Below are 55,465 nucleotides of genomic sequence, written 5' to 3'. Positions count from 1 at the left end.
GGCCCGGGCGAGCACAACGGCACCTTCCGCGGCAACAACCCGGCCTTCGTCACCGCGACCGCCGCGCTGGAGACCTACTGGGCGGACGGCCAGATGGAGAAGCAGACCATCGCGCGCGGCGAGCAGGTCGAGCAGGCGCTGCTGGCGATCTGCGACGAGAACTCCGCGTACGGGGCCCACTACCGGGGCCGCGGTCTCGTGTGGGGCATGGAGTTCGCCGACAAGGCACGGGCCAACGAGGTCTGCCGCCGCGCCTTCGAGCTCGGGCTGCTGCTGGAGACCTCCGGGCCGCGCAGCGAGGTGGTCAAGCTGCTGCCGCCGCTGACCATCACGCCCGACGAACTGGACGAGGGACTGCGCACGCTGGCCCGCGCCGTCCGCGAAACCGCCTGAACCCCGCCCGTACGAAAGGAAGTCGCACCACCGTGATCGTCCGATCGCTGAAGGACATCGAGAACACCGAGCGCCATGTGAAGGCCGCCTCCGGCACCTGGGAGAGCAAGCGCATCGTGCTCGCCAAGGAGAAGGTCGGCTTCTCGCTGCACGAGACCGTCCTGTACGCCGGGACGGAGACGTCGATGTGGTACGCGAACCACATCGAGGCCGTGCTGTGCGTCGAGGGCGAGGCCGAGCTGACCGACCACGAGACGGGCGAGACGCACTGGATCGAGCCGGGCACGATGTACCTGCTCGACGGCCACGAGCGCCACACCCTGCGCCCCAAGACCGACTTCCGGTGCGTGTGCGTCTTCAACCCTCCCGTCACCGGACGGGAGGACCACGACGAGAACGGCGTCTACCCGCTGCTGACCGAGGAGGGCTGAACCTTGACCCTGACCACCACCACCGTGCAGGACCTGTACCCGACCCGTGGCACGTCCGAGGTGATGACGCCCCGCCGCGACCCGGTCGTCTGGGGGCCGGCATCGTCGCCCGAGCTGCAGGCGTACGAGCGGGACGGCTTCCTCGCGGTCGACCGGCTGATCACCGAGGACGAGGTCGCCGTCTACCACGCCGAACTGGAGCGGCTGATCTCCGACCCCGCCGTACGCGCGGACGAGCGCTCGATCATCGAGCCGAAGTCGCAGGCCGTGCGGTCGGTCTTCGAGGTGCACCGGATCAGCGAGGTGTTCGCGAACCTGGTGCGCGACGAGCGCGTCGTCGGCCGGGCCCGCGAGATCCTCGGCTCGGACGTGTACGTCCACCAGTCGCGCATCAACGTGAAGCCGGGCTTCGGCGCGTCGGGGTTCTACTGGCACTCGGACTTCGAGACCTGGCACGCGGAGGACGGGCTGCCGCGGATGCGGACGGTGTCGGTGTCCATCGCGCTGACCGAGAACCACGACACCAACGGCGGCCTGATGATCATGCCGGGGTCGCACCGGACGTTCCTGGGGTGCGCGGGCGCGACGCCGAAGGACAACTACAAGAAGTCGCTCCAGATGCAGGACGCGGGCACGCCGTCGGACGAGGCGCTGACGCAGCTCGCCGACGCGCACGGCATCCGGCTGTTCACCGGCAAGGCTGGGTCGGCGACCTGGTTCGACTGCAACGCCATGCACGGCTCGGGCGACAACATCACGCCGTACCCGCGCAGCAACGTCTTCATCGTCTTCAACAGCGTGGAGAACACGGCGGTGGAGCCGTTCGCCGCACCGGTGCGGCGGCCGGCATTCATCGGGGCGCGCGACTTCACGCCGGTGCGCTGACGCCGCCGCGGGGGTCCGGGGGTCGCCCCCCGGAAGACACCGCATCGGGGCGCGCGACGTCACGCTGTGCGCTGACGCGGGAGGCGCCGGGGCGGGCGGGTGCGGAAGGGGCGGGGCCGGGCATGGCCCCGCCCCCTCGCGTGCGCGTCCGTCGGGCCGGCGCCCCCGGAAGGCGCTGGTCAGGGGGAGAGCGCGTCCAGCGCCCGGTCGACGTCGGCGGCCGTGTTGTAGAGGTGGAAGCCCACGCGCAGGTTGCCGGCCCGGGCTCCCACGACGACGCCCGCGCGGGCCAGCTCGGCCTGCCGTCCGCCGAGACCCGGCACCGCGACGATGACCGAGGCGGCGGCGCCGGGGGCGGCCGGCTCGTGCCCGAGGTCCGCGAGTCCGGCGCGGAAGCGCGCGGCGAGCGCCGTGCCGTGGGCGTGGATCGCCTCGATGCCGATCTCCTCCAGCAGCGCCAGGGAGCGCTCGGCGCCGTAGTAGGCGAGGAAGCTCTGCGGCTCGTCGTAGCGCCGCGCCGACGCCGCGAGCCGCTCGACGGGCCCGTACGTGCTCGTCCACGGGTCCTCGCCCGCGACCCAGCCCGCGTGAACGGGCGCCAGGGACTCCTGGGCCTCCTCGCTCACCGTGAGGAACGACGCGCCGCGGGGGCAGAGCAGGTACTTGTAGCCGCCGGCGACGGTGTAGTGGTACGCACCGGCGTCCAGCGGCAGCCAGCCCGCCGACTGGGAGGCGTCCAGCAGCGTCCGGGCGCCGTGCGCGGCCGCCGCCGCACGCACGGCGGCCAGGTCGGCGACGCGCCCGTCGGCGGACTGGGCGGCGGAGAAGGCGACGAGGGCCGTCCCGGGGCGCACGGCTCCGGCCAGATCCTCCAGCGGCACGAACCGGGTCTTGAGGTCGCCGCGCACGGTGAAGGGCGTGATCACCGAGCTGAAGTCGCCCTCCACGAACAGCACTTCGGCGCCCGGCGGCAGCGAGGCGGCGATCAGCGCCACGTGCACGGTGACCGACCCGCCGAGCGCCACGCGGTCCGGGTGCACCCCGGCGAGCCGGGCGAAGCGCTCACGGGCGGCGGCCACCACCTCGAAGCTGCCCGCCCCGTCGGGCCGCCCGGCCGCGTTCTCCTCGGCGAGGGCCGTGACGGCGTCGACGGTCCGGCGGGGCAGCAGCCCGCAGGCGGAGGTGTTCAGGTACGTCTGCGCGGGCGCGAACTCGGCGCCTCCGAGAGGGGTTTCCATGACCCCACCCTGCGGGCCGCCCGACTCATCGTCAATGGCGTTAATGTGCGGGCGAAACCCTAGCCGGACTTATAGCCGCAGGTCGGCAGCGTGCCCGAGGCTACGCCTCGCAGGTGCCGTCCACGCCGCAGGCGGCGGCCGAGGCCGTTCCCGTGGCGAGGGGCTGCACGGGACGGTCCTGCCAGGCGCGCTCCAGGACCTGGGTGAAGACCTCGGCGGGCTGGCCGCCCGAGACGCCGTAGCGGCGGTCGAGCACGAAGAACGGCACGCCGGTCGCACCGAGCCGGGCCGCTTCCTCCTCGTCGGCGCGTACGTCGTCGGCGTACGCCGTCGCGTCCGCGAGGACACGGCGGACCTCGTCCTCGGCCAGGCCGGCCTCGACGCCGAGCGCGACGAGGGTCGCGGTGTCGTGCACGGACCGCTCCTCCGCGAAGTTGGCGCGGTAGGCCAGGCCGAGTAGTTCGTCCTGGCGGCCGCGGGCCTTCGCGAGGTGCAGGAGGCGGTGCACGTCGAAGGTGTTGCCGGTGGTCCGCCCCACCGGTTCGTACGGCAGTCCCTCGCCGTGCGCGGCGGCGGCGACGTGCTCCTCCATGGCCGTGGCCTCCTCGCGGCTGCGCCCGTACTTCCGCATCAGCGCGTCGATGACGGGCTCGACGTCGCCCTGCGGACGGCGCGGGTCGAGCTCGAAGGAGCGGTGCACGACCTCGACCTCGTCGCGGTGCGCGAAGGCCGCGAGGCCCTGCTCGAAGCGCGCCTTGCCGATGTAGCACCACGGGCAGGCTTGGACCAACGAAGCCATAACCGCTCTGACCTGGGGTTTTGCTGTTCACCTCGGTTCCCCGCTTAACCCACACCTTTGGTGAAGGGGGAGAACCGCCCCATGTTGGCAGCGGTCCGACTTCGGAGATTGGACCAAGACACATGCACCGCGACGACTACCCCACGTTGCGTTCCCTCGGTTTCGAGGACGAAGAACTCAAAGAGCTTGGCCTTTGGGAACCGGCCGTCGGTTCCCCCCCTGATCTCGCGGAAATGTACGTCCGCCGCTCCAAGAAAAAGGACTCTCTTAGCGCACTCCGCGAACAGGTCCGCCGCATGTGTGCACACGCTGTCAGGGAGAGCAAGCGAATTCGGCATGTCTGGTTCGAGCAAAAGAGCGCGAGCAAGAGCTACGTCCGGCGCGAGGAATTCGAGAAAGCGACAGCGGCCGTCACAGAAGTTGGACTTTCGAAAGCGCTCTACGTCTACAAGACTTCCCGACTCTCCCGCCGAGGCATGGGTCAGGTTGGTCTATTGCTCGACACGTTCGAGGAACAAGGCGCGTACATCTTCGTGGTGTCCGAGGGGTTGGACTCTCGAACCTCTCGAACAGTGCTCGCGTTCCTCAGTGAACAGGCCCGCGACCAAGTGAAGGATCTTGGCGATTTCGTGAAGCTGGGAATGGATTCCCACAAAGCAGACGGTAAGTGGACGGGTGGCGTAACGCCCTACGGCCTGCGCGCTGTAAAGGGTGAGGGACGGCTAGAGCGACACCCCGAGGAATACCCGACAGCCCGCCGAATCGCCGAATTCCTGTTGGACCGAAAGACCCCGGCATGGATCGCTGACACTCTCAACGAGGAGGGATTGAAGACACGTCACGGCCGCAACTGGCAGGCAACCGGAATCATCGCGCTTGCTCACGCTGTGACTTGGGCCGGACTCGTCGCACAACGGGAAAGGATGCTCGACAAGAACGGCCAATGGACCGGGAAATACCACCGTGGCGGAACTCCGCTGCTGGACAAGAACGGCATCCCGATTTCCTGCGGTGAGGGCGTGATCACGTTCGCGGAACACGTCAAGATCAAGAGCATTCTTGCAAGCCGAGCCCAAAAGAACGGGCCCGTTGGGAACCGCTCTCGCGGTAAGCGGGAAGTTTCCAATCTTCTTTCGGGAATCATGCATTGCGGTCGATGCAGCGTGAAGGAAGTCAGCAGCGGACCCGCTTACCGCTGTTACGCCCGAACCAACGAGGGGGCGCACGTCTGCGAGGGAGTTTCCATCGGGCGCGAGCGGGCCGACGACGCCGTTACGCAAGCATGGTTCGGGCACATTCTGAGCCTGTCCCCCGAGTCCGCCACGCTGCAAGAAATCGCCCGTGAGTGGCTGGCCTACAAGGACCCGGAAAAGGAAGCTCGTAAGGCGCAGGTGACGGCCGCGCTTGAGTCGGCAGTGGGCCGAGAGATGAAACTCAACAAGGAATTTTTCGTCCTCGGCCGCATGACGGAAGACATGTTCGACAGCATGCGCGTACAGGTAGGCGAACAGATCACAGCACTAAAGGCCGAGTTGGCCGAACTCACACGAGAAGCGGACCTCTCCCCGCTGATGGACCCCGAAGCACTGGCCGCGCTTTGGAACGGGGCCGGTATTGCCGGACAGCGGGCATTGCTCCGGGCCGCGCTGACAGACAAGGGAATCGTCCTCAAACCCTCCCAGGGTCGGGGCTACCGAGTGCCCGCGCATGACCGGCTGGAGTTCCATTGGCGAGAGGCCAGCGACCCGGCATGGGAAGCGGCGTTTGAAGCTGGAGCGAAGCACGCCGAGAGGGCACGCCAGCAGAACGGCTAGTCGGCTACGTAAGCCACTCCGAGAGCCCCAATGGGAACCAACCCCATTGGGGCTCTTTCACGTCCGCAGACGGCCACACAGCGGCTCTCATGGTCACGGCAGCGCCACGCTTGCCGACAACGGCCCCAGCAATGCCGCAGATGGCCGTCTGAGCGCTTCGCGGTTCCTCGCTGGCGGGTCCCTCGGTCGGCCCGCCGATAGAGCGTCAGAGAGCCACAGAGAGAATCCGTAGCCAGGTAATTACACACAGTTACAACATGTCCTCGCCGGCTCGAATCTGACGCTATTTCAGCACCGCTTAACCGGCTCACCTCGGGGCCCTTAACCGGCGCACTCTCTGAACTGTGAAGCCACCGAGGAGAGAACGGAGGGATGCGCGGTGCCACTGACCAACACTCTGACCCTGGAAGCACTCAGCTCCCGAATGGACGCATGGGCCAACGAAACCAGCAAGCGCGGCCGTCTGGTCCGAGCGTTCCGTAAAAACCTCGGTGATTCCCCGGATCTACAGGCCGCCCGGCTCGCACTGCTGATCGAGTACGCGGCGCAGCCTGCCTAGACGTCCTGTCACCTCTCCGAGGAAAACCCCCGCCACGGCGAATGGCGGGGGTTTTCCTTGGTCTACTTTCGCGGACCTTAGCGGACCAACGAGGGACTTCCGCGAACCAACCTCAGATTAGGGAGAAAGAATCAAGATGGCTGATCAGACTTTCGATGGATTGGCGCGGACTAACGAGGGAGATTCGCGGACTAGCGAGGGACTTTCGCGGAACCACTCGGCTGGAATTTCGGCTTTCGAGGACATCAGGTACGCCCTTGAAATCGCGCGTGCTCTTGCGTGGGACGCCCTAGGGTCCGGCCATCCAACAGCGGAAGAGGTCCACAAGTACGTGTCGGATGCCCTGGAAACGGTGAACGCAAAGCTGTTCCGGGTTGCTCGCTGCGCCGGTCCTGACTGCCTAGAGACCGTGCCTGACAAGGGATTTGGTCGTCCGGCCCGTTACTGCTCGCCTCGTTGCAAGGACCGGGCCGCCTATGCACGGAAGCGACAGCGGAAGGGCTGAGCCGTTCTCTCTTCTTCTAGTTTTTTCACCTTGTTATGTAACCAAGTGTCGAGTGTCGATTTTGAGGGTCACATCAGGTCCCTCTATAGAACTCTATAGGCCGACCCAAAACCGCTCTCGGAATCAGCACTCGACACACCAGAGAGGAAAGCGCCGAAATGATGTACGACCAAGTCATACCCGGCCGCTGTCTAGTCTGCGATGCCCCGCTATCCGGCCGACGGGACGTACTTTGCTCTGCCCGCTGTCGAGCCCGTAAGCGCGCGGCCACAGTCACCCGAGAGGCATTCTGGGAAAAGCTGTCCGGCCGAGACTGTGCACACTGCGGGGAGGCTTTCAGCCCTAGGAACACCCGTCAGCGGTTCTGTTCGCCCGACTGCGCCGAGGCAGATAAGCGGGCCGAGGAAGACGCGCGCTGGGATGCCGTCTGCGAACTGGACGGCTGCGAGAACAACGCCGGTTGGGATGGTGCGGGTCGTCCTCGCCGGTACTGCTCGACCGCGCACAAGCAAAAGGCGTATCGGCTCCGTAAGCATGAGGCCGACAACTGACCTAGGAACGTTCCTAGGTCATGACACCCCCGGTCGCCCAAGCCGGGAGTTATCTATTGGAGGTTTTCTTGTCTTTCCATAGCGTCGATGATTGGACCGGTGCCGCTGCGCTGCTAGGCGTCGAATATGACCCATCGTCCATGTCGGCCCGTTCCGCTATCGAGTCGGCCGGATTCATAACACGAGATCTTTCGGCCGAAGCTGAGGCGGAATCACACCGGCTACTCGGCCGCCGCGCCGACTTTCCGCAGCCATACCCCGAAGTCGCTGTGAGGGCGTCTGAGGCCCGTTCGCTGCGTGACGCGCTGGATGACCCTTGGCGTCCCCTGTGGGAGCTGGACAGCGCCGCTGAACGGCTTACGCGGCTCGCTGTGAGGAAGCGTGCCCGCTCGCTGTCAGTGCGTAAGTCGTGGGCCGTCTCGGCTGGTTGGGTCCAGCTTGCCGACGGCGTGAAGCGGTTCAGGGGAACGTGCCGTGAGTGCGGCCACGGCTTTAGTTTGACCCGTCCGGTCGTCTCGTCCCGTCGCTGGCCGCAGATATGCGACGGATGCAAGAAAGAGGCCGAGCGACGCCGTAAGCGTGAATGGGCACGGCGCAACCGAGCGGCTGAAACAAGCGCCGCGTAGACGGTTACATACGTCTATGGGCCGGAGGGGTTAACCGGCCCGCTCCCGAAAGAAACGCGCAGTTAGCTGATAACGCCCCCTGGTGGTCATTGCGACTGCCGGGGGGCGTTCCTTTTGATTGGACAAGTTATGAACGAATTTCTACAGGATGACGCTTGGCACGTCCTTGATCAGTATCGCAATGGCGTGGTGACCGATCCATACACAGCGCTGGACATTCACCGGCTATTCGCGCATGAGCTGATGCTGAACGGCCTAGCGACGCTCGAAGAGTGCCGCGAAACAGAGCGTGCCCTTGTGGTCGCGCTGAACCTAGTAACCAACGGTCGCGCCGCACAGCCGGTTAACACCACACTTTCCAAGGAGGTCTGAAAATGGCCAACGCATTTGCCGTAAGCGATGTAGTCGCTAAGGCGGCTGCTGGGCTGCTAAAGGCTGAGCTAGTTCTAGGTCGTCTCGTTTTCCGTGACGCCGAGGCGGATTTCGTCGGTGGCGTGGGCGACACGGTACGTGTTCGCGTTCCGAAGGTAATCGACGCGCAGCCTTTCACCGGCTCGACTTCCGCTGTAACCACCGCACTGAATGAGCAGACGGTGCAGGTGGAGCTGTCCACTCACGCCATGAACGGTGTGGAGCTGTCCGCTAAGGACGTGACCCTTAACGTCGAGAACTTCACGGCGCAGGTTCTTAACCCACAGGTGGCCGGTGTTGCCAAGCTCGTTGAAAAGACGATCGCTGGCACCATTCAGCCGGTTATCAACGCGGGCACGCTAACGTTTGATCCGGCTAACCCCCGTGACTCGATCACCGAGGCGGGCGAGATTCTCGACACGCGCGAGGTTGACGCTAAGTCCCGTGTCCTAGTTGTGAGCCCGGCTATTAAGCGCGCACTACTAATGGACCCGAACCTTTCGAACGTCGATTCCGCCGGTTCGCCTTCCGCGCTGCGTGACGCAATCGTGGGCCGTCTGCACGGCTTTGATGTCTACATGACGCCGTACCTCACGGGCGCTATTGCAATGAGTAAGGAAGCGTTCGCCGCAGCCATCAAGGCACCGGCTAAGCCGGAATCGGTTACCGGCGCATCCGCGACCGATGAGAACGGCCAGGGCTACGCGATGACGTGGTTTATGGGCTTTGACGTAGAGACCCGACAGGAGCGCTCCATTTGTGAGGCGTTCGTGGGCGCAACGGTTCTAGACGCGCAACGTGCCGTAGGCATCAAGCCTGCCGCTACGGGCGCGTAAGGGGTTGGCTGTGGCTAAGTCTGAGAACACGCCAGAGACGCCACAGGGAACCGCTGTGAGCACTGAGGGCGTCCCCGAGGTGGAATCGGTCCCCGAGGCTGATTCCACCCCGCAGACGGGCACTGAGAGCTTTACTGCGGATGCCGCCCTAGTGGACGAACTAACGGCCAAGCTGGATACCGCTACCGGCGAACTGGAAGCGCTGCGCGCGAGCGTGACGGAACTAGAGGCACGGGCCGTGACCGCTGAAACCGCCCTAGAGCGGGAGCGTGCGGCGCGAAAGCATGGCCTACCTGATGAGCTAGTTGGATTCCTCCGGGGCACTACCGCCGAGGAACTAGACGCCGAGGCCGCCACGCTGGCCAAGTATTCGGCTCGCTCCACCACTGGCCTAGGAACGGGCGGCCTTGATCCAACGGACGGCGGTCTATCCAATGTGGGCGCGCTTGTGCAGCGAACCATTCAGCGAACGCGTACCCGTTAAAGCTGGACTGGGGGTTTGGCCATAGAGCCGCCCTCGGTCCCGCGCCCTCGGCCGTTCGGCTCGCGCTTTACTCGCTGTGAAATAACGCTAGGTAACGGCCGGCTCGGGGTGGGAATTGTCGCGGAAAGTGATGGAACCCCTGGGGGGTACCCCTCGTTAGGTCCGCTTTTTCACCGAGGACGTATAGCAGCTCCGATGATGCCTGCGCAGACCCCAGACCAGTTAACGGGCTGTGATCAGCGCAAACACCCGCACCCTCGGAAAGGGGGCACTATGAGTAACCTAAAGATCAGCGCGGAATTCCGCCGAGCGGTCCTAGCCGAGTTCGAGCTTGAGAACTACGAGATGACCACCCTTGACCGGGCGTGCGCTGTGCTGGATCAAATTCAAGCGCTAGAGGCCGACGTGAATTCGCGCGGTGTGATCGTGCGCGGAATCCGAGGCGGCATCTTCCCGAACCCCTCGTTGAAGGAACTGCGCGCGGCTGAAACCTCGTACCTCGCGCTTATCCGCGCACTCGGCCTACAGGATGCCGACACGCCGGTTAGCCGATCCACTTCGGCCGCTGGCCGCGCAATGGCCCGAGCGCGTCACGGAGTGCGGTAACCATGGCGCGGCGTAAGAGTCAGGCACCGGCAGATTCCGGGCCGTCCGCCGAGGATATGCAGTACGGCCGTCTCGGCGTGCTGTACGGCCTATGTGATGGTGACCCCGAGGCATTCGAGCGAGTGCGGGACCACGACCACACCAAGCCATATCCCGACCCTGACCTAGAGGCTGCGGCACGCGAATTCGCGGAGCGTCACCGGTACATGTGGGCGAACTGGTAATGACCTAGGAACGTTCCTAGGTTCACCCCCGATAGCTCGACCGGCTGTCGGGGGCTTTTTCGTATTCGCGATTCCTAAGTGGTCCGAGGCTCCGCACGCTCCCACAGTTCCTCGCTGTGTTCCGTGAACCGGTCGAACATCCCCCCGTCGCCATGCTTACGCAGATGCAACAGCGGGGAGTCGTGGCCGACGAGACGCGCGAGATGCGGCGTGACAAGTGCCTCGCTGTCGAACCGGAAAACAGACAGGCTTACGTGGTTGATTGCGTCCAGCGGGGCAGAGAATCGCGTTTCCACGTTGGCCAGTGACCCGAGGCGGTCAAGGTGTTCCAGCGTGATGCGGATACGCGTGGAAACGGAAAGTGCTACGTCCTCGATTTCCTCGCGCTGTCGGGTCACCTCTCCGTTCGGGTCACCGAGCAGGAACCGCACTCGGCAGCCTGATTCAGCCTTGCGCCGGATCGTGTCGGCAAAGTGTGGGATCTGAGTCCAGAAGAAATAGTTCGTATAGCCAGCGAGGAACATTTCCCCGCTCGCTGATTCGACCAATTCAGCCCAGACCGTTGACGGGCACGCGGAGCGGTAGGGGTAGCTATGTACTAGCTCCCGGTCGTTTCCTGTCTTAACCCGTTCCTGCACAACCTTTGGCCAAAGCATTTCCTCATCTACTCCCAGTGCTCGGCAGGCGTCCGCTCGATTCCTCGCGTGCGGGGTGAGATCCGCATTGCTTAGCCATCGTTCCACTTGCTTCGGAGATACCCCTACCCGGTATGCAAGCTGACGGGGCGTCAGTTTGGCGTCGTCCATCGCGGACCTAAGCGCTGCGTTCAAGTCAACCCCCTAGCACCGTCCTTTTGGGCTGTCTTCAACCCTAGTGAGCGGAGGGCCCAAGTGTCCCTAGTTCGGCGGGGGAAACGTCCGTGCAGGTGAGTCACGATCAGCGCATGACCGAGCCGAGGAGATACCCGAGCGCACCCGTGGAACTCCCGTTGAGGGAACCCGAGTTGGAACCGACTCCCGTGGACGGGTGCGCCGGTTGCCGAGAGCTGGCCAACGTTCGCGACCGTGCGCGGGCAGGCGGTGACATGACCACCGTGACTGACTGCAATGTCCTCATGGCGCGGCATCCGGACGGCCACGAGTGACCATGGCCCCGGAACGGCCAAAGCCTAGGGCGGGCCGTCGGCCATTCGATCCGCCGAGACCGCCGACGTTGCTCGATTGGCTGCACTCGATTTCTGTTCTCTGCGGGACGTGCGCCGGACACCGCCGCATTTGGTGCCCAGACTGCGCGGGGTTCACCGGTTGCGCGACGTGCCGACAGACGTTCAAGGTGCCTTGCCCACAGTGCGCGGGAGGAAAGTTGGAACCTCTCCGGTGGTGACGCGCTGGCGGCTCGCTGCGTTCGTGCTGGCCGGGTTCCTCGGGTGCTTCCTAGCGGCCGTCCGCTGATCTCCCGTCCCTCCCGTGACCAGCGCGGTAGGGGCTGTTCCTCGGCCCCGTTCGTGCGTCCCACCCCGAGGCGTACGGGCGGGGCCATTTCGGGCATCTATGCAGGTCAGACCCGGTGCGCTAACCTATGGCTCTGTTGGTCCAAGGGCAGGCGATGTCGCTCCAGATCTCGACGCGCATGATCTCTCTTTCTCCGGGCCGCACGGCGGCGGGGTATCGTGCGGAGGCCACCTCCGCCCGGCTCGTCAACGCGGCCGAGGAGCGGCTCATTCCGGCGCGGTGTGCGGTGTGAGCCGGAGCACGCCCCGCCCTCGCATGGACCTCCGTGATGCCCGCTGAGTCGGTGCATGCACGGTATGCGCGCTTCGGCCCGTATGTGAGCCCGCTGGCTTTCCGCTTCGGACACACGGTATAGACGTGCCGCTTCCATCACGTGTTTTCATTGCGGATTTCCATGCGAAGGGCTTCGAGCGGTCTTATGAGATCTCGTCGGGTTTGGGGCACCGCCGCCGCTGTAGCGGCCGGCCTGTCCGGGGTGCTGGTGTTCCAGGGGGTGACCGGCACGGGCGACGCCGGCACCGACGGCGACGCGAAGGGCGGGCCGGTCCCGGCCGACGTGCGCAGCGCCGGGCTGGAGACCAGCGCCGACGGGCGCAGCGCGACGCTGGGACAGCGGGATGCAGAATCGTTCAGCCTTCTCGGTGTGACGTGGACCGACCCCGAGGCCCGTATCAAGGGCAAGGTCCAGGCCCGTACGCGCAGCTCGGAATCCGGCACGTGGGGGCGCTGGGTCACGCTGGACGGCGACAGCGGGCAGGGTGAGTCCGGTGCCGAGCGGGGCGGCACGGAGCCCGCCTGGGTCGGCCCGTCGAACGGTGTCGAGGTGCGGGTCACCGCGGGCGGCGAGCCCGGCGGGAAGCTGCCCGCCGGGCTCCGGCTGCACATGATCGACCCGGGCAAGGGCACCGTGCAGGAGCAGGGCGCGTCGCAGGCGCTGGGCGGCCCCGGGCCGCGGGGCGGAGCGGCCGCCATGGCACCGGCGGCGTTCGCGCTGGAGACCGCGGAGCCGTCTCTCTCCGGTGAGCCCTCGCCCTCCGAACCGGCGCCGTCCGACCCGGCGGCGAGCGAGCCGGCGCCGTCCGAGCCGGCTCCCTCCGAGCCCGCGACCGGCGAGCCGACGCCGTCGCAGCCCGCGCCGTCGCCGAGCAGCGCGTCGCCGTCCCCCTCCGCGTCCGCCTCCACGAGCCCGAGCCCGAGCACCAGCCCGAGCGCGACGACCAGCCTGCCGCCCGCGCCGCCGTCGACGATGCCGCGGCCGGCCGTCACCTCCCGCGCGCAGTGGGGGGCCGACGAGTCGATCAGCCCGGAGGAGCCCGGCTATCTGCCCGGCGGCAAGGTCAAGGCGGTCGTGGTGCACCACACCGCCGAGTCCAACGCGTACACCTGCGCCGACGGCCCGGCCATGGTGCGCGGCATCTACGCGTACCACGTCAAGACGCTGGGCTGGAAGGACATCGGGTACAACTTCCTCGTCGACCGGTGCGGCGTGGTCTACGAGGGCCGCAAGGGCGGCATCGACCGTCCGGTGATGGGCGCCCACGCCTACGGCTTCAACAGCGAGACCACCGGCATCTCCGTCCTCGGCACCTACACCGACGCCGCGCCGCCGCAGGCCGCGATGGCTTCCGTGGCACGGGTCGCCGCCTGGAAGCTCGGCCAGTACGGGGTGGACCCGACCGGCACCACCACCCTCACCGCGGGCGCGGCCGGCACCAACTACTTCGGCAAGTCCTGGGCGAAGGACGCCCGGCTGAGCTTCCCGACGATCCACGGCCACCGCGACGGCTACAACACCCAGTGCCCGGGCAACGCCTTCTACGCACAGCTGCCGACCCTGCGCACCTGGGCGGGCGGCCCGGTCTCCGGCCTGGCGATCACCACGGTCAGCGCCCCGAAGTCCGGCACGACCCACTACACCAGGTCGGCGCTGACGGTGGGCTGGTCGGCGACCACGCCGTCGTCCCTCGTCAAGGGCTATGAGCTGCTGGTCGACGGCAAGCCCGCCGCCGCCGTCGCGGGCAGCGCCACCTCGGCGACGGCGAACCTGGCCGTCGGCACCCACAGCGTCGCCGTCCGCGCCACGCACCAGTCGGGCAGGACCTCGACCAGCGCCGCCGTCACCGTGGTCGCCGAGACCACCGCGCCCACCTTCACCACCAGGCCCACGCTCGCGCTGCGCGCCGGCACCGTGAACACGACGGCCGTCCCGGTCACCCTGTCCTGGAGGGCCGCGGACAACACCGTCCTGAAGAACGTCCGGCTGACCGCTCCGGTCGCCGCCACCTACGCGGCCGGCACCACCAGCGCGGCGACGACCGCCAAGTCCGGTGTGGCCACGGGATGGACCATGACGGCGTACGACCTCGCCGGCAACGCGGGCTCCTCCTCCGCCACCTACACGCCGGTGATCCTCCAGGAGACCTCGGCGGTCAAGTCCGGCACGTGGACGGCCAAGTCGTCCACGAGCTACCTCGGCGGCAAGTCGTACTCCAGCGGCACCAAGGGCGCGTCCCTGACGTGGACCTTCACCGGCCGCTCGGCCTCCTGGGTCGTGTCGCGGGCGTCCACGTCGGGCCAGGCGTACGTCTACGTCGACGGCGTGAAGGTGGCGACGGTCGACCTGAAGTCGAGCACCACGAAGTACCGTGACGCGCTCTGGACCAAGAGCTGGGCCTCCAGCGCCAAGCACACCGTGAAGATCGTCGTGGTGGGCACGTCCGGCCGCCCGACGGTCACCACCGACGGGCTGGTCTACCTCAAGTAATCGCGGTCAGCGCCGGACGACGACGCCGGAGGGCCCTGTGGCCCTCCGGCGTCACTGCGTTCGCCGGCCCTGCGGGGGTCGGCGCCGGCCGCCCTCGGGGCGAGCCGCCCCGGGGCCCGCCACGGCTTCCGCCGCGAGACGGCCGGGTCAGCGCAGCCGCAGGGCGAGGACGAGGTGGTTGCCGTTCCTCGGCCGGCCGGGGTCCGGGACCCAGCCGTGGCGGGCGTAGAAGGACCGGGCGCGCGTGTTGTGCTCGAAGACCTCCAGGCGGGCCGTGGTCACTCCCTCCTCCCGCCATGCCGCCACGCACGCCGCGAGCAGCTCCGTGCCGATGCCGTGGCGCCAGTGGGCGGGCGCGACATGGAGCTGCGTCAGCGTCATGACGCCGTCGGCCGGCCGGAACGCCGCGACGCCCGCCACCTCGCCGTCGCGCTCGGCGCACAGCACGCCGCCGCGCCCGATGGCGGCCGTCCAGGCGGCGCGCGTACGGGCGAGCTCCGCCGGGCCCTCGTAGGCGTCCGGTGGGAGGTGGCCGCGGTAGTAGGTGGCGCGGGCCTCGCGGTGGAGTGCGGCGATGGCGTCGAGGTCGTCGGCGGTGGCGTGGCGGATCATGCAGCGGAGGACGCCGGTGGGCCGCCGGCGGTTGCCGGCCGGCCGAAGGCGGAGCGGTAGGCGCTCGGGGTGAGGCCGGTGCGACGCACCAGGTGCTTCCGCAGCGAGTCGGCGGTGCCGAGACCACAGGCGCGGGCGACCTGATCCATGGGCAGCCGGGTGGTCTCCAGCAGCTCCCTGGCGCGCTCGACGCGCTGATGGAGCAGCCACTGGAGGGGGCTGACACCGCTCTCGGCGTGGAACCGCCGGGTGAGGGTGCGGACGCTGACGCCCGCGTGCCGGGCCAGGTCGGTGAGGGTGAGCGGGCGGTCGAGGTGGCGCATGGCCCAGCCGCGGATGTCGGCGCACGCGACCCCGCGTTCGGGCGGCAGCGGGGTCCGGATGAATTGGGTCTGACCGCCCGGGCGTACGGGTGCCACGAGGGCGAGCCGCCCGACCTCGTTGGCGACGGCCGCGCCGTAGTCGCTGCGGATCAGATGCAGGCACAGATCGATGCCGGCGGCGTAGCCGGAGGACGTCGCGACGTCGCCCTCGTCGACGAACAGGACGTCCTGGCGGAGGTCGATCGCGGGGTACCGCTCGGCGAGCTCACGCGTGTACTGCCAGTACGTGGTGGCCGCGCGGCCGTCCAGCAGTCCGGCCGCGGCGAGGGCGAACGCCCCGGTGCAGATGGCCGCGACACGCCGGCCGGCCGTGGCGGCCCGGCGCAGGGCGTCGAGGATCCGGGGGTCGGGTTCGTACCGGTCGCCGGTGCCGGCGACGACGACGGTGTCCGCCCCGTCCACGGCGTCGAGGCCGTACGGGACGTCGAGGTCCAGGCCGCCCGTGGTGGCGACCGGTCCGGGGTCGGGGGCGCAGATCACCGTCTCGTACCCGGGCCGCCCGTTGATCTCCACCTTGGAGAAGAGCATTTCGGGGATCGCGAGGTTGAACATCGACGCGGGCGGGGCGGCGATCACGGCGACTCGGCGCGGGCGGTGCGTCGCGGGCTGCATGGCCAGATCCTCCGGGTGTATGGCATTCGGGCCACTACTGTACGGCCGCGTTGATCACCAAGGTGGAGGGCATGGACCAGCAGAACGAGCTCCTTCGTGCTCCCCGTGCCGTGCCCGCCCCGCCGATCCCCCCGGCCGCCGGCCCCCCTTGTGCCGGGACCTCGCCCGCCGGGTCCGGGACGCGGACACCGGTGCCCCGGCCCGGGCTCACGCTGGTGACGGCGCTGCTGGGGTTCGGGCTGATCACGCTCGACACCTCGGTGGTGAACGTCGCCCTGCCGGCCGTCGGCGGCGATCTGGGCGCCGGTATGTCGGGGTTGCAGTGGACAGTGGACGCGTACACGCTCGCGCTGGCCGCGCTGCTGCTGTCCACCGGGGCGCTGGCCGACCGGGTCGGCGCGAGCCGTGCATACGCGGTCGGCGTCGCAGTCTTCACACTGGCCTCGGCGGCCTGTGGCTTGGCGCCGGGGCTGCCGGCGCTGGTCGGTGCGCGGGTGGTGCAGGGCATGGCGGCCGCGGTGATGCTGCCGGCGTCGCTGGCGCTGGTCCGGGAGGCGTACCCGGACCCGGCACGGCGGGCCCGCGCCGTGTCGCTGTGGGCGGCGGGCGGCACGGTCGCGATGGCGTTCGGCCCCGTCGTCGGTGGTGCGTTGACCAGCGGGTGGAGCTGGCGCTGGATCTTCTTCGTCAATCTTCCGGCGGGGCTCCTCGCGCTGGCGCTGACGACGCGCGTGACACGCTCCGCCCGGCGCCCGGCGCCGCTGGACGTGCCGGGGCAGCTGACCGCGGCGCTCGCGCTCGGCGCGCTGACGTTCGCAGCGATCGAAGGCGGCCCGGAGGCGTGGTGGGCGCTGGGCGCGGCGGCGGTGTCGTCGGCGGCCTTCCTGCTGATCGAAGCACGGCACCGGCATCCGGTGGTGCCGCTCGGGCTGTTCCGGTCGCCGAACGTGGCGGTGTCCGTCGCGGCCGCTTCGGCCAACAGCGTCGCCTTCTACGGCATGGTCTTCGTCTTCGGCCTGTACTTCCAGCAGGTGCTGGGGCTTTCGGCGCTGGCCGCGGGGGTGATGTTCCTGCCCATGACGGGGCTGCTGCCCGCGGTGAACGTCCTGTCGGCCAGGGCGGCCGCCCGCCACGGCGCCCGGCTGCCGGTGGTCACCGGCCAACTGGTCACCGTCGCCGGTCTGCTGCTCCTGCTGTACGTGGATGAGTCCGCGCCACCCGCCCTGGTCGCGGCGCTGCTGGTGCCGATGGCCCTGGGGTGCGGTCTCGCGCTGCCCCCGCTGATCGCCACGGCGATGGACGCGGTACCGGCGGAGCGCGCGGGCACGGCGGCGGGGGTGCTGAACGCCGCGCGCCAGACCGCGGGCGGGCTGAGCATCGCGGTGTTCGGGTCCTTCGTCGCGGACGGGTTCGTGGCGGGCATGAGGGCGGCCCTCGCGGTGAGCGCCGCCCTCATGGCGGTGGTCACGTTCGCGGCGTTCCGGCTCGGGCCGTCCGCTTCCGGTACGGAGCCGGCGCCGGCCGGTACGCACGCCCCCTGACCGTGCCGCCGGCCCCGCGGTCAGCGTTCCGGACGGCCGTCCACGCGGCGCGGCAGGCCCAGCGGGTTGTCGTCGCGGAGCTCCGGCGGGAGCAGCGCCTCGGGGGTCGACTGGTAGGTGACGGGACGCAGCCAGCGTTCGATGGCCGTGGCGCCGACGGAGGTCGAGGTGGAGGTGGTGGCCGGGTAGGGGCCGCCGTGGTGCTGCGCGGGGGCGACGGCGACGCCGGTGGGCCAGCCGTTGACGAGGACGCGTCCGGCGAGCGGGGTGAGTTCGGCGAGGACGGCGGCGGCGTCGCCGCCGCCCGCGGCCTCGTCGGCCGACAGGTGCACGGTGGCCGTGAGGTTGCCGGGGAGCCGGGACAGCACGGCGGATACCTCGTCGCCGTCCTCGTACCGGGCGACGACCGTGACCGGGCCGAAGCACTCCTCCAGCAGCACGTCGTGCGGCCCGTCGGCGGCGAGCCGGGCGGCCGGTACGGTCAGGAAGCCCGCCCGGACGGTGTGCTCCTCGCCGGGGCCCGGGCTGACCGGGGCCTCCACCTCCGGCAGGGCGGCCCGTTCGGTGACGCCCTCGACGAAGTTGTCGCGCATCCGGTGGTCCAGCAGGACTCCTTCGGCGGTGGTGGCGACGGCGTCGGCGAGGGACTTCACGAGCCGGTCGCCGGCCTCACCGGCCGGGGCGAGGACCAGGCCGGGCTTGACGCAGAACTGGCCGTTGCCGAGCGTCATCGACCCGGCCAGTCCGGTGCCGATCTGCTCGGCGCGCTCGGCGGCGGCCGCCTCGGTGATCACCACCGGGTTGAGGGAGCCGAGCTCGCCGTGGAACGGGATGGGGACGGGGCGGGCGGCGGCCGCGTCGAACAGCGCCCGCCCGCCGCGTACCGAACCGGTGAAGCCGGCCGCCGCGATCAGCGGGTGCCCGACGAGCTCGACACCCGCCTCGAAGCCGTGCACCAGCCCCACCACGTCGGCGCTCAGGCCCAGCTCGGTGGCGGCCAGGCGCAGCACCTCGGCGGCGGCCTCGGAGGTGGCCGGGTGGTCGGGGTGGGCCTTGACGACGACGGGGCAGCCGGCGGCCAGGGCGCTGGCGGTGTCGCCGCCGGGCACGGAGAAGGCGAAGGGGAAGTTGGAGGCGGCGTAGACGGCGACGACGCCGAGCGGCACCTTCCAGCGGCGCAGGTCGGGGACGGGCGGCGTGGCGCTGTCGTCCGGGTGGTCGATGATCACGTCGAGGAACGCGCCCTCGTCGACGAGGTCGGCGAAGGCGTGCAACTGGTAGCAGGTGCGGGCGAGTTCGCCGGTGAGGCGGGGCGTGCCGAGGGCGGTCTCCGCGTCCGCCGTACCGATGAGCCGGTCCTTCCCCGCGTCGAGGAGGTCGGCGGCCCGGCGCAGGAAGGCCGCGCGGACCGTGCGGTCGGCGAGCGCCCCGCGGGCGGCGTGGGCGGCGCGTACGGCGCTGTCGACGTCGGCGGCTGTGGCTTCCACCGCAACCTGTCCCCGCCGCTTTCCGGTTCGGGGGTCGACACTCCAGACTTGTGCTGCTGACACGCGGCGTCCCTTCCGTCTCGGCTCTTGCCCGTCCACACTTGTTCGGTATTCTGAACAGCGTTCCTGATGATGAATACACAGGACTCTATTAACGGGCGTGCCGTCAGAACAAGAGGGGCGAGGGCGAATGGCAGCTACCGAACCGGGCGGAGCCCAGGTCAAGTCCGCGGTACGCACGGTGGAACTGCTCGAGTTCTTCGCCGGCAGCCCCGGCATGCACTCCCTCGCCGCCGTCCAGGAGGCCGTCGGCTACCCCAAGTCCAGCCTGTACATGCTGCTGCGCACGCTGGTGGAGCTGGGGTGGGTGGAGACGGACGCGACGGGCACGCGGTACGGCATCGGCGTGCGCGCGCTGCTGGTCGGCACGTCGTACATCGACGGTGACGAGGTGGTGGCCGCCGCCCGCCCCACCCTGGACCGGCTCTCCGACGACACCACGGAGACCATCCACCTGGCCCGGCTGGACGGCACCAACGTCGTCTACCTCGCCACCCGCCAGTCGCAGCACTACCTGCGCCCCTTCACCCGCGTCGGCCGCCGGCTGCCCGCCCACTCCACCTCCCTCGGCAAGGCGCTGCTCGCCACCTACAGCGACGAGCAGGTGCGCACGATGCTCCCGGAGACCCTGCCCGCGCTCACCGAGAACACCCTCACCGACCGCGAGAAGCTCATCGAGGAGCTGCACGCGGTGCGCGAGCAGGGGTACGCCGTGGACCGCGAGGAGAACACGCTCGGGCTGCGCTGCTTCGGGATCGCGATCCCCTACCGCACCCCGGCGCGGGACGCGATCAGCTGCTCGGTGCCCGTGGCCCGGCTCACCCCGGCGCACGAGCAGATGATCAAGGACGCCCTGTTCGACGCCCGGGACCGGCTGACCCTGGCCACGCGGCGGCTCTGACGGCCGCCCGCCTCCCGCCCGGGACTCGTCCCCGGCGCCCGGCCGCCTCCGCCGCACGGCGGAGGCGGTTCACCACCGGGCAGGAGGTGGTGGAGGGCCCGGCGGCGGGAGCGTAGGGGCATGTCACCGACACCCGTACCGCCGCGGACACGGCGGATACCGCGGCCGCCGCTCGCCCCCGCCCCACTGGGCCCCGCCCCGCTCGGCCTCGGGCGCCGGACGCTGCGCGCGCTCGCCATCGTCTCCTGCGTCCCGTACCTCACCCTCAAGACCGCCTGGATCGCCGGCAGCCGCGTCGGTGTCCCCGACGGCAGCGTGCTGCTGGAGCACAGCACCGTGCTGGTCGTCGCCAACGGCGTGACCCTGCTCATGGACACCGCAGTGATCGTGCTGGCGCTGCTGCTCACCCAGCGCTGGGGCCTGCGCGTACCGGCCTGGCTGCTCGCCTTCCCCATGTGGGTGGCGACCGGACTGCTGGTGCCGATCATGGTCGGCTTCCCCGTCCAGTTGCTGAGCCCGGGAGGCGCCGAACAGGACGAACCGTTCCTTCACGACTGGGTCTTCGGGGTCGTGTACGGCGGCTTCATCGTGCAGGGCATCACGCTGGGCTCGCTGTTCACCCTGTACGCGCGGGACCGGTGGGGTCACGTGTGGCGGGGCGGCCGGGTGGCCGGCGGCCCGGCGGGCGCGGGCCTACGGGCGGTCACGGCCGGCGCGTCCCTGCTGCTGCTCGCGCCGGCCGCGGCGCACGCGCTGTGGGCGCTCGGCGGGACGGCCGGGCTGCCCGCGCGGCGGATCGCGGAGCGGTCGGCCGACTTCCACACCGCCGAGGGCCTGCGGGTGCTCTTCGCGGCCGCCGCCGTGGCCGGCGTGCTGTGGCTGGTGCACGGCGCGGACCGGCCGGGCGCGGGGAGGGCGCCGCTGGCCCTGGCCTGGGCCGGCTCGGGCGCGGTGGGCTGCTGGGGCGGCTGGATGCTGCTGTCGGTGCTGCTGCCGCAGGACGATCCCGGGAACGAGCCCACGGCGGCCATGACCCTGACCTACGCTGGCGAGATGATCACGGGGGTGCTGCTGGCCTGCTGCATGGCCGTCGTCCTGCGACGGCGCGCGGGAAACGCGGGGCGTCCGGCGTGAGGAGGCTGCGGGGAGCGCTGCTGGGGCGCCGGGCACGGCTGCGCTGGGTCCATCTGATCCTGGGCGGCGCGTTGCTGATGCCGTTCTGGCTCCTCGGCACGGTCCTCGTGTCGCCGTTCACGGACATGCCCGGCGGCGTGTGGGGCGGTTCCGCCGGCGCGCAGTTCGCGGCGTACGGCGTGGCCCTGCCGTTCGCCGCGGTCACGGCGCTGTTCCCGCTGACCCGGCCACTGTCGGTGGCGGCGGCGCGCAGCCTGTGCGGGGTGGCACCGGAGCGTTTCGCGGACGGCCCGGCGAGGTCGTGGGCGGCGCGGGTGCGCACCGCCGGCTGGTTCACGCTCCACGTGGCGGTCGGCGGACTGGTCGCCGGGGCGTCGCTGGCGCTGCCGCCGTTCGCGCTGTCGCTGATGGTGCTGCCGTTCTCCGCGTCGCTGCGCGCGTCGGCGGCCGCCTCGTTCTGGTCGCTGGACCAGGCGTGGCTGGTGTGGGGCGGCGTGCCCGCGGGAGTGCTGTCCCTCGTCGCCCTCGCGGCGGCCGCCGCCGGGGCCGGGGCGCTGCTGGCCCGGCAGGCGCCGCGGCTGCTGGGGCCGACGCCCGCGGACCGGCTCGCCGCGGCGGAGCGGCGCGCCGCCGAGCTGGCGGTCCGCAACCGGATCGCCCGCGAACTGCACGACTCGGTGGGCCACGCGCTGAGCGCGGTCACGCTCCAGGCCGGGGCGGCGCGCAAGGTCCTGGACTCCGACGTCGCGTTCGTCCGCGAGGCCCTGGCCGCGATCGAGGAGACCGCGCGGCGCACGGTCGGCGAACTCGACTCGGTGCTGGGCCTGTTGCGGCAGGGTGAGGACGACGGGGAGCTGCCCGGGCCGGGCCTGGAGGCCCTGGACCGGCTGCTGTCCGCGCCGGGACTCCGGCCGGCGCCGGCCGTGACGTGCGGCGGCGACCTCGCGCGCGTACCGGGACCGGTGTCCCGGGAGGCGTACCGGATCGTGCAGGAGGGGCTGACCAACGCGGTCCGGCACGCGGCGGGCGCCGCGGTGTCGCTGCGCATCGCCCTCGACGAGGAGGAGTTGGAGATCACCATGGAGAATCCACTGCCCGCCGCGCCCGGCGCACCCGCCGCGCGGCGCCCGGACCGCCCCGGCGGCGGCCGCGGCCTGACCGGTGTCGGCGAGCGGGCCCGTCTGCTGGGCGGCACGGCCGCGGCCGGACCGGTGGACGGCATGTGGCGGCTGACCGCCCGCCTGCCGCTGACGGGCGGCTCCCGGTGAGCGGGAGCGGCACCCCGGCCATCAGGGTGGTGCTGGCCGACGACGAACGGATGGTGCGTACCGCGCTGCGCGTGATCCTCGCCGCCGAACCGGACCTGGAGGTCGTCGGCGAGGCATCGACCGGGGCGGAGGCGGTGTCGGTGGTGCGCGCGCTGCGGCCGGACGTCGTCCTGATGGACGTGCGCATGCCGGAGACCGACGGGATCCGCGCCACCGGGCAGTTGCTCGCGTCGATGCCCGACCCGCCGAAGATCGTGGTGGTGACCACGTTCGAGAACGACGCGTACGTGTACGAGGCGCTGCGCGCCGGGGCGGCCGGGTTCCTGCTGAAGCGGGCGGCGGCGGAGGACCTGGTGGGCGCGGTGCGGCTGGTGGCCCGCAGCGATTCGCTGCTGTTCCCGGCGGCGGTGCGGGAGCTGGCCGCGGCGTACGGCCGCCGCACTCCCGCGGCGGCCCCGCCGTGGGCGGCCCGGCTGACGGAGCGGGAGGCGGAGGTGCTGCGGCTGATGGCGCGGGGCCTGACGAACGCCGAGATCGCCGGCCGGCTGGGCGTGGGCCCGGCGACGGCCAAGACGCACGTGGCGGCGGTGCTGGCGAAGACGGGTGTGCGGGACCGTACGCAGGCGGTGATCGCGGCGTACGAGTCGGGCTTCATCGTCCCCGGGTGAGCCGCCCGGGGCCGGCGTCGCCCTCCTGCGCCGCCCCTCCGCGGCTCCGGCCACCGGGGCGCCCCCGGTCGAGCACGGATGCACGGTCGCGCGGGGCCGCCGGGGGCACCGGCACCGCCGCCGCGCCGGAACCGGTGCCGGGCCCGAACCGCTGCCGCGCCTGAACCGGTGCCGGGCCGGCGGTACCGCTGGTGCCGCGGTACCGCGGGTGCCGCGGTGCCGCGGAGGATGACGAGGGTGGCGCCGAAGTGACCCCCGCGCACGGGAGGTTGCGGGCCGGGCGGTATGCAGGGGGCAGCACCCCTGCCACTGGAGGCCCACCGTGCAACGCCCGCAGCCCCGCCCCGGGACCCGCCCCGGGGGGCGACTCGCGCTCCGCCCGCTCCCCCGCTCCCTGTCCGGCTGGACCATCGCGGTCTTCGGCCTGTGTGCCGCGGCCCTCGGCGCGGTCGGCCTGCTGACCCCCGGCGTCCTGCTCACCGTCATGGGCTTCGACTCCCTGCCCGCCGCCCGGCGCGCGAACGGCGACCACACGCCGGTCTTCCTGACCGCCTCCTCGATGGCGGCGGTCAACATGGGCGCGTATTACCTGCTGGCGGCCGCGACGGACTGGAAGCCCTTCTTCCGTTGGACCGTCCCCTTCCGCCTCCTCACCTGCACCGTCTTCACCCTCGCGGTCCTGACCGGCCGCGCCCCCGCCGGTTTCCTGGGCGTGGGCCTGTGGGAGGGCCTGGGCGCCCTGGTGACGTGGGCGGCGCTGCGGTCCGAGCGCCGGGCGGCCGCCTGACGCCGCCCGAGCGGGCGGGCGAACGGCAGCAGTTCGGCCCGGCGGGCGGCAGCCGGTCCGGCCCGGCGGGCGGCGCGGCCGCTCCGCGCCGTTCCGGTGTCTTGCCAGAGCCTCCGGAGGCTTCTACAGTCCAGCGGCAGCACCCTTGGGAGCGCTCCCACGCGCTCAGCGTCTCCGCCACCGCGAAGGAACCCCCATGAGACCTCTCCTCCGCCGCCTCCGCTCCTTGCGCGCCACCGCCGCCGCGGCCGTCCTGGCGCTCGGCCCGCTGACCGCCCTCGCCGCGGCGGCGCCCGCGGCGCAGGCCGACACCCTCCTCTGCGAGCCGTACGGCACCACGGTCGTCCAGGGCCGCTACCTGGTGCAGAACAACCGCTGGGGCAGCAGCGGGACGCAGTGCGTCAACGCGACCGCCACCGGGTTCGAGCTCACCCGGGCGGACGGCTCCGTACCAACCGACGGCCCGCCCAAGTCGTACCCCTCCGTCGTCCACGGGTGCCACTACACGCGCTGCTCCCCCGGCACCGCCCTGCCGGAGCGCGTCGGCGCCATCACCGGCGCGCCGACGAGCGTCTCGTACGGGTACGTCACCGGCGCCGTCTACAACGCCTCGTACGACATCTGGCTGGACCCCACGCCCCGCACGGACGGCGTGAACCGCACCGAGATCATGATCTGGTTCCACCGCGCCGGGCCCGTCAACCCGGTGGGCTCCAGGACCGGTTCGGCGACGGTCGCCGGACGGGACTGGGAGGTGTGGACCGGCAACAACGGCGCCAACGACGTCCTCTCGTTCGTCGCCCCCTCGGCGATCACGAGCTGGAGCTTCGACGTGATGGACTTCGTCGACCAGGCCGTCGCCCGCGGGCTGGCGCAGCCGTCGTGGTACGTCACCAGCATCCAGGCCGGCTTCGAGCCGTGGCAACACGGTGCCGGGCTGCGCGTGGGCTCCTTCTCCTCCACCGTCGTCACGGACGGCACCGGCCCGGGCCCCGGTCCGGATCCGGCCCCGCCGACGGCCTGCGAGGTCACGTACACCCCGAACGTCTGGCCCGGCGGCTTCACCGCGAACGTGACGCTCACCAACACCGGTAGGGCGCCCGTCGACGGCTGGAAGGCCGCCTTCACCCTCCCGGCCGGCCAGACCGTCACCCACGCCTGGAACGCGGCCCTCACCCCGGCCTCCGGCGCCGTGACCGCGACCGGCACCCCGTCCAACCCCCGGATCGCCCCGGGCGGCAGCCAGTCCTTCGGGTTCCAGGGAACGTACGCGGGCACCTTCGCCGAGCCCACGCGGTTCAGCCTCAACGGCACACCCTGCGCGGTGGCGTGACACCACGCACGACACGGCCGGCCGTCCCCCCGTGGGTACGGCCGGCCGCTTCATGGCCTCAGTGGTGGACCATGCAGCTCAGCTGCGGGGTCGCGGGCGGGGCGCCGCCCGTGGCGGTGAAGCCGTAGGTGGTCGTGGCCCCCGGCGCCAGGGAGCCGTTCCAGGCGGCGCCGGACACGGTGACCGCCGTCCCGCTGCCGCCGAGGGTGCCGTTCCAGAGGGAGTCGATGCGGTGGCCGTCCGGCAGGGTGGCGTGGACCATCCACGACGGGATGGGGGCCGTGCCCGTGTTCCTGACGGTCACCTCGGCCTGGTAGCCGCCGTTCCAGGTGCCGACCGTGCGCTGGGCGGCGGAGCAGCTACCGGTGGGTGTGGGGGTGGGCCCGGGCGTGCCGCCCGTGTCGCCGACGCCCGTCACCTCTCCGTTGCCCCCGTCGAAGACCACGTCGGAGCAGCCGTAGAAGGTCTCCTGGCTGTCCGAGCGCTGCCACACCGAGTAGATGACGTGGCGGCCCGTCTTGCCGGCGGGCAGCGTGGCCGTCCACGTGTACCGGCCCTCCACCGAGCCCACGGGGCCCGTGACCCGGGGGTGGTCGACCGTCAGGAACGGCTGGGCCTCCAGGTCGTCCCAGCGCAGCGGCCGCGCCGGGTCGTAGCCGTCCTTGGTGACGTAGAGGTGGAACCAGCCCGGGTGCGCGGCCCAGGCGTTGTACGAGAAGTCCAGCCGGCCGCCCGAGGTCAGATGGGTCAGCGGCCACTCCGCACGGGGCAGGTCGAAGCCGCTGTAGGCCGGGTTGCCGCCGCTGCAGAGCTTGCCGTCCGGGATGAAGCCCGCCGTCCGGCCGGCGCCGTCGGAGCGGAGCACCGAGAACCAGTTGTAGAGCGCGTTGTCACCGCTCTGCGTGACGGCCGCGTCGCAAGCGGGGTTCCTGGGGTCGATGTTGCCCTGCGGGGTCAGCCCGTCCTTCCAGCACAGGAACGTTCGGCTGCCGGGCTGCATCATCGCGCCGTGCGCGGCGGCCGGGCTGCTCGACACCATGACCAGCAGCAGCGCGGGGAGCGCGGCGAGCAGGGCGAGCAGCACCGGTGACCGGGGGATCGTGCGTGGCTTCACGGTGTGTCTCCTTCAGTGGGGGGCTGTCCGCCCGGCGCGTCCCACCGGGCCGGGCGGACGGAGGTGGAGGGTGATCAGGCCGGGGGCGCGCCCCAGGCGAGGGTGGTGCCGGTGTACGCGGGGATCGCGGGCGCGTCGGTGTACGCGGTCGCCGTCGTCCGGCTGTGGTCGTCGGCCTCGTCGAAGGCCGACCAGTCCGCCTTGGCCATGCGCAGCTGGATGTCGCCCGAGTCGCGGCCCGCGGCCAGTGCGCCGTTCGTGAAGGTGACCTCCAGGTAGGCGTCGGCGCCCGCGACGGGTGCCGGCAGGGGCACCACCCGCAGTTTCACCTGCGCGCACCCGACCGCCGCGTAGTCGCACCAGGCGTTGACCGGCGCCGAGCCGTCGCGCGTGAAGTAGTAGCGCAGCGACACCGCGCCGAGGTCCAGTGCGGAGGTGCCGGTGTTGACGACCTGGAGCGAGGGCCGGATCGCGTTGTCCGTCGCCGAGGAGTCGTTGCTCTTGGCGCGGGTCTTCACCCCGCCGGCGGGCGCGGGGCCGCCGCCCGCCGCGGTGGTGACGGACAGGGCCGCGGACGCCGCCGACACGTTGCCCGCCGCGTCGCGCGCCCGCACGGTGTAGCTGTACGCGGTCGAGGCCGCGAGCCCCGTGTCGGTGTAGGCCGTCCCGGTGACGGGCGCGGCGTTGACCCTGGTGCCGCCCCGGTACACGTCGTACCCGGTCACGCCCACGTCGTCGGTCGACGCCGCCCAGGACAGGCTGACGGTGGACGACGTCCTCGCCGTGCTGGTCAGGCCGGCCGGCGCGGTGGGAGCGGTGGTGTCCGTGGGGGGAGGTGTGTCTCCGCCGCCGATCACCGGGTGGGCGTTGCGGACCAGCATCGTGAACTGGTCGTGGAACCAGTGCCCGGCCAGCGGCGCGTCGGGCATGGCACCGGTGGGGTTGTTGCCCGCGTTGGGCGCGGTGTAGTCCGGGTTGCACATCGGGTCCGGGCGCTTGCCCTCCTCGTTCGGGATGTCCTTGCTCGCGCCGTCCGACTCGCCCGGCGGCTTGACCCAGAGGAACGCGTCGAGGTGCGAGTCCGGGTGGCCGGGGGGCGAGGCCTGCGGTGGCTGCCCGATGCCGGCGCCGTTGACGTTGCACCACAGGCCGCGGTGCGTCCGGCGGTCCACCTTGGACTGGGAGACGTAGGTGTCGAGGACCGTGCTCGTGGACTCGGCGGCCGGGCGGGCGGCGCCGCCCCAGCCGTTGCGGGAGGTGTCGACGACCATGCCGGTGGACGCGGGCCAGCCCTGGGAGACCAGCGCGTTGTGGACCGCCTTGGTGAAGTCGGACTCGTCGAAGTGGGGGTTCCACTGGTAGTACGTGCCCGACTTGACCGGGTTCCCGCCGACCGTCCTGTTCGGGTCGGCGAGGAACGGCTCGCTGAGCGGTGTGTAGTTGGAGACGTTGGTGACCAGACCGTCCACGGCGGACAGCCCGGCCGTGGTGCCCTTGACGACGTCCGTGTACAGCCGGGTCGTCTCGGACAGGTTGTTGTCCCAGCCGAGCCAGCCGGAGTGGGCGAAGTCCAGGTAGGTGTAGACGTTCGGGACGGCGTGCAGCTTGTTGAGGGCGTACCGGATGGCGTCGACCTGGATGCCGCTGCTCCTGGCCCGGGCGCACTCGGGGTCGGCGAGGTTGGTGACGAGGTTCGGCAGGCCGTCCGGCTCGATGACCGTGGTGATGCGGATGTCCTGGTACTTCGGGTCGGCGAAGACCGCGGCGATGGCGTCGATGTACTCGCTCTTGTAGCGGGCCAGGCCCTCGGCGGTGAGCGGCAGTTCGCCGTTGGAGGCGAGGGCGGCGCAGTCGCGGCCCGGGAGGTCGTACACGACGAAGGTGGCGACGATCGGCCGGCCGGGCGTCTTCTGGGCCAGTGCCAGGTCGAGGTGGTCGGCGAGGCTCTTGCGGCCCGCGTTGGCATCGCCGCCGTGGATGGCGGCGATGCGGTCCAGCCAGACGGCCGTCGGGTGGCTCTTGACCTTCTCCATCCTGGCCCTGAGCGTCGCGTCGCCGGTCCGGGCGATGGATCCGTCGACGAGCCGGGCGTAGTCCGGGTTGACGTAGAAGGAGGCGCCGGCGAACGGGTTGTCGACGTGGGCGTCGGCGGCGGCCACCGCCGGCGCGGAGCCGAGGAGGCCGGCCGCGCCGAACAGGAGGGTGCCGGCGGTGGCACCGGCGAGGGCCGCCCGCCTCCTGGATTTCTTCCTCTGGTGCGTCATGTGCGACACGTGCGGATCTCCCTACCGGAAGGGTGCGGGGAAGGGGAGGGAACCTGTGGGAGCGCTCCCATACACAGGCAATGAACCAGCGGCCGGCCTACGTGTCAATGCACATGACAATGCTTGGAGAAGCAGGGGTGGACGGGCTCCGTCGTCCCTATGCTGATGCCATGATGCGGCTGGAACGGCTCGGCGCCGGTCACGCGCCCGCCCTGCTCGCCTTCGAGCGGGAGAACCGGCGGTACTTCGCCCGGTCGGTGCCGGACCGCGGCGACGCGTACTTCACCGACTTCGCCGCACGCCACCGCGGTCTGCTGGCCGAGCAGGACAGCGGCCTGTGCCACTTCCACGTCGTCGTGGACGAGCGGGACGGCCTCGTGGGCCGGGTCAACCTGGTGGACGTCGAGGACGGGGCGGCCGAGCTCGGCTACCGGATCGGCGAACGCGCCGCCGGCCGGGGCCTCGCGACCGCCGCCGTCGGGGAGGTGTGCCGCCTGGCCGCCAAGGCGTACGGGCTCCGCGCGCTCACCGCGGTGACCACCCTCGACAACGCGGCCTCCCTGGCGGTGCTCCGGCGCACCGGCTTCACCGCGCTGGAGGACCTCACCGTCGACGGGCGCCCCGGCGTGCGGTACCGGCGGCGCCTGGACGTAGGGACGTAGTGCCCGGGGAGTGGCGTCCTCCGCCGTGCATCGCACGGCGGAGGAGGGAGCCGCTGCGGATGGGCGACCGACGACAACGCCGCGGGGTGCGGTGTCCGGACGCCACGAGCCCCACCCGAGATCCGGACGAGAGGCCCTAACGAAGCCTGCCCGCTCCGGCGCGGGCGGCGACGAGGCCGGGGACGGCGCGCGGATCGTCGACCCGCGTCCGCAGCACCGGCGTCCACCCGGCGCCCGGCCGCAGGGTCTCCTCCGGCACCTCCGCGTTGTGGACGGCGATCAGGTCCACCGGCCTGCCGTTGACGCGGTTGCCCACGGCCGTCACCGGCGCGTCCTTCCACTTCTTCAGGATCCTGCCCGCGCCGACGCCGGCCGGCAGCGTGAACGCGTTCTTCTCGGCGTACAGCCGCGATTCATGGCCGATGCCGAAGGAGTACGCGTACGGCCGGTCCTTCTTCACCACGTAGTGGTTGTTGTACGCGTCGACCTGGCCGAAGCGCACGCGCGGGGCGCGCTCCACCACCCCGGTGAAGAGGTTGTGGTGCAGCGTCACCCGGAGCCGGCCGGCGTCCGTGGCGGCCGCGCTGTCGCTGTTGCCGATCATCAGTGTCTTGTCGTGGTCGGCGAACACGTTCCACGAGACGGTGACGTGGTCCGCGCCGCGCACGACGTCCAGCTCGCCGTCGTGCTGCTGATAGATCTCACCGAAGTGGCGGGGCAGCGAACTGTCGGGGTGGCGGCCGTCGGTGAAGGTGTTGTGGTCGATCCACACATGGGTGGATCCGTGCACCACCATGGCGTCGTACTCGGAGTTCCACGCGCCCGTCGCGCCGTCCGTCGGATCCCACTGCGGGAAGCAGTCGAGCGGGCTCTCCAGGGTCAGGTTGCGGACGATGACGTTGCCGGCGTTCTGGATCTGCAGGCTGCCGCCGGTGATCCCGGCGTGCGGTCCGGCCCCCACGACGGTGGTGTGCGCGGGGACGTACGCCTTGACGGAGGCGGCCTGGTTCCGGGCGGAGGCCGCGCGCAGGTCCTCCTGCGGTCCGCTGACGGGGGTGTCGCGGCCCCACACGGCCGGGTCGTAGTCGGCGAGGTACCGGGCGAAGTCGTACCCGGCGGCCTCGAACGCCGCGCAGCCGCCCCCGGTGGCGTCCAGCGTGCCGACGACCCGGACGATCCGCGGCGCGCCGCCGGTGTCGGCGGCGAGCGCGGCCTTGAACCCGGCCCAGGTGGTGACGGTGTACACGTGCTCGGGCGCGGCGGCGGCACCGCCGGTCGTGCCGGTGCCCGCCGATCCCCAGCCGTCACCGGCCGGGAGGGTCCCGCGGGCGAAGTCGCGGGGGGCCGGCCCGCCGGACCCGGCGGCGGCCCGGGCCGGGCTCGTCAGCGACAGCACCAGGGCGGTGCATCCGGCGAGCGCGAGCAGGGGTGCGTGGGTGCGCATGGCGGCTCCTGTCATGTCCGGGGGGAGGGTGGGGGCCAGCTGATCCATGCGGCGGGGACCGGGTCGTCCAGCCGCCGTACGTCGCGGGGGTCCAGCACCCCGGCGGCCAGCAGCCCCGCCGTCACCAGCCGCGCCACCTCGATGGCGCCGCGCGGCCGGAAGTGGGTGTTGTCCCGGACGCCGTCCGGGTGGTTCGGCGATGCGCCGGGCTCGAGCCACAGGAAGTACTCCTCGGACGGCCCCGGCCCGAGTCTGTGCCACTCCGCGAGGGAGGCCGCCTGGACGTCCACGAGGGCGACGCCCTCCTCCCGCGCCAGCTCCCGCACGGCCGCCGGGTACTCGCCGTGCGTCGGCACCGCCCGGCCCGCGGCGTCGAACCGCCGCCGCTCGACGGACGTCAGCAGCACGGGCCGCGCCCCGCGCTCCCGCGCCCCGGTGACGTACCGGCGCAGGTGCTCCCGGTACGTGGTCCAGGGCTCGGTGAAGCGGGCGGGGTCGGCGGTCTTCTGGTCGTTGTGGCCGAACTGGACGAGGAGGTCGTCGCCGGGGCGTACCCCCTCCAGGAGGGCGGTGAGGCGGCCCTCGTCGATGAAGCTCTTGGAACTGCGGCCGTTGACGGCGTGGTTGGCGACGCGGGTGCCCGGGGTGAGGAAGAACGGCAGGGCCATCCCCCAGCCCGTCTCGGGCGCGGCGTCGGCGTACTTCTGCGCGGCGGTGGAGTCGCCCGCGATGTGGAGCGTGCGCGGGCGGCGGGGACGGGCCGCGGTCCGGCCCGCGGTGGCCGGCACCAGCGGGAGGGCGGCGAGCGCCGCCGCCACGGTCTGTCTGCGGCTCAGGGACACGGCAGGGTGCCTCGCTCTCGTACGGAGGGGGTGGTGCGGCCGGCGGCGGGACGTGGCACCGCCACCGGCCGCGGGCTCAGCGTGCGTTCTGCTCGTTCCACTCGGCGCGGGCGGCGTCGAGCTGCTCGGCGAGCGTGTCGAGGAACTGCTTGGGGGTCATCCGGCCGAGCAGCACCTTCTGGAAGTTCGGCTCGTTGTCGGCCTTGCTGATCTTGTTCCAGTCGGGAAGGTAGTACGGCAGCTCCACGATGGTGGTGGAGCCGTCGGTGAGCGCCTGCGCGCCCAGCCTGGTCGCCTCGGCCTCCCGCACCCACGGGTCGGACTGCGCCTCCTTGTTGGCGGGGATGGCGCCCGCCGACTCGTTCCACTTGCTGTTGGACTCGCGGGAGGCGGCGAACTCGATGAACTTCCAGGCCGCGGCCTTGTTCTTGCTGGTGCGGAACAGGCCGAGGCCGTCCACCGGGTTGGAGACCTGGACGCGCTTGCCGTCCGGCCCGACCGGGTTCGGCAGGCCGGCGAACTTCTCCTTGCCCAGCGCCTTCACATGGTCGGTGTAGGAGCCGAGGTTGTGGCTGAGCATCCCGATGGTGCCGGTGTCGAACTGGGCGACCATCTTCTTGAAGTCGTTGTTGACGTCCGCGGCGGGCGTCGTCCGCTTGTAGAGCCCGACGTACTTCTCCAGGGCCGCCACGTTCCGCGGGTCGTTGACGGTGGTCTTCTCGCCCTCCCAGAAGGACGTGATGCCGGACTGCCCGTACATGGCGTCCAGGGCCGGCGCGATCGAGCCGGCGCCGCCGCGGATGGTGTAGCCGAACTTGTTGTCGCCCGCGTCCGTGAGCTTCTCGGCCGCCGCGTAGAACCGGTCCCAGGTGGTGGGGGGTTCCAGCCCGGCCGCCTTGAACAGGTCGGTGCGGTAGTAGAGGGTGCCGTTGCTGGCGGAGGTGGGGACGGAGTACATCTCGTCGGCGCGGCCGCCGGCCGAGGTGACGGAGTCGACCATGGCGGGGACGAGCTTGCCGTCGAGGGCGGATCCCTTGATGCGGTCGCCGACGGGTTCCAGGGCGTCCTGGGCAACCATGTTGGCGAGGTACGCGGCGCCGACGCCGCCGACGTCCGGCAGGCCGCCGCCCGCGATGGCGGTGTCGTACTTGGACTGCACGTCCTCGCTGGGGACGGGCACGTACGTCACCTCGATGCCGGGGTTCGCGGCCTCGAAGTCCTTGATGATCTCCTGCCAGACGGCGGTGCGGACGCCGCCGTTGTTGTCCCAGAAGGTGATGGTGCCCTTGCCGGAGCCCTCGGCGCCGCTGCCTCCGGTGCCGTCGGCACCGCAGGCGGTGGCGGTGAGGGCGAGGACCGTCGCCAAGGACAGGGCGGCCGCCGTGCGGCGCCGTCCGTGGATGTGCGGGCTGTTGCTCATGGTCGGCTCTTCTCTCTCTCGGCTCGTGCGTGCGGTGTTCCAGGAGCGGTGCGGGCCGGTCGTCCGGGCCGGCGAGGTGGTCGGAGACCTCGTGGCGGGCGGCTTCGGTGCCGGACCTCCAGGGGCGGTCGGTGGCCACGGCGGCGGTGCCGTGGTTGCGGGACGCGCCGAAGCGGGCGTCCTGCCACGCGATGCCGCCCGTGCCGGAAGCGGTCAGGTGATGCGGAAGTCGGTGAAGGTGGCCGTCCCGGCGCTCCCCGGTCCTTCGGGAGCCGCCGCGAAGAGGCCCAGCAGTGCCCCGACCCAGCGCCAGGGCGTGGCGGCGAAGACCGGCCCCGACGGCCGCCACCCCTCCCCCGCGTCGTACGAGAAGCGGCAGCGGGCGCCCGGCGCGACCCCGACGCGCAGCCGTACCCGCCCACCGGGCAGGGCGTGGACCACGCGCGCGTGGGCCGCGTCCCGCTCCCGGTCGGCGACCGGCTCGGCGAAGCGGTGCACGAGCCGCACCGCGCCGTCCGCCGGGTCCCGTTCCAGCCCGATCCAGCCGTACGCGTCGCCCAGCACGGCGAGCCCCGCCCGCGCGCCGGGCCCGGTGGGGTCCAGGACCAGCGACACCTCGGCGGTGAAGGTCTCGGCGGGCAGCCGCTGCGTGAGCACGTGCGGAAGGAGGCGCAGGTCATGGGTGTGCGCGGTGCGGACGCAGGCCAGGCGCAGGCCGTCGCCGCCGTGTGCGACGGTCCACCCGGCGCGCGGGTTCGCCGTCCACTGCCACTGGCGGCCGTACCGGCCGCCGGGGAAGGCGTCGTCGGCCGCGGGCGCCTCGACGGGCTGCGGCGGCCCGGCGGGCTTGCGGTGGACGCGTACGGGCTCGCCCGCGTCGCCGATCACCGGCCAGCCGTCCGCGTCCCACGCCATCGGCTGGAGGTGCACGACCCGTCCGTACGCGCCGCGGGCCTGGAAGTGCAGGAACCAGTCCTCGCCCGCCGGGGTGCGCACCCAGCCGCCCTGGTGGGGGCCGTTGACGTCGGTGGAGCCCTGCGCCAGGACGATCCGCTCCTCGTAGGGGCCGGCGAAGTCGCGCGACCGGAAGGCGCCCTGCCAGCCGGTCTCCACTCCCCCGGCCGGGGCGAGGATCCAGAACCAGCCGTCGTGCCGGTACAGCTTGGGCCCCTCCAGGGTGAACCAGCCGGGGATGCGGTCCCCGTCGACGATCACCTCGCCGTCGTCCAGGAGGGTGCGCCCGTCGCGGCTCATGCGGTGACCGGTGAGCCGGTTCTTCACGCCGGAGCGGGACTTGGCCCAGGCGTGCACCAGATACGCCTCGCCGGTTTCCTCGTCCCACAGGGGGCAGGGGTCGATGAGGCCCTTGCCCGCCTTCAGCAGGTGCGGCTCGCTCCAGGGGCCGCGTATCCGCTCGGCGCTGACCTGGAGGATCCCGTGGTCCGGGTCGCCCCAGAAGATCCAGAAGCGGCCGTCGGCGTGGCGCAGGGACGGCGCCCACACGCCCCGGTCGTGGCGGGGCGCGGCGAAGTCCGCGGCCGGGACGAGCCGGTGCAGGGCGTGGCCGACGAGCGACCAGTTGACCAGGTCGCGGGAGTGCAGCAGGGGCAGTCCCGGGGCGCGTCCGAAGCTGGAGGCGGTCAGGTAGTAGTCGGGGCCCACGGCGATGACGTCGGGGTCGGACCAGTCGGCGGCGAGCACGGGGTTGCGGTAGGTGCCGTCGCCGAGGTCGGCCGTCCACACCGGTGTCATGACAGGGCCTTCCGTACGAGGGCGGCGGCTTCGGGCCGCTGGAGCGCGCCGTCCGCGACGACGGTCACCACGCGGCGTACGACCGTGCCGCCGGGCGGCAGGGGCAGCCGGGTGTCCCAGGCGAGCGCCGAGCCGACGCCGGGGTACTCCGCGGTGCGCACGAACCAGGGGTCCCGGCGGGTGGCCTCGGTGGCTCCGGCGAAGACGAGCGTCCAGCCCGGGCCGGCCAGGGCCAGCCAGCCGGCGGTGCGTCCGTGCACCGCCCCCTCCCCGTCCGCGCCGGCGGTGAAGACGTCCGGAGCGGCGGGGCCCTTCGGGGCGCGCCAGAAGAAGCCGCCGTATCCGGCGCCCGGTCGGCCGTTGGTGGCCGGGGACCCGATCGAGAGCTCCTCGGGGCCGGGGTTGGTGAGCGCGGAGGTGAAGTCCAGCGCCCAGGCGGTGGGGGTGAGGGCGGTGACGGCGACGGTGCGCCGCTCGCGCAGCAGTGCGGTGCCGCCGGTCCGCCAGGACAGGTCCTCGACGAAGCCGTCGGGGTCGCGCAGCTTCCACTCGTCGTGGCGCTGTTCGCCGTGGTTGTCGAGGAGGGTGGGTCCCCGGCCGCGTACGAAGGTGCGCCCGCCCCAGAAGTTGCGGCCCGCCACGTCGGGCACGGCGACCGAGACGCCCAGGTGGTGGCGGTGGTCCTCGGGCCGCTCCTCGGTGACGGGGGTGCCCCCGAGGGTGGTGACGGGGTGGAGGTACGGGCGGGGCGAGAGCTCCGGTGCCAGGGCGGGCCGGTGGCGGTAGCGGCCCACCGGGCGCCCGGCGCAGCGCAGGACGAGGTCCGTCGTCATGGGTGGTCTGCCTCCAGCTCGGAGAAGAGGGAGAGGGTGCCGGCGGCGGCGTGGACGAGCGCGTCGACGCCCTTCACCACGCGGCGCGGACCGCTGTCGCCGGGGGCGGCGTACCAGGTCCCCGGGGGCAGCGGGCGGGGCTCCGGGGCGGTGCGCACGGCTTCGACGAGCCGCATGAAGGCGCCCGTGCGGTGCGGCGGGACCAGCAGGTCGTCGCCGCGGGTGAGGTGGCCGACGAGGTTCTCCAGCAGGTCGGTGCGGCCGTGGACGGTCTCGGTGGGTCCGTGTCCGGCGCGCTGCACGAGGACGCGGTCCTGCTTGTACCAGAGGGTGATGCGGCCGCGGGTGCCGTGGACCACGACGTACGGCTCGCCGGGTTCCTCGGCGCAGAGCGTGACGGCGACGGTGACGGGGGTGCCGCGGGCCGTGGTGATGCGGACGCAGGAGGTGTCGTCGGCCTCGATGTCGTTGGCGCGGGCCAGCTCCAGGTCGAGCGCGGTGACGTCCTCCGCGTGCGGGCTGCCGTCCAGGGCGAGCGCGGTGGCGACGGCGTGGGCGAGCGGGTTGGTGAGCACCCCGTCGACGACCTCCGTGCCGTCCTCCAGGCGCCGCAGCCCGGCCCACGGGGAGCGGCGGAAGTACGCCTCGTCGCGGGCCCAAGCCCCGGCGGCTCCGATGCCGGTGACCTCGCCGACCGCACCGTCGGCCAGGAGCCGGGCGACGGCGGGCAGGGCGTGCGAGCCGAGCGACTGGAAGCCGATCTGGCAGGCGGCTCCCGCCCGGTGCACCCCGTCGGCCATGCGCCGGAACGCGGCGAGGGAGGGGGCGGGGGGCTTCTCCAGCAGGATGTGGGTGCCCCGCAGGGCGGCGGTGAGCGCGAGGTCGGTGTGGGTGTGGATGGGGGTGCAGATGACGGCGACGCCGCCGCCGGTGGCGCCGGTGGCGTCCAGGAGGGCACCGAAGTCGGCGGACTGCAGCGGGTCGCCGGCGCCGTCGAGCTCGTGCTCGTCGAGCGGGCGCAGTTCGCAGATGCCCGCGAGCCGCACCAGGCCGGCGCGCTGGAGGCGGTGGATGTTGCGCAGGTGCCAGCGGCCGTGGCCGCGGGCGCCCGCGAGCACGACGGGCAGGGGGGTGTCCATGTGCGGTCAGCCCTTCACGGCGCCGGCGCTGAAGCCGGTGATCAGCCACTTCTGGATGAAGGCGAAGACGATCACCACGGGCACGGCCGCGACGACACCGCCCGCCGCCAGGGCGCCCAGGTCCACGCTGTCGGCGCCGATGAGGGTGTTGAGACCGACGGGGATCGTCTGCTTGTCCTGTTCGCTGAGGAACATCAGGGCGAAGAGGAAGTGGTTCCAGCTGTGGACGAAGGCGAACGAGCCGACCGCGATGAGTCCGGGGCGCAGCAGCGGCAGCACCACGGCGCGGAAGGCGCGGAAGCGGGAGCAGCCGTCCACCCAGGCGGCCTCCTCCAGGGAGACCGGCACGTTCTTGATGAACCCGCTGATCAGGATGATCGACAGGGGCAGCTGGAAGACGGTCTCGGCAAGGATGACGCTGCCCAGCGAGTTGATCATCCGGAGGTTGCGGAAGATCTCGAACAGCGGCACCAGCATCAGCGCGCCCGGGATGAACTGCGAGCACAGCAGGGCCAGCATGAACCCGTTCTTGATGCGGAAGTCGAAGCGGGCGAGCGCGTAGCCGCCGGAGAGGGCGACGACCGTCGTCGTCACCAGCGTGATCAGGCCCACGGTCATGCTGTTCTGGAAGAAGACCCCGAAGCTGCGTTCGTTCCAGACCTTCTCGAAGTGCTCGGACGTCAGCGGCCACGGCACCAGTGAGGTCGACCCCGCGGGGCGCAGCGCGAACAGCAGCATCCAGTAGAAGGGGACGAGCGTGAAGAGCAGGTAGAGCCCGAGCGGGACCCAGATCTGCCAGCGCGGCACGTCGTCGAAGGCGCGCTCGCGGCGGGAGCGGCCCCGGGGGGCGGGCGGCGCCGGGGGCCGGTCCGCGGGTGCGGGCACGCGCGCGGGGGTGCCCTTCTCGGCGAGTGCGGCGGTCATGAGCGGTCGCCTCCGAATTTGCTCAGGCGCAGGTAGAGGATCGAGCAGAAGAGGAGGATCACGAACGCGACGGTGGTCAGCGCCGAGGCGTAGCCGAAGTCGTGGCCCTCGATGCCGGTGTTGGCGATCATCAGGGGCAGCGTCGTGGTGACGCCGGCCGGGCCGCCGCCGGTGAGTGTGTAGAGCAGGTCGACGTTGTTGAACTCCCACACGCCGCGCAGCAGCGTGGACAGGATGATGGCGTCCTTCAGGTGCGGCAGGGTGATGTGGAAGAACTGCCGCAGCCGCCCGGCGCCGTCCACCGCCGCCGCCTCGTACAGGTCCTTCGGGATGGACTGGAGGTCGGCGAGGATGAGGATCGCGAAGAAGGGGACGCCGCGCCAGAGTTCGGCAAGGACCGCCGCCCAGAACACGGTGCCCGTGTCGGAGAGCACGGAGGTGCCGTACGAGCCGACGCCGACGTCCGCGAGGTAGCGGCTCACGCCGGTGGAGGGGTTGTAGAGCAGCATCCAGATGGTGGTGGTGAGGACCCCGGAGACGGCCCACGGCGAGAAGACCAGCGACCGGGCGAGCGCCCGTCCCACGAAGGTCTGGTTCACGAGCAGGGCGAGCACCAGCCCGAGGGCGAGTTGCAGCCCGACCTGGACGACGACCCACTTGGCGCTGAAACCGAGCGTGGACAGGAAGAGCGGGTCCTCGGTGAAGATGCGGGTGAAGTTGTCCAGGCCCGCGAAGCCGTTCTTCCAGGGCTTGGTGACGTTGTAGTGCCGGAGGCTGTAGTAGAAGACGCTGAGGACCGGGTAGGCGATGAAGCCCAGCATCAGCAGACCGGCGGGCGCGATCAGCAGATACGGCAGCCGCCGTGGTGCGGCCGTGGCGTGGGCCATGGCGTGTCTCCGTTCATCGGACAGGGGGAAGCGCTTTCCGGATGCCGTTCGGTATTCCGGACATAGGGATGCCGCGGTGGCCGGGTCGCAGGGGTCGCGGGGTGGGTCGCGGGCGTCCGGAGGACCGCCGGATCCGGAAGGGCGGGTCAGCCCGCGTAGGGGTCCGGCACCTCGCCGCTCCTGGCCAGGAAGGCGAAGTCGCAGCCGGTGTCGGCCTGGGTGATGTGTGCCTCGTAGAGCGCGCCGTAGCCGCGTTCGTACCGGGGCGGCGGCGGTGTCCAGCGTGCCCTGCGCCGCTCCAGCTCGGCGTCGTCCACCTCCAGGCGGAGCGTGCGCGCCTCGACGTCCAGGGTGATGAGGTCACCGGTGCGCACCAGGGCCAGCGGCCCGCCGGCGTACGCCTCGGGCGCGACGTGCAGCACGCAGGTTCCGTAACTGGTGCCGCTCATCCGCGCGTCGGAGATCCGCACCATGTCCCGCACGCCCTGCTCCAGCAGGTACGCGGGGAGGGGCAGCATGCCGTACTCCGGCATGCCGGGGCCGCCCCGGGGCCCGGCGTTCCGCAGCACCAGCACATGGTCGGGCGTGATGCCGAGGGCGGGGTCGTCGATGGTGCGCTGCATGGTCCGGTAGTCGTCGAAGACGACGGCGGGGCCGGTGTGCTTGAGCAGGTGCGGCTCGGCGGCGATGTGCTTGATGACGGCGCCGTCGGGACAGAGGTTGCCGCGCAGCACGGCCACCCCGCCCTCGTCCGCGAGCGGGTTGCCGCGGGGGCGGATCACGTCGTCGTCGTGGACGAGCGCGCCGTCGAGCTGTGCGCGCAAGGTGGCGTGGGCGACGGTCGGCCGGTCCAGGTGCAGCAGGTCCGTCAGCCGGGAGAGGAAGCCGGGCAGTCCGCCCGCGAAGTGGAAGTCCTCCATCAGGTGACGGCCGCCGGGGCGGACGTTCGCCAGGACGGGCACGGTCCGCGCGATCCGGTCGAAGTCGTCCAGCGTGAGCGTGACGCCGGAGCGGCCCGCCATGGCGATCAGATGGATCACGGCGTTGGTGGAGCCGCCGAGCGCCAGGACGGTCGTCACGGCGTCCTCGTACGCCTCCCGGGTCAGGATCGCCGACAGCTTCAGGTCCCGGCGGACCAGTTCGACGATCCGCATCCCGCTGGCCGCGGCCATCCGCTCGTGCCCGGAGTCGACGGCCGGGACGGAGGAGGCGCCCGGCAGGGTGACGCCCAGCGCCTCGGCCGCCGCCGTCAGCGTGGAGGCGGTGCCCATGGTCATGCAGTGGCCGGGCGAGCGGGCCAGGCCGTTCTCCAGTTCGGCCATCTCGCAGTCGCCGATGAGCCCGGCGCGCTTGTCGTCCCAGTACTTCCACATGTCCGTGCCGGACCCCAGGACCTCACCCCGCCAGTGCCCCGGCAGCATCGGCCCGGCCGGCACGAAGACGGCCGGCAGGTCGGCGGAGGCCGCGCCCATCAGCAGCGCGGGGGTCGACTTGTCGCAGCCGCCCATCAGCACGGCCCCGTCGACGGGGTACGAGCGCAGCAGCTCCTCCGTCTCCAGGGCGAGGAGGTTGCGGTAGAGCATGGGCGTGGGCTTCTGGAAGGTCTCGGAGAGGGTGGCGACCGGGAATTCGAGCGGGAAGCCGCCGGCCTGCCAGACGCCCCGCTTGACGGCCTGGGCGCGCTCGCGCAGGTGGACGTGGCAGGGGTTGATGTCGGACCAGGTGTTCAGGACCGCGATGACCGGCTTGCCGAGGTGCTCCTCGGGGAGGTAGCCGAGCTGCCGGGTGCGGGCGCGGTGGCTGAACGAGCGCAGCCCGTCCGTGCCGTACCAGCGATGACTGCGCAGCTGCCGTTCCTCGGTGCTCATGCGGCCGGCTCCGTCCAGTCCTTGACCATCCCGGCGACGACGGCCCGGCGCGTCTCGGGCAGCGCGCGGCTCGGCGGCCGGACGGTGCGGCGGCACAGGCCGAGCGCCTCCAGGGCCTCCTTGACGACGGTCACGTTGTCGGCGGACTGGTCGGCGGCGCGCAGCTCCTCGAAGGGCCGGATCCGCTCCCACACGCCGGCGGCGGCCCGGTAGTCGCCGGCGCGCAGCGCGTCGCGCAGGGCGAGGGAGACGGCCGGGGCGACGTTGACGAGCCCGGAGGTGAAGCCGGTGGCGCCCATGGCCCAGTAGGCGGGTGCGTACAGCTCGGCGAGGCCGGCGATCCACACGAAGCGGTCGAGCCCGGCGTCCCGGGCGACGGCGCCGAAGCGGGCGGCGTCGGGCACGGCGTACTTGACGCCGATGACGTTGGGGCAGAGCTCGCCGAGGCGGGCGATGGTGGCGCCGTCGAGGAGCGGGTTGCGGATGTACGGCACCACACCGAGTTCGGGGACGGCGGCGGCGATCTCGTGGTGGTAGTCGATCCAGCCGTCGCGCGAGACGTACGGGTGGACGGGCTGGTGGACCATGACCATGCCGGCACCGGTGTCGCGGGCGTGCCGGGCGGCGGCGACGGCGGTGGGCAGGTCGTGTCCGACGCCGACGAGGACGGCGGCGCGGTCGCCGGCGACCCGCACCGTCAGCTCGGTGACCCGGCGCCGCTCCTCGGGGGTGAGGGCGTAGAACTCGCCGGTGTTGCCGCCCGGCGTGACGGCGCGCACACCGCCGTCGAGGAGCCTGCGCAGCAGGGCGCGGTAGGTGTCCTCGTCGATGCCGCCGTCGGCGCCGAACGGCGTCACGGGGATCGCGACGACGTCCGCGAGCGCCGCCCGCAGCGATGAGTGGTCCATGCGGCTGTCCTTCTCCTCAGGGGCTTTCACGCGGCGGGGAACGCGCGCTCGACGAACGAGGCGATGTGGTCGTGGAGGGCCCGCGCGGCACCGTCGGCGTCACCCGCCCGGGCGAGGCCCAGGATCCGGCGGTGCTCCTCGGCCTCACGCCGCCACGAGGGCTCGGCGCTCCAGGCGACGGTGGAGACCAGCGCGGCCTGGTCGCGCACCTCGTCGAGCATCCTGGCGAGCAGCGGGTTGCCGCACGGAAGGTACAGGGCGCGGTGGAACTCCCGGTTGGCGAGGGACCGTTCGGCCTGGTCGGCGGCATCGTCGGCGTCGGCCAGCGCCTGCCCGGCGGCGTCGAGGGACGCGCCGCGCGCGATGGTGCGGCGCAGGGCCTCGGGTTCGAGCAGCAGCCGTACGTCGTAGACCTCGTGCGCCATGGCGGCGTCCACGGTGCGGACGGTGGCGCCCTTGTACTGGCTCATGACGACGAGTCCGGTGCCCGCGAGCGTCTTCAGCGCCTCGCGCACGGGGGTCTTGGACACCCCGTACTGCGCGGCCAGTTCGGTCTCCACCAGGGCTTTGCCGGGGGCCAGCCGCCCGGTGAGGATCGCGTGCTTGATCGCCTCCAGGACGTACTGGGTGCGGCTGGGAATCGGGGTGGGGGCGGCGAAGGCCATACGGTCGCTGCTCTCATATCTCGCGTATCGCGTCTCATATATGACGTACGAAGTACGACGCGATGACGGTAGGGCGATGACGGGTTCGCGTCAACGGTTCCGGCAGGAGGAAACCCGGCCGGATCGGCCGGGCCCCGGTCACGAGGGTGCGTACGGTCGCCGGCGCAGCGAGCGCAGGGCCTCCGCGACCGCCGCCAGGTCCCGGTCGGAGGCCAGGCCCGCGTGGTACAGGCGCAGTTCGCCGGCGCCCAGGTCGCGCGCGCGGGCCGCGTCGGCGGCGAGCGTGCCCGGGGAGCCGCCCATGCCGCCGACGACCGTGAAGTTGGCCGCCAGGACGGTGTCCCCGCGGGCGTGCTCCGCGAACGGCGGCAGCACCGCGTCCGCGCCGCCGCCCGTGCAGGGCAGCACCACGCCGTCCGCGACGGACAGGATGTGCGCGGGGTCGGCGCCGGGGTTGGCCCCGCAGCGGTACACGGCCGGGTCGGCGTGCAGCAGGACGCGGAAGGCGGGCCCGTCCGACGGCGCGGCCTGCCGGACCGCCGTGACGGCCGCCTCCTGGAAGCCGCGGGCGACACGGGTGCGCCAGGCCAGCGTGGCCGCGGCGGGCCCGGCGCCCAGCAGTTCCGCGACGCCCGGCCACCCGTCGCCGGACGGGCCGCCCGCGCCGGCCCACACCGGCTCCAGGGCGCGGCGCACGGCGGCCGCCAGCTCACCGGGGTCCAGCCCCTCGTCCGCGTACCCCTCGCGGCAGGTGCCGCAGAAGCACAGCGACATCAAGTACTGGGCCGCGTCCCCGAGCGCGACGCCCGCGGTCTTGTCGTGCGCGTGCAGGTGGGCCATGCCGTACCAGCCGCAGGACTCCAGCTCGGTGCCGCGCGCGCCGGACCGTACCGCCGCCTCGGCGGCCAGGCCGACGAGGAGGGCGCGCACCTCGGGGCGGGCGATGCAGGGCGCCCACGGGTAGCGGTCGCCGTAGGCGTTGACCACCGAGGTCTCGGGGTGCTCCGCGCCGAGGCGGGAGTTGTGCGCGAGGACGACCCAGGTGTGCACCTCCAGCCCGGCCGCGCGGAGCGCCTCGGCGGCCGCGCCGTACGCGTCGCCGGGCGCCCAGTCCCCGGCCTCGTACGGGCGGTACGGGCGGCCCGCCCAGCGGCCGGCGTCGGGCGGGTAGAGGACGGCGGCGTGCTCGGCGGTGACGACCCGGTGGCGCGGGTGGCGCGGGGTCAGGGCCCGGGTGGAGTGGTACGCGGAGGCGAGGGTGACCTGCTCGACGCCCAGGGCTGCGATGCGCCCGGCGGCGTCCGGGTCGCCGATGACGTCCCAGGGGTAGAGGAAGGCGGAGGCGCGCACTAGCGGCCCCCTCCCGGGAGACCGGCCAGCAGGGCGCGGCCGCGCTCGACGATCCCCGCCAGCTGCTCGATGTGGGCGGGGGCGGGTTCGCTGAGGGGCGGGCGGACCTCGCCGACATCCAGGCCGCCGAGCCGGACGGCCGCCTTGACGAGCGAGACGGCGTAGCCGCGCCCCTGGGCGCGCAGTTCGACCAGCGGCCGGTAGAACCCGTCGATGAGCCGGTGCACGACCGGGTCGTCGCCGCCCCGCAGCGCCCGGTGGAAAGCGAGGGCGATGTCGGGGGCGAAGCAGAAGACGGCGGACGAGTAGAGGGTGACGCCGATGCCGCGGTACGCCGGGCCGGTCAGCTCGGCGGTCGGCAGCCCGTTGAAGTACAGCAGGTCGAGCCCTTCGGCGCGTACGGCGCTGATGATGCGCTGCATCAGGTCGAGGTCGCCCTGTCCGTCCTTGATGCCGATGATCCGGTCGACGCGGGCGAGGGCGGCGGCGGTGGCCGGGGTGAGGACCGCGTTGTCGCGCTGGTAGACGATGACGTCGAGCGAGGTCGCCGCGGCGAGCGCGGTGTAGTGGCGCAGCAGCCCCTCCTGGTCGGGCACGACGAGGTACGGCGGCAGGACGAGCAGCCCGTCCGCGCCCGCCTCCTCGGCGAGCCGCGCGTACCGGATCGCGAGCGCGGTGCCGTAGCCGGCTCCGGCGACGACCGGCACCCGCCCGGCGGCCTCCTCCACGGCGGCGGCGACGCAGGCACGGAACTCCTCGGGCGTCAGGGCGTGGAACTCGCCCGTGCCGCAGCAGGCGAACACGGCGGCGGCTCCGGCCTCGATCCCCCCGCGCACGTGCGCGCGGAAGACGTCCAGGTCGAGCGCTCCGTCCGGTCCGTACGCGGTGACGGGGAAGAACAGCAGGCCGTCGAGTCGGGCGGCGAGCGGGGCAGAGGTCACGTGCGCTCCCTGGACAGTCGGTCGTGCATGAATCTGATTCATGTACACATACTTGAACGACCTCACGCTAAGGCAGCGCTGAGTGGGCGGTCAAGGCGCCGTTTGACGGAATTCCGCAACCGGCAGGCCGAGTTGCCCACCAGACGCCACACTTGACGCTGTTCCGTCCGCCTCTCTAGCGTGTCCACGCTTGTGAATCCGATCCACGCACATGGGTACACCGAGCCCCGGCGGACACCGCGCCGCGCGGAGACAGCCGCGCCGTCGAGCCGCCGCACCGCCCCTTGAGGAGACCGACCATGCCCGCTCCCCGCACCGTCCTGCTCACCGGCGCCGCCGGCGGCGTCGGCACCCTGATGCGGGGGCTGCTGCCCGCGTACGGATACCGGCTCCGCCTCCTCGACATGGCTCCCATCGAGGGCGAACCGGACGCGATCACCGCGGACCTCGCCGACCGCGAGGCGCTGCGCGAGGCGGTCCGGGGGGTCGACGCGGTCCTCCACCTGGCGGGCATCTCACTGGAGGCGCCCTTCGAGAAGATCCTGCGCGCCAACATCGAAGGCACCTACCACCTGTACGAGGCGGCCCGCGAGGCGGGCGTCCGCCGGGTCGTCTTCGCGTCCAGCAACCACGCCGTCGGGTACACGCCCCGCCCCCGCGCGGGCGACCCGTTGATCCCCGTCGACGCGCCGCACCGGCCCGACACGTTCTACGGCCTGTCCAAGTGCTTCGGCGAGGACCTCGCCCAGCTCTACTGGGACCGGCACGGCATCGAGACCGTCTCCGTACGGATCGGCTCCTGCTTCATGGAACCCGCCTCGGTGCGGATGCTCTCCGTCTGGCTGAGCCCCGGCGACGGCGCCCGCCTCTTCCACGCCGCCCTCACCGCCGAAGGCGTCGGCCACACCGTCGTGTACGGCTCGTCCGCCAACACCCGCCTGTGGTGGGACCTGTCCTCGGCGCGGGCGCTCGGCTACGACCCGCGGGACGACTCGGAGCAGTACGCGGAGAAGCTCCTCGCCGAGCAGGGCGAACTGGACGACACCCGGCCCGAGCACACCGTCCTCGGCGGGCACTTCACGACGAACCCGCCGCAGTGGCCGCACTGACCGCCGTTGATCCGGTGACGGACGCGGCACGGGCAGGACAGGATGCCGCTCATGCCCCGACCCCACGGCTTCCACTACGTGTCCCACGCCGACGGCACCGTCGGGATCACCCACCACGGCCGCCCCGCCGGCACCCTGCGCGGCGCCCGGGCGGAGAAGTTCCGCGCCGAGGCCGCGTCCGGCGACGCCCAGCCGGTGATGGCGCGCTGGACCGGCGCGTACAGGCACGGCAACGAACGGGCGGTCCGTGACCAACCCCGTAACCGGAGTGGCCGCAGGTAAGGGAACGGCAAAGGGGCTCCGCTCGTTACGCCAGGCATGACAGCTATGACCCCCGGCTCGAACATCCCCCTCACCGCCACCCGGGTGGCGGTGGACGTCTCCGCGCCCGTGCGCCTCGACGTATCGGGCCTGCTGCTCACCGCCGACGGCAAGGTGCGCTCCGACGACGACTTCATCTTCTACAACCAGCCCGCCGGCCCCGGTGTCACCTACCGCTCCGGCGGCGGCACCGCCCCCGACGCGATCACCGTGGACACCTCCTCCGTGCCGCCCGGCATCGAGAAGATCGTCGTCACCGCCAGCCCGGACGCCGCCGGGCAGACCTTCCAGGGCGTCGAGCCGACGGCGACCGTACGCAACGCCGACGACGGCACCGTGCTCGCCACCTTCACCCCGCCGCGGCTCGGCACCGAGACCGCACTGGTCATCGTCGAGATCTACCGGCGGGGCGGCGCCTGGAAGGCCCGCGCGGTCGGCCAGGGGTACGCCGACGGGCTGGCCGGGATCGCCACCGACTTCGGCGTGTCCGTGGACGAGGAGCCAGCGGCGGCCCCGGCACCCGCCGCCGCCCCCGCGGCGCCCGCGCCGGTCGCCGCGCCCGCGGCCCCGGCCGCTCCCCCGGCGGCGCCCGCCGCCGCGCCCGCCTCCGGGAAGATCAACCTCGACAAGGGCCGGGTCAGCCTCCAGAAGAACCAGACCGTCTCCCTCGTCAAGGGCGGTCGCCCGCTGCTCTCCCAGGTCAGGATGGGCCTCGGCTGGGAGCCCGCGTACCGCGGCAAGGACATCGACCTCGACGCCTCCGTCATCGCCTACGGCCCCCAGCGCAACCACCTGGACAGCTGCTACTTCGGCAAGCTCTCCATCCTCGGCGGTGCGATCAAGCACTCCGGCGACAACCTCACGGGCGAGGGCGCCGGCGACGACGAGGTGATCACGGTCGACCTCGGCCGGCTGCCCGCCGATGCGACGGGCCTGGTCTTCACGGTGAACTCCTTCTCCGGGCAGAAGTTCACCGAGGTCGCCAAGGCCTACTGCCGTCTGATGGACGCCGCGACCGGCGAGGAGCTGGTCCGCTTCGACCTCACCACCGCCGAGCCGCAGACCGGCGTGATGATGGCCAAGCTCATCAAGCAGTTCTCGGGCGAGTGGGAGATGACGGCGATGGGCGAGTTCGTGAAGTCCCGTACGGTCCGCGGGATGGTGAAGCCGGCCGCCCAGGCCCTGTAGCGCGCCCCGCCTCCCGGCGGTGCGCCGCCGTGAGGCCGAGGAGGTCCCCGGCGTCCCGGCCCGCGCCGGGGCCGGAAACCTCCGCGTCCCGGGCCTTCGCCGGCGCCGGGCGGACGGTGGGCCGGCCCGTCACCACGTGACGGGCCGGTGCCCCGTCACGCGCCCCCGCGCGAGCGGGCCTTGAAGGCGGCCTTGCGCGCCTCCTTGGCGATCCGCTTGTCCCGGTGCAGACGGCCCATCGCCTCCAGCACCTCGGGGGTCGCCGGGTGCTCCACCCGCCAGGCCGCGTCGAAGAAGCCGCTGTGCTGGCCGGTCAGGCCCTCCACGAGGTCCTGGAGCTCCTCCAGCTCGCCCTCCGCGTCGAGCTGCGCCGCGATCGTGTCGATGGCCAGCCAGAAGATCATCGACTCGGGCGGCGCCGGCACATCGGCCGCGCCCCGCTCCGCGAGCCACACCCGGGCCAGCCCGCCCAGCTCGGGGTCGTCCAGCACCTCCCGTACGGCGGGCTCCGCCTCCGTGCCCGCGAGGGCGAGGGCCTGCTGGCAGTGGAGGCGGCGCAGCGGCGAGCCCGGGTCGGTGCCCTTCGCCGCCGCGAGCAGCTCCCGCGCCGCGGCCGGCGGCTCCCGCCGCGCCAGCCACTCGGCGGTCTCGGCCCGCGCCGACGCCTCGGGGAAGCGGGCGACGCCCGTCAGCAGCACGTCGGCGCCCTTGTCCGCCAGCTCGCCGACGGCCGGCGCCGCGACGCCCGCCTCCAGCATGCGCTGGCGCACCCCGTACAGGCCCAGCGGCGTGAGCCGCACCAGCCCGTACCGGGAGACGTCCTCGTCGTCGCCGACCGCGACGGTCTCCTCGTCGCCCTCCTCCGCCATCAGCGCCTCGTCGACCGGGGTGTACTCGACCAGCCCGATGGGCTCCAGCACGCGGAACTGGTCGTCCAGCCGCATCATGGCCTCCGACACCTGCTCCAGGATGTCGTCGGTGGGCTCCCCCATGTCGTCCGGCACGATCATCGACGCCGCGAGGGCGGGCAGCGGCACCGGGCCGGGTCCCGTCCCGGCGTCGGCCGCACCGCCGGCGCCCGTCTCCGTCACGGACAGCAGGTACAGGTTCCCCAGCACCCCGTCGAGGAAGTCCGCCTCGCGCTCGGGGTCCCAGTCCAGCGCCTCCAGGTCGATCTCGCCGTTGTCGCCGATGACGTCCGCGAAGTCGTCGAGCAGCGGTGCGGTCGCGTCCGCGAACACCGTCTCCAGGCCGTCCAGCCACAGGGCCAGCACGTCCTGCGGTGAACCGCCCGTCACCAGCGGGAGGTTCTCGCCCGCCTCCACCGCGCCGTGACCGGCTTCCTCCGCCGGCTCCTCGACCTCGACCAGCCCGGTGTCGACGGCGACCCGCCAGGCCTCGCTCGCGTACGCCGCCCCGTCCTCGTCCGCCGCCAGCCCGAGCGCCTCGGCGGCGGCCGGCAGCAGCTCCTCCACCAGCTCGCCCCCGGCGCCGACCCGGGTCTGCGGTCCCGCCCAGCGGGCGAGCCGGACGGCCCGGGCCAGCAACGGGGCGGCGAGCGCGTCCCGCGCCAGCTCCGCGTCCGAGGGCAGCCGCACCGGCGGCAGGGTGGGGCGGTCTGACGACATCAGGGGTCTCTCCTCGGAAACGGGGACGGGTTCGGGCGGGCCCCAGCGTAGACGCATTTGGGTGCATGTCCGCTGGTTCATGTACCGGTCAACGCCCGTACACCCGGCAACCCTTGACAAGTACCCGGCCCACACAAGACATTGACGCGCGTAGATCTGTTGTCCGGATCCAACCCCTCACGCACCTCCCACATCATCGGAGCCTTTCCATGTCTTCCTCCCTGCCGAGAGCCGCGTCCAGCACCGCCCGCAGAGCGGCGGCCGTCTCGGCCGTCGTGGCCGCCGCGCTGGCCGCCGGCCTGCTCGCCGCCTCCCCCTCGGCGTTCGCCGACGACGCGAGCGCGAGCGCGGACGTGACACGCATTCACGACATCCAGGGCTCCACCCGCATATCCCCGCTGGCCGGCCGCCAGGTCGCCGCCGTCCCGGGCATCGTCACCGGCGTGCGCACCTACGGCTCCCGCGGCTTCTGGATCCAGGACCCGCAGGCCGACGCGGACCCCGCCACCAGTGAGGGCGTGTTCGTCTACACCGGCTCGGTCCCGACCGTCGCCGTGGGCGACTCGGTCACCGTCTCCGGCACCGTGACCGAATACGTCCCGGGCGGCACGTCGTCCGGCAACCAGTCCCTCACGCAGATCACCAAGCCCACGGTCACCGTGGTCTCCTCGGGCAACGCGCTCCCCGCGCCCGTGACCGTCTCCGCCCGCTCGGTGCCCTCCGCGTACGCGCCCGAGGGCGACCCGGCGGCCGGCGGCTCCATCAACGGCCTGACGCTCCGCCCCGGTTCGTACGCCCTGGACTACTACGAGTCCCTGGAGGGCACGAACGTCCGCATCGGCTCCTCCCGCGTCGTCGGGGCCACCGACCCGCACGCGGAGCTGTGGGTGACGGTGAAGCCGTTCGAGAACGCGAACCGGCGCGGCGGCGCGGTCTACGGCTCGTACACCGCCCAGAACACCGGCCGCCTCCAGATCCAGTCGCTGACCCCGCTCGCCCAGCAGCCGTTCCCCAAGGCGAACGTCGGTGACTGGCTGACCGGCACGACCGAGGGCCCGCTGGACTTCAACCAGTACGGCGGCTACACCCTCACCGCCCGCACCCTCGGCACGGTCGCCGACCGGGGCCTGGAGCGCGAGGTCACAGAGAAGCAGCGTCCGAGCGAGCTGGCGGTGGCGACGTACAACGTCGAGAACCTCGACCCGACGGACCCGCAGGAGAAGTTCGACGCGCTGGCCAAGGCCGTCGTCGAGAACCTGGCCTCGCCCGACATCCTCGCCCTGGAGGAGATCCAGGACAACAACGGCGCGAAGAACGACGGCACGGTCGCCGCCGACCAGACCGTGAAGAAGTTCACGGACGCGATCGTCGCCGCGGGCGGCCCGGCGTACGAGTGGCGCGGCATCGACCCGGTCGACAAGAAGGACGGGGGCGAGCCGGGCGGCAACATCCGCCAGGTCTTCCTCTTCAACCCCGAGCGCGTGTCCTTCACCGACCGCGCGGGCGGCGACGCCACCACGGCGACCGGCGTCGTACGGGAGCAGGGCCGGGCGGCCCTCACCCACTCCCCCGGCCGCATCGCCCCCGCGGACGCGGCGTGGGACAACAGCCGCAAGCCGCTCGCGGGCGAGTTCACCTTCCGCGGCCGTACGGTCTTCGTGATCGCGAACCACTTCGGCTCCAAGGGCGGTGACGAGTCGCTGGTCTCGCACCACCAGCCGCCGAACCGTTCCTCCGAGACCAAGCGCCTGCAGCAGGCCCAGACGGTGAACACCTTCGTCAAGGACATCCTGAAGGTCCAGCGCACCGCCGACGTCGTCGTCCTCGGCGACATCAACGACTTCGAGTTCTCGGCGACGACGAAGGCGCTGACCGACGGGGGCGCGCTGTACCCGGCGGTCCTGTCGCTGCCGCGCTCCGAGCGGTACTCGTACGTCTTCCAGGGCAACAGCCAGGTGCTGGACCAGATCCTGACCAGCCCGTCGATCCGGCACTTCGAGTACGACAGCGTCCACATCAACGCGGAGTTCGCGGAGCAGAACAGCGACCACGACCCGCAGGTGCTGCGCTTCCGCCCGTAGCGGCCGGCCGCCGGGCGCCCGGCGGCCGGCGCGGTCACCCGCCCGCGCTGAAGTGCAGCGCGGGCGTGTACCGCCGCACGCCGCCGCCGGCGACGCCCGGGTACGCCTTCACCTTGCGCCACTGCGGGGTGGCGCTCCCGATCCCGTCGCCGGGGGCGGCGAGGGCCTCGATGTGGGCCTCCGCGCTCTCCCACTCGGCGTAGTTGAGGACGCGGGTGCCGTCGAGGCTGGTGTGGAAGGTTCCCGAGATACCGCCCGGGTGCGGTCGCGGGTCGCTCTCCAGCGCCTCGAACACGCCGTCCACCCAGTCCCGTTGCCGCGCGGCGTCCGGTCCGTCGAACTCGACGTCCACGATGACGACGCAGCCCGGGACGCGACGGCCGTCCGCGGCCGGCGCCCGCCGCCGGTAGAGCTCGTACGAGGCGATGCCCACCCGCTCGATGCCGGGCACGGCCGCGTCGATCTCGTCGTTGCGGTCGTCGCGGTGGCGGGCGAAGAACTCCCGGTAGGCGGCTTCATCCCGCCACTGCGAGTAGTGGAAGAGGGTGTCGCCGTCCTCCCCGGTGTGGACGGTGTACGACAGGAGCCCGTCGAACGGCCAGTCGCGGCTCTGCCACGCCGTGGCGATGGCGTCCACGGTGGCGCGCTGCCGTTCGGGCGTCCCCACCCGCCAGGTACTGGCCTTCACGACCCCGACCCCGGGGCGGGTGAGGTCCGGACGCGCGTCGATTCCGTATGCGGTGATCACCTTCATGGCTGTCTGCCTCCTGGCTGCCGCCCCCCTGTGGCGCGGCCCAACAGCCATCCTGGAATCTCAAGTCGACTTGAGGTCAAGGGCGTTCGGCCCGCCGCACACGCCACCCCGCCACCACGCCGCGCGAGGCGGTGCGATGACGGGGTGGCGTGATGAAGGGGTGTCGCGACGCAGGGGTGACGGGGTGGGGCGACCAGCCGGGGGGCGCGGCGCCGCCGGCGCGGTCAGCCCGGCCAGGTCCCTGTCAGCCGGCGGACCCCCAGGGCGCCGGAGCGGTCCACCGCCGCCTTGACCACCGCGAAGATCGCGCCTTGCAGTGCGGCGGCCAGCAGGATCTCCTTCCACTCCCGTTCCTCGTCCATGGCGTCCGGCGCGTCCCCGTTGCCGACGGCCGCCCATGCGCGGGAGAAGAGGGTGCTGGCGAGGGCACCCCCGGCCATGCCGAGCAGGATGCCGACGGGCCGGTAGAACATCTTCTGCTTCTTCTTTTTCTTCTGCTTGTTCTTGTACGGCTTGCCGGCCACGCCGGTCACCCCCACTTCCCGGTCCGGCGGAGCTGCCACACCGCGATGCCCGCCACCGCCACCATGGCGACGGCGGCCAGGATCTGGCGGGGGTGCTGCCGGACGGGCTCGGGGGTCTTGTCGTGCACCAGGTGGGCGGCGCGTGCCTTCACGTCCGTCCTGGCCATCAGCTGGTCGATGGTCTCGCCCAGTTCCTGGCGCTTGCGGGCCGCCTCGCGGCGCAGCTCGTCAGGTCCCGGGGCTTTGGGCGCCTCACGACGTGTCATCGGTGGACCCTCTCCTTGATCTCGTGGACGTCGGAACGCATCCCGTCGATCGCCCGCTCGGGCTTGGGCGGCACCGCGCGCTTCAGCTGGCTGCGGCCCAGGGCCGCGAGGACGCCCGCCAGTACCAGGAACAGTACGGTGGCGATGAGCACCGACGCCCAGACGTCCAGGGCGAGGTTGAGCAGCGCGGCCACGGTGGCCCAGACCCCGATCAGTCCGACGTAGCCGACGGCGGCCGCCGCGCCCAGCATCCCGCCGCCCTTGCCGGCGCGTTTGCCTTTCTGCATCATCTCGGCCTGCGCCGTGCGCATCTCGGTCTTGACCAGGTCGGAGAGCTGTTCCGACGCCTGCTTCACCAGCTCGCCGACCGACGGTTCTCCGGCCATGCCAGATCGCCTCCCATCTCGTACGGGGAGGATCGAGTACCCGCGCGTACCGCTTCGAACCAGGGACGTACCGCTCCGGAGCAGGGAACGACGCAGCCCGCCGGCCAGGGGGCCGACGGGCTGCGAGGGGGCTGGTTCAGGAGCCGTTGACCTCGTTGCTGCCGAGGAGGGAGACGTGTTCCAGCACGTCCTCCATCGGGTCGTCGATCTGGCCGATCGACAGCAGCGTGACGTGATGGCCGCTGTCGGGGGCGGTGCGGGCCTCGTCGGCCCGGGCGGCCGCTCCGGACGAGAACACGGCCGCCAGGGCGAGCACGCCGGGAACGATCAGCCTGCCGGTCTTCATATGAGCAGTCCCTCACCTTTTGCCGATTCGTGTGACATCCGTGCTGACCTGTTTATCCGTCCTGCGGACGGAAAGGTCACGCGGATTCACCCGGATCAGTTGTGGCTGTGGAGGATGTCGTTGAGCCCGCCCCACACCGCGTTGTTCGGGCGGGCCTCGACGGCGCCGGTGACCGAGTTGCGGCGGAAGAGGATGTGGGAGGCGCCGGACAGCTCGCGGGCCTTCACGACCTGGCCGTCGGGCATCGTCACGCGCGTACCGGCGGTGACGTACAGCCCGGCTTCGACGACGCACTCGTCGCCGAGGGCGATACCCACGCCCGCCTCGGCGCCGACGAGGCAGCGCTCGCCGATGGAGATGATGACGTTGCCGCCGCCGGAGAGGGTGCCCATGGTGGAGGCGCCGCCGCCGATGTCGGAGCCGTCGCCGACGACGACGCCGGCGGAGATGCGGCCCTCGACCATGGAGGTGCCGAGGGTGCCGGCGTTGAAGTTGACGAAGCCCTCGTGCATGACGGTGGTGCCGGCGCCGAGGTGCGCGCCGAGCCGGACGCGGTCGGCGTCGGCGATGCGGACGCCCTTGGGCAGCACGTAGTCCGTCATGCGCGGGAACTTGTCGACGCTGGTGACCTGGAGGTGCAGGCCCTCGGCGCGGGCGTTGAGCCGGACCTTCTCGATGTCGTCGACGGCGACGGGGCCCAGGGAGGTCCAGGCGACGTTGGCGAGCAGGCCGAAGATGCCGTCCAGGTTCTGGCCGTGCGGCGCGACCAGCCGGTGGCTGAGCAGGTGCAGGCGCAGGTAGACGTCGTGCGCGTCGAGCGGCTTGTCGTCGAGGGAGGCGATGACGGTGCGCACGGCGACGACCTCGACGCCGCGGCGCGCGTCGGCGCCGATGGCCTTGGCCGCGCCTTCCCCGAGGGCTTCGACGGCCTGGTCGGCGGTGAGCCGCTCGGTCCCGGCGGGCCCGGGGGCCTCGGTGAGCTCGGGGGCGGGGAACCAGGTGTCGAGAACGGTTCCGTCGCCGGCGATGGTGGCGAGGCCGGCGGCCACGGCGCCGGTGGTGCGTGGTGCGGACGGTGCAGAAGTCATGCAGGAAACCTAACCGTCGCTCCCCCGCTCAGGCGAACCGGTCTCACCCGCCGAACGTCTCCCGCGGCCGCCGCCGTGGCCCCGGGCGCCGCCGGCGGTGTACGAGCGTGCGCCGGGCGGCCGTATAACGTGTCCACGTCAGGGGGAAGATCAACAGGAAGCAGTGGACGACACATGACGCAGCACATGGGGTGGGGACCGGGCTGGGGCGGCTGGGCTCCTCCTCCGCCGCCCAGGCCCGGAGTGATACCGCTCGCCCCGCTCGGCGTCGGCGACGTCCTGGGCGGCGCGCTCTCGGCGCTCGGCCGCCACTGGAAGCAGCTGCTGGGCCTGGCGGCCGCCGCGTACGGAGTGGCGGTCCTGGTCTTTGGCGGGGCGCTCCTCGTCGCGTACTCCGCCCTCCGGGACGACATCGCGCGCCTGCCGGACTCCGACGAGGGCCTCGTACCGCTCCTGGTCACCCTGGGCGGGCTGTACGCCGTGGGCGTGCTGCTCCTGCTCGTCGCCCACGCGGTGATCCACGCGAGCTGCCCCGCCGTGCTCCAGGACGCGGTGCTGGGCCGGACCACCACCCTCGCCACCGTCTGGCGCCGCGTACGGCCGCGGCTGGCCGCGGTGCTCGGCACCGTGCTCCTCACGGGCCTGATCGCGGTGGTCCCGCTGCTGCTGTTCGCGGTGGCGTTCGGCGCGTTGTTCCTCTCGCTCTTCGCCGCGCTCGGCACCGGCGACCTGGAGTTCGCGGGCTACGGCTGGGTGATCGCGGCCGGCTTCCTCGGCGCGCTGGCCACCGGCGTCCTGGCCGTCTGGCTGTGGGTGAGGTTCAGCCTCGCCCCGGCGGCGGCCGTCTTCGAGGGCCAGGGCACGCTCGCCGCGATGACCCGTTCGTCACACCTCGTGCGCGGCTCCTGGTGGCGGATCTTCGGCATCTCCCTGGCGGGCTGGCTGCTCGCCGCGATCGCGAGCTACGTCATCCAGCTGCCCTTCTCCCTCCTGTCCCTGGTCCCCGGCCCCGCTGTCGGGGAGGACGGCCAGGACGGCGCGACCATGATCGCCGTCATCGTGACGGCGCTGGTGTTCGGGCTGCTCACCCAGGTGGTGGGGCAGATCCTGACGGCCGCCTACCCCCAGCTCGTGACGGGGCTGCTCTACGTCGACCAGCGCATCCGCAAGGAGAGCCTGGCTCCGGCCCTCGCCGAGGCGGCGGCCGTCCCGCCCGCGGCCGCGGCACCCTGATCCGCTGCCCGGAAACGGCCGTGGGGCCCCGGGGGGGCCCCGGGGGGGGGGCCCCCCCCGCGGGGCCGGGGGGGGGGGGGGGGGGGGGCGGGGGGGGCGGGCGGG

At 72.0% G+C, this 55,465-nt stretch carries 54 protein-coding genes (1 of these 54 cut by a window edge); 26 read left to right on the top strand and 28 right to left on the bottom strand.

The features are described from left to right. The 3 genes from ectB to thpD form a co-directional block, all read left to right on the top strand. Positions 1 to 393: the 3' end of a diaminobutyrate--2-oxoglutarate transaminase gene (ectB, locus tag ACIA79_RS31655; protein WP_399431844.1), read on the top strand. 876 nt of this gene lie to the left of the window's left edge; 393 of the gene's 1,269 nt are visible here — the last part of the coding sequence; its start codon lies beyond the left edge, outside the window; it ends in the stop codon at positions 391 to 393. Between the two features lie 32 nt (positions 394 to 425). Further along, a complete protein-coding gene (locus tag ACIA79_RS31650; RefSeq protein WP_031072530.1) occupies positions 426 to 824 on the top strand; it encodes an ectoine synthase in 399 nt (132 codons plus the stop codon). 63 nt (positions 825 to 887) lie between these two features. Further along, on the top strand, positions 888 to 1,709 hold the full coding sequence (gene thpD / locus ACIA79_RS31645) for an ectoine hydroxylase (RefSeq protein WP_399431866.1): 822 nt from the start codon (positions 888 to 890) through the stop codon (positions 1,707 to 1,709). Between the two features lie 179 nt (positions 1,710 to 1,888). Here the strand turns inward: thpD and ACIA79_RS31640 are convergent, their stop codons facing one another. Both ACIA79_RS31640 and ACIA79_RS31635 read right to left on the bottom strand, forming a co-directional pair. Beyond that, entirely contained in the window at positions 1,889 to 2,947 is a 1,059-nt protein-coding gene (locus tag ACIA79_RS31640) for an aminotransferase class V-fold PLP-dependent enzyme (RefSeq protein ID WP_399431843.1), read from the bottom strand. A gap of 100 nt (positions 2,948 to 3,047) precedes the next feature. Continuing rightward, complete coding sequence (locus ACIA79_RS31635) at positions 3,048 to 3,746, bottom strand: DsbA family oxidoreductase (protein WP_399431841.1); 699 nt, start codon at positions 3,744 to 3,746, stop codon at positions 3,048 to 3,050. 122 nt (positions 3,747 to 3,868) lie between these two features. Between ACIA79_RS31635 and ACIA79_RS31630 the strand changes: the two genes are divergently transcribed. The 7 genes from ACIA79_RS31630 to ACIA79_RS31600 all read left to right on the top strand — a co-directional run bounded on the left by ACIA79_RS31630 (position 3,869) and on the right by ACIA79_RS31600 (position 10,138). Continuing rightward, positions 3,869 to 5,560, top strand: a complete 1,692-nt coding sequence (locus tag ACIA79_RS31630; RefSeq protein WP_399431840.1) for a recombinase family protein — start codon at positions 3,869 to 3,871, stop codon at positions 5,558 to 5,560. Positions 5,561 to 5,939: 379 nt separating this feature from the next. Continuing rightward, positions 5,940 to 6,119, top strand: a complete 180-nt coding sequence (locus ACIA79_RS31625; RefSeq protein ID WP_399431839.1) for a hypothetical protein — start codon at positions 5,940 to 5,942, stop codon at positions 6,117 to 6,119. 136 nt (positions 6,120 to 6,255) lie between these two features. After that, positions 6,256 to 6,624 (top strand): CGNR zinc finger domain-containing protein, encoded by a 369-nt coding sequence (locus ACIA79_RS31620; RefSeq protein WP_399431838.1) that lies wholly within the window; start codon positions 6,256 to 6,258, stop codon positions 6,622 to 6,624. A gap of 1,306 nt (positions 6,625 to 7,930) precedes the next feature. Then, positions 7,931 to 8,173: a hypothetical protein gene (locus ACIA79_RS31615; RefSeq protein WP_399431837.1), complete on the top strand. Its 243-nt coding sequence runs from the start codon at positions 7,931 to 7,933 to the stop codon at positions 8,171 to 8,173. 2 nt (positions 8,174 to 8,175) lie between these two features. Then, positions 8,176 to 9,048, top strand: coding sequence for a P22 phage major capsid protein family protein (locus tag ACIA79_RS31610; protein WP_399431836.1), 873 nt, complete (start codon positions 8,176 to 8,178; stop codon positions 9,046 to 9,048). 10 nt (positions 9,049 to 9,058) lie between these two features. Beyond that, complete coding sequence (locus ACIA79_RS31605) at positions 9,059 to 9,532, top strand: hypothetical protein (RefSeq protein WP_399431835.1); 474 nt, start codon at positions 9,059 to 9,061, stop codon at positions 9,530 to 9,532. A 195-nt stretch (positions 9,533 to 9,727) separates the two neighbouring features. Then, positions 9,728 to 10,138, top strand: coding sequence for a P27 family phage terminase small subunit (locus tag ACIA79_RS31600; protein ID WP_399431834.1), 411 nt, complete (start codon positions 9,728 to 9,730; stop codon positions 10,136 to 10,138). A gap of 298 nt (positions 10,139 to 10,436) precedes the next feature. On the opposite strand, the gene ACIA79_RS31595 is transcribed toward ACIA79_RS31600, so the two are convergent. After that, positions 10,437 to 11,018, bottom strand: coding sequence for an XRE family transcriptional regulator (locus ACIA79_RS31595; protein ID WP_399431865.1), 582 nt, complete (start codon positions 11,016 to 11,018; stop codon positions 10,437 to 10,439). A 287-nt stretch (positions 11,019 to 11,305) separates the two neighbouring features. Here ACIA79_RS31595 and ACIA79_RS31590 point away from each other — a divergent pair, with 287 nt between their 5' ends. From ACIA79_RS31590 to ACIA79_RS31580, 3 genes are all read left to right on the top strand, one after another. Next, entirely contained in the window at positions 11,306 to 11,506 is a 201-nt protein-coding gene (locus ACIA79_RS31590) for a hypothetical protein (protein ID WP_399431833.1), read from the top strand. Positions 11,507 to 11,967: 461 nt separating this feature from the next. Further along, positions 11,968 to 12,105 (top strand): hypothetical protein, encoded by a 138-nt coding sequence (locus tag ACIA79_RS31585; protein WP_399431832.1) that lies wholly within the window; start codon positions 11,968 to 11,970, stop codon positions 12,103 to 12,105. Positions 12,106 to 12,291: 186 nt separating this feature from the next. Beyond that, entirely contained in the window at positions 12,292 to 14,637 is a 2,346-nt protein-coding gene (locus tag ACIA79_RS31580; protein ID WP_399431830.1) for a peptidoglycan recognition protein, read from the top strand. A gap of 147 nt (positions 14,638 to 14,784) precedes the next feature. On the opposite strand, the gene ACIA79_RS31575 is transcribed toward ACIA79_RS31580, so the two are convergent. Continuing rightward, positions 14,785 to 15,249, bottom strand: coding sequence for a GNAT family N-acetyltransferase (locus tag ACIA79_RS31575; protein ID WP_399431829.1), 465 nt, complete (start codon positions 15,247 to 15,249; stop codon positions 14,785 to 14,787). After that, the gene (locus tag ACIA79_RS31570) at positions 15,246 to 16,244 is read right to left on the bottom strand and encodes a GlxA family transcriptional regulator (protein ID WP_399431828.1); all 999 of its coding nucleotides are present in this window, start codon (positions 16,242 to 16,244) and stop codon (positions 15,246 to 15,248) included. Before ACIA79_RS31570 ends, ACIA79_RS31575 begins: the two co-directional genes overlap by 4 nt. A 71-nt stretch (positions 16,245 to 16,315) precedes the next feature. On the opposite strand from ACIA79_RS31570, the gene ACIA79_RS31565 reads away from it, so the two are divergent. Further along, positions 16,316 to 17,785, top strand: a complete 1,470-nt coding sequence (locus tag ACIA79_RS31565; protein ID WP_399431827.1) for an MFS transporter — start codon at positions 16,316 to 16,318, stop codon at positions 17,783 to 17,785. A gap of 20 nt (positions 17,786 to 17,805) precedes the next feature. Here the strand turns inward: ACIA79_RS31565 and ACIA79_RS31560 are convergent, their stop codons facing one another. Then, positions 17,806 to 19,335 carry an aldehyde dehydrogenase (NADP(+)) gene (locus ACIA79_RS31560; RefSeq protein WP_399431826.1) on the bottom strand — a complete coding sequence of 510 codons (1,530 nt, stop codon included), beginning with the start codon at positions 19,333 to 19,335 and terminating at the stop codon, positions 17,806 to 17,808. 127 nt (positions 19,336 to 19,462) lie between these two features. On the opposite strand from ACIA79_RS31560, the gene ACIA79_RS31555 reads away from it, so the two are divergent. The 6 genes from ACIA79_RS31555 (at position 19,463) to ACIA79_RS31530 (ending at position 25,423) form a co-directional block, all read left to right on the top strand. Further along, complete coding sequence (locus ACIA79_RS31555; RefSeq protein ID WP_399431825.1) at positions 19,463 to 20,233, top strand: IclR family transcriptional regulator; 771 nt, start codon at positions 19,463 to 19,465, stop codon at positions 20,231 to 20,233. A gap of 120 nt (positions 20,234 to 20,353) precedes the next feature. After that, positions 20,354 to 21,367, top strand: coding sequence for a hypothetical protein (locus ACIA79_RS31550; RefSeq protein ID WP_399431824.1), 1,014 nt, complete (start codon positions 20,354 to 20,356; stop codon positions 21,365 to 21,367). After that, complete coding sequence (locus ACIA79_RS31545) at positions 21,364 to 22,635, top strand: sensor histidine kinase (RefSeq protein WP_399431823.1); 1,272 nt, start codon at positions 21,364 to 21,366, stop codon at positions 22,633 to 22,635. Before ACIA79_RS31550 ends, ACIA79_RS31545 begins: the two co-directional genes overlap by 4 nt. Positions 22,636 to 22,655: 20 nt before the next feature. Further along, entirely contained in the window at positions 22,656 to 23,303 is a 648-nt protein-coding gene (locus ACIA79_RS31540; RefSeq protein WP_399431864.1) for a response regulator, read from the top strand. Positions 23,304 to 23,625: 322 nt separating this feature from the next. After that, a complete protein-coding gene (locus ACIA79_RS31535; RefSeq protein ID WP_399431822.1) occupies positions 23,626 to 24,090 on the top strand; it encodes a hypothetical protein in 465 nt (154 codons plus the stop codon). A gap of 196 nt (positions 24,091 to 24,286) precedes the next feature. Then, positions 24,287 to 25,423 carry a cellulose binding domain-containing protein gene (locus tag ACIA79_RS31530; RefSeq protein ID WP_399431820.1) on the top strand — a complete coding sequence of 379 codons (1,137 nt, stop codon included), beginning with the start codon at positions 24,287 to 24,289 and terminating at the stop codon, positions 25,421 to 25,423. Between the two features lie 58 nt (positions 25,424 to 25,481). On the opposite strand, the gene ACIA79_RS31525 is transcribed toward ACIA79_RS31530, so the two are convergent. Next, positions 25,482 to 26,537: a lytic polysaccharide monooxygenase gene (locus ACIA79_RS31525; protein WP_399431819.1), complete on the bottom strand. Its 1,056-nt coding sequence runs from the start codon at positions 26,535 to 26,537 to the stop codon at positions 25,482 to 25,484. A gap of 74 nt (positions 26,538 to 26,611) precedes the next feature. After that, on the bottom strand, positions 26,612 to 28,801 hold the full coding sequence (locus tag ACIA79_RS31520; protein WP_399431863.1) for a glycoside hydrolase family 6 protein: 2,190 nt from the start codon (positions 28,799 to 28,801) through the stop codon (positions 26,612 to 26,614). A gap of 170 nt (positions 28,802 to 28,971) precedes the next feature. Between ACIA79_RS31520 and ACIA79_RS31515 the strand changes: the two genes are divergently transcribed. Beyond that, a complete protein-coding gene (locus ACIA79_RS31515) occupies positions 28,972 to 29,463 on the top strand; it encodes a GNAT family N-acetyltransferase (RefSeq protein ID WP_399431818.1) in 492 nt (163 codons plus the stop codon). Positions 29,464 to 29,599: 136 nt separating this feature from the next. On the opposite strand, the gene ACIA79_RS31510 is transcribed toward ACIA79_RS31515, so the two are convergent. The 13 genes from ACIA79_RS31510 to ACIA79_RS31450 form a co-directional block, all read right to left on the bottom strand. Then, positions 29,600 to 30,907 carry a polysaccharide lyase family 1 protein gene (locus tag ACIA79_RS31510; RefSeq protein WP_399431817.1) on the bottom strand — a complete coding sequence of 436 codons (1,308 nt, stop codon included), beginning with the start codon at positions 30,905 to 30,907 and terminating at the stop codon, positions 29,600 to 29,602. Between the two features lie 11 nt (positions 30,908 to 30,918). Next, entirely contained in the window at positions 30,919 to 31,749 is an 831-nt protein-coding gene (locus tag ACIA79_RS31505) for a rhamnogalacturonan acetylesterase (RefSeq protein ID WP_399431816.1), read from the bottom strand. A gap of 76 nt (positions 31,750 to 31,825) precedes the next feature. Continuing rightward, positions 31,826 to 33,169 carry an ABC transporter substrate-binding protein gene (locus ACIA79_RS31500; RefSeq protein ID WP_399431815.1) on the bottom strand — a complete coding sequence of 448 codons (1,344 nt, stop codon included), beginning with the start codon at positions 33,167 to 33,169 and terminating at the stop codon, positions 31,826 to 31,828. Positions 33,170 to 33,382: 213 nt separating this feature from the next. Beyond that, positions 33,383 to 34,921, bottom strand: coding sequence for a glycoside hydrolase 43 family protein (locus ACIA79_RS31495; RefSeq protein ID WP_399431814.1), 1,539 nt, complete (start codon positions 34,919 to 34,921; stop codon positions 33,383 to 33,385). After that, the gene (locus tag ACIA79_RS31490; RefSeq protein ID WP_399431813.1) at positions 34,918 to 35,754 is read right to left on the bottom strand and encodes a PmoA family protein; all 837 of its coding nucleotides are present in this window, start codon (positions 35,752 to 35,754) and stop codon (positions 34,918 to 34,920) included. The genes ACIA79_RS31495 and ACIA79_RS31490 overlap by 4 nt, the downstream gene beginning before the upstream one ends. After that, positions 35,751 to 36,893 carry a Gfo/Idh/MocA family protein gene (locus ACIA79_RS31485; RefSeq protein WP_399431812.1) on the bottom strand — a complete coding sequence of 381 codons (1,143 nt, stop codon included), beginning with the start codon at positions 36,891 to 36,893 and terminating at the stop codon, positions 35,751 to 35,753. Before ACIA79_RS31485 ends, ACIA79_RS31490 begins: the two co-directional genes overlap by 4 nt. Positions 36,894 to 36,899: 6 nt before the next feature. Next, positions 36,900 to 37,817 carry a carbohydrate ABC transporter permease gene (locus ACIA79_RS31480; RefSeq protein ID WP_399431811.1) on the bottom strand — a complete coding sequence of 306 codons (918 nt, stop codon included), beginning with the start codon at positions 37,815 to 37,817 and terminating at the stop codon, positions 36,900 to 36,902. After that, a complete protein-coding gene (locus ACIA79_RS31475) occupies positions 37,814 to 38,704 on the bottom strand; it encodes a carbohydrate ABC transporter permease (protein ID WP_399431810.1) in 891 nt (296 codons plus the stop codon). Before ACIA79_RS31475 ends, ACIA79_RS31480 begins: the two co-directional genes overlap by 4 nt. Before the next feature lie 146 nt (positions 38,705 to 38,850). Further along, entirely contained in the window at positions 38,851 to 40,572 is a 1,722-nt protein-coding gene (gene araD, locus ACIA79_RS31470) for an L-arabinonate dehydratase (protein WP_399431809.1), read from the bottom strand. Further along, on the bottom strand, positions 40,569 to 41,480 hold the full coding sequence (locus ACIA79_RS31465) for a dihydrodipicolinate synthase family protein (RefSeq protein ID WP_399431808.1): 912 nt from the start codon (positions 41,478 to 41,480) through the stop codon (positions 40,569 to 40,571). Before ACIA79_RS31465 ends, araD begins: the two co-directional genes overlap by 4 nt. 26 nt (positions 41,481 to 41,506) lie before the next feature. Next, a complete protein-coding gene (locus ACIA79_RS31460; protein WP_399431807.1) occupies positions 41,507 to 42,145 on the bottom strand; it encodes a GntR family transcriptional regulator in 639 nt (212 codons plus the stop codon). Between the two features lie 138 nt (positions 42,146 to 42,283). Continuing rightward, the gene (locus ACIA79_RS31455) at positions 42,284 to 43,495 is read right to left on the bottom strand and encodes a hypothetical protein (protein WP_399431806.1); all 1,212 of its coding nucleotides are present in this window, start codon (positions 43,493 to 43,495) and stop codon (positions 42,284 to 42,286) included. Then, on the bottom strand, positions 43,495 to 44,436 hold the full coding sequence (locus ACIA79_RS31450) for a 5-dehydro-4-deoxyglucarate dehydratase (protein WP_399431804.1): 942 nt from the start codon (positions 44,434 to 44,436) through the stop codon (positions 43,495 to 43,497). The genes ACIA79_RS31455 and ACIA79_RS31450 overlap by 1 nt, the downstream gene beginning before the upstream one ends. Positions 44,437 to 44,735: 299 nt before the next feature. Between ACIA79_RS31450 and ACIA79_RS31445 the strand changes: the two genes are divergently transcribed. From ACIA79_RS31445 to ACIA79_RS31435, 3 genes are read left to right on the top strand one after another with little or no spacing between them, the layout of a single operon-like run. Next, a complete protein-coding gene (locus ACIA79_RS31445; protein WP_399431802.1) occupies positions 44,736 to 45,545 on the top strand; it encodes an NAD-dependent epimerase/dehydratase family protein in 810 nt (269 codons plus the stop codon). 51 nt (positions 45,546 to 45,596) lie between these two features. Next, the gene (locus tag ACIA79_RS31440) at positions 45,597 to 45,827 is read left to right on the top strand and encodes a hypothetical protein (RefSeq protein WP_399431801.1); all 231 of its coding nucleotides are present in this window, start codon (positions 45,597 to 45,599) and stop codon (positions 45,825 to 45,827) included. Between the two features lie 36 nt (positions 45,828 to 45,863). Continuing rightward, the gene (locus tag ACIA79_RS31435) at positions 45,864 to 47,054 is read left to right on the top strand and encodes a TerD family protein (protein ID WP_399431800.1); all 1,191 of its coding nucleotides are present in this window, start codon (positions 45,864 to 45,866) and stop codon (positions 47,052 to 47,054) included. A 155-nt stretch (positions 47,055 to 47,209) separates the two neighbouring features. On the opposite strand, the gene ACIA79_RS31430 is transcribed toward ACIA79_RS31435, so the two are convergent. Continuing rightward, entirely contained in the window at positions 47,210 to 48,682 is a 1,473-nt protein-coding gene (locus ACIA79_RS31430) for a hypothetical protein (protein WP_399431799.1), read from the bottom strand. Between the two features lie 209 nt (positions 48,683 to 48,891). Here ACIA79_RS31430 and ACIA79_RS31425 point away from each other — a divergent pair, with 209 nt between their 5' ends. Then, positions 48,892 to 50,763 carry an endonuclease/exonuclease/phosphatase family protein gene (locus ACIA79_RS31425; RefSeq protein WP_399431798.1) on the top strand — a complete coding sequence of 624 codons (1,872 nt, stop codon included), beginning with the start codon at positions 48,892 to 48,894 and terminating at the stop codon, positions 50,761 to 50,763. A 34-nt stretch (positions 50,764 to 50,797) separates the two neighbouring features. Here ACIA79_RS31425 and ACIA79_RS31420 read toward each other — a convergent pair whose 3' ends face one another. The 6 genes from ACIA79_RS31420 to dapD form a co-directional block, all read right to left on the bottom strand. After that, positions 50,798 to 51,517 (bottom strand): antibiotic biosynthesis monooxygenase, encoded by a 720-nt coding sequence (locus ACIA79_RS31420; RefSeq protein WP_399431797.1) that lies wholly within the window; start codon positions 51,515 to 51,517, stop codon positions 50,798 to 50,800. Positions 51,518 to 51,741: 224 nt separating this feature from the next. After that, positions 51,742 to 51,990 carry a DUF4235 domain-containing protein gene (locus ACIA79_RS31415; RefSeq protein WP_399431862.1) on the bottom strand — a complete coding sequence of 83 codons (249 nt, stop codon included), beginning with the start codon at positions 51,988 to 51,990 and terminating at the stop codon, positions 51,742 to 51,744. Between the two features lie 56 nt (positions 51,991 to 52,046). Next, the gene (locus ACIA79_RS31410; protein ID WP_399431796.1) at positions 52,047 to 52,307 is read right to left on the bottom strand and encodes a DUF3618 domain-containing protein; all 261 of its coding nucleotides are present in this window, start codon (positions 52,305 to 52,307) and stop codon (positions 52,047 to 52,049) included. After that, complete coding sequence (locus ACIA79_RS31405; protein ID WP_399431795.1) at positions 52,304 to 52,693, bottom strand: phage holin family protein; 390 nt, start codon at positions 52,691 to 52,693, stop codon at positions 52,304 to 52,306. Before ACIA79_RS31405 ends, ACIA79_RS31410 begins: the two co-directional genes overlap by 4 nt. Positions 52,694 to 52,829: 136 nt before the next feature. Then, on the bottom strand, positions 52,830 to 53,039 hold the full coding sequence (locus ACIA79_RS31400) for a hypothetical protein (RefSeq protein WP_399431794.1): 210 nt from the start codon (positions 53,037 to 53,039) through the stop codon (positions 52,830 to 52,832). A gap of 95 nt (positions 53,040 to 53,134) precedes the next feature. Further along, positions 53,135 to 54,127: a 2,3,4,5-tetrahydropyridine-2,6-dicarboxylate N-succinyltransferase gene (gene dapD / locus ACIA79_RS31395; protein ID WP_399431793.1), complete on the bottom strand. Its 993-nt coding sequence runs from the start codon at positions 54,125 to 54,127 to the stop codon at positions 53,135 to 53,137. 174 nt (positions 54,128 to 54,301) lie between these two features. Here dapD and ACIA79_RS31390 point away from each other — a divergent pair, with 174 nt between their 5' ends. After that, positions 54,302 to 55,360 carry a hypothetical protein gene (locus ACIA79_RS31390; protein ID WP_399431792.1) on the top strand — a complete coding sequence of 353 codons (1,059 nt, stop codon included), beginning with the start codon at positions 54,302 to 54,304 and terminating at the stop codon, positions 55,358 to 55,360. Positions 55,361 to 55,465: the final 105 nt, after the last annotated feature.

The sequence above is a fragment of the Streptomyces sp. NPDC051310 genome, from assembly GCF_044455245.1.
Lineage (GTDB): Bacteria > Actinomycetota > Actinomycetes > Streptomycetales > Streptomycetaceae > Streptomyces.
The sequence above is the reverse complement of the archived record's forward strand: the minus strand, read 5'-3'. Positions and strand labels throughout refer to the sequence as shown.

Coding starts and splice junctions, on each gene's coding strand:
- thpD (WP_399431866.1), top strand. CDS start 888: ATGACGCCCCGCCGCGACCCGGTCGTCTGGGGGCCGGCATCGTCGCCC.
- ACIA79_RS31640 (WP_399431843.1), bottom strand. CDS start 2,947: ATGGAAACCCCTCTCGGAGGCGCCGAGTTCGCGCCCGCGCAGACGTAC.
- ACIA79_RS31635 (WP_399431841.1), bottom strand. CDS start 3,746: ATGGCTTCGTTGGTCCAAGCCTGCCCGTGGTGCTACATCGGCAAGGCG.
- ACIA79_RS31630 (WP_399431840.1), top strand. CDS start 3,869: ATGCACCGCGACGACTACCCCACGTTGCGTTCCCTCGGTTTCGAGGAC.
- ACIA79_RS31620 (WP_399431838.1), top strand. CDS start 6,256: ATGGCTGATCAGACTTTCGATGGATTGGCGCGGACTAACGAGGGAGAT.
- ACIA79_RS31615 (WP_399431837.1), top strand. CDS start 7,931: ATGAACGAATTTCTACAGGATGACGCTTGGCACGTCCTTGATCAGTAT.
- ACIA79_RS31610 (WP_399431836.1), top strand. CDS start 8,176: ATGGCCAACGCATTTGCCGTAAGCGATGTAGTCGCTAAGGCGGCTGCT.
- ACIA79_RS31600 (WP_399431834.1), top strand. CDS start 9,728: ATGATGCCTGCGCAGACCCCAGACCAGTTAACGGGCTGTGATCAGCGC.
- ACIA79_RS31595 (WP_399431865.1), bottom strand. CDS start 11,018: ATGCTTTGGCCAAAGGTTGTGCAGGAACGGGTTAAGACAGGAAACGAC.
- ACIA79_RS31590 (WP_399431833.1), top strand. CDS start 11,306: ATGACCGAGCCGAGGAGATACCCGAGCGCACCCGTGGAACTCCCGTTG.
- ACIA79_RS31585 (WP_399431832.1), top strand. CDS start 11,968: ATGTCGCTCCAGATCTCGACGCGCATGATCTCTCTTTCTCCGGGCCGC.
- ACIA79_RS31580 (WP_399431830.1), top strand. CDS start 12,292: ATGAGATCTCGTCGGGTTTGGGGCACCGCCGCCGCTGTAGCGGCCGGC.
- ACIA79_RS31575 (WP_399431829.1), bottom strand. CDS start 15,249: ATGATCCGCCACGCCACCGCCGACGACCTCGACGCCATCGCCGCACTC.
- ACIA79_RS31570 (WP_399431828.1), bottom strand. CDS start 16,244: ATGCAGCCCGCGACGCACCGCCCGCGCCGAGTCGCCGTGATCGCCGCC.
- ACIA79_RS31565 (WP_399431827.1), top strand. CDS start 16,316: ATGGACCAGCAGAACGAGCTCCTTCGTGCTCCCCGTGCCGTGCCCGCC.
- ACIA79_RS31555 (WP_399431825.1), top strand. CDS start 19,463: ATGGCAGCTACCGAACCGGGCGGAGCCCAGGTCAAGTCCGCGGTACGC.
- ACIA79_RS31550 (WP_399431824.1), top strand. CDS start 20,354: ATGTCACCGACACCCGTACCGCCGCGGACACGGCGGATACCGCGGCCG.
- ACIA79_RS31530 (WP_399431820.1), top strand. CDS start 24,287: ATGAGACCTCTCCTCCGCCGCCTCCGCTCCTTGCGCGCCACCGCCGCC.
- ACIA79_RS31520 (WP_399431863.1), bottom strand. CDS start 28,801: ATGACGCACCAGAGGAAGAAATCCAGGAGGCGGGCGGCCCTCGCCGGT.
- ACIA79_RS31515 (WP_399431818.1), top strand. CDS start 28,972: ATGATGCGGCTGGAACGGCTCGGCGCCGGTCACGCGCCCGCCCTGCTC.
- ACIA79_RS31510 (WP_399431817.1), bottom strand. CDS start 30,907: ATGCGCACCCACGCACCCCTGCTCGCGCTCGCCGGATGCACCGCCCTG.
- ACIA79_RS31500 (WP_399431815.1), bottom strand. CDS start 33,169: ATGAGCAACAGCCCGCACATCCACGGACGGCGCCGCACGGCGGCCGCC.
- ACIA79_RS31495 (WP_399431814.1), bottom strand. CDS start 34,921: ATGACACCGGTGTGGACGGCCGACCTCGGCGACGGCACCTACCGCAAC.
- ACIA79_RS31490 (WP_399431813.1), bottom strand. CDS start 35,754: ATGACGACGGACCTCGTCCTGCGCTGCGCCGGGCGCCCGGTGGGCCGC.
- ACIA79_RS31485 (WP_399431812.1), bottom strand. CDS start 36,893: ATGGACACCCCCCTGCCCGTCGTGCTCGCGGGCGCCCGCGGCCACGGC.
- ACIA79_RS31480 (WP_399431811.1), bottom strand. CDS start 37,817: ATGACCGCCGCACTCGCCGAGAAGGGCACCCCCGCGCGCGTGCCCGCA.
- ACIA79_RS31475 (WP_399431810.1), bottom strand. CDS start 38,704: ATGGCCCACGCCACGGCCGCACCACGGCGGCTGCCGTATCTGCTGATC.
- araD (WP_399431809.1), bottom strand. CDS start 40,572: ATGAGCACCGAGGAACGGCAGCTGCGCAGTCATCGCTGGTACGGCACG.
- ACIA79_RS31465 (WP_399431808.1), bottom strand. CDS start 41,480: ATGGACCACTCATCGCTGCGGGCGGCGCTCGCGGACGTCGTCGCGATC.
- ACIA79_RS31460 (WP_399431807.1), bottom strand. CDS start 42,145: ATGGCCTTCGCCGCCCCCACCCCGATTCCCAGCCGCACCCAGTACGTC.
- ACIA79_RS31445 (WP_399431802.1), top strand. CDS start 44,736: ATGCCCGCTCCCCGCACCGTCCTGCTCACCGGCGCCGCCGGCGGCGTC.
- ACIA79_RS31440 (WP_399431801.1), top strand. CDS start 45,597: ATGCCCCGACCCCACGGCTTCCACTACGTGTCCCACGCCGACGGCACC.
- ACIA79_RS31435 (WP_399431800.1), top strand. CDS start 45,864: ATGACAGCTATGACCCCCGGCTCGAACATCCCCCTCACCGCCACCCGG.
- ACIA79_RS31430 (WP_399431799.1), bottom strand. CDS start 48,682: ATGTCGTCAGACCGCCCCACCCTGCCGCCGGTGCGGCTGCCCTCGGAC.
- ACIA79_RS31425 (WP_399431798.1), top strand. CDS start 48,892: ATGTCTTCCTCCCTGCCGAGAGCCGCGTCCAGCACCGCCCGCAGAGCG.
- ACIA79_RS31420 (WP_399431797.1), bottom strand. CDS start 51,517: ATGAAGGTGATCACCGCATACGGAATCGACGCGCGTCCGGACCTCACC.
- ACIA79_RS31415 (WP_399431862.1), bottom strand. CDS start 51,990: ATGTTCTACCGGCCCGTCGGCATCCTGCTCGGCATGGCCGGGGGTGCC.
- ACIA79_RS31410 (WP_399431796.1), bottom strand. CDS start 52,307: ATGACACGTCGTGAGGCGCCCAAAGCCCCGGGACCTGACGAGCTGCGC.
- ACIA79_RS31405 (WP_399431795.1), bottom strand. CDS start 52,693: ATGGCCGGAGAACCGTCGGTCGGCGAGCTGGTGAAGCAGGCGTCGGAA.
- ACIA79_RS31400 (WP_399431794.1), bottom strand. CDS start 53,039: ATGAAGACCGGCAGGCTGATCGTTCCCGGCGTGCTCGCCCTGGCGGCC.
- dapD (WP_399431793.1), bottom strand. CDS start 54,127: ATGACTTCTGCACCGTCCGCACCACGCACCACCGGCGCCGTGGCCGCC.
- ACIA79_RS31390 (WP_399431792.1), top strand. CDS start 54,302: ATGACGCAGCACATGGGGTGGGGACCGGGCTGGGGCGGCTGGGCTCCT.